The organism is Methylobacterium sp. CM6257, assembly GCF_054611515.1.
In genome coordinates this window covers 3625001-3682102 of sequence record NZ_CM137735.1, presented here as the reverse complement: position 1 = coordinate 3682102, position 57102 = coordinate 3625001, and the positions used below count along the sequence as shown (strand labels likewise).

Genomic DNA, 57102 nt, shown 5'->3' with positions numbered 1-57102 from the left:
ACCACTGCTCGGCCGAATGCGTGGGCCTCCATGCGGCGCGCCGGGCCACGCGCTTTGAGGCGCTGGAGCCGATCCGCCAGGGTGTGCGGCAGCGCTTCGGCGGCTTTACGGCCGAGATCGCCTCCGGCCTGAGTGTCCGGCACGATCACGGCAGCCAGTACATGTCGGACGATTTCCAGGCGGAGCTGGCGTTCCTGGGTATCGCAAGTTCGCCCGCCTTCGTGCGAGCGCCGGAAGGAAATGGCTGCGCCGAGCGCTTCATCCGCACGCTCAAGGAGAACCTGCTGTGGGTGAAGCACTTCGACACGGTCGAGGACCTGCGCCGCGCGCTGCTGGCGTTTCGCGACCTCTACAATAAGACGTGGCTGATCGAGCGGCACGGGTTCCGACCACCAGCCGCCATTCGCACCGCGCAGCTTCCACCCGCGGCCTTGGCCGCATAGGCTTCAGATCGGTGTCTCACAATCCGCGGGCGGTACAGGGGCACGTGATCGTGACGGGTTCGACACGCATCCGATGCTGTCTCCCGAGAACCTTGACCGACTCCCGGGCGCTTTACCTTCGATGCTCACACGCCGCGCGCTGCTCTCCCGCCCTGCCTTGACCGGCGCCCTGGTCACGGCAGGCAGCCTCATCAGCGCAGGATACGCGACGGCGCTTGAGCCGCATCGTGTGCAGGTCACAAGCTATCGCCTGTCGCCCCAAGGCTGGCCGCCTGGCTTTCGCATGCGCATCGCGGTCCTGACCGACTTCCATGCTCATCCGCGCTGTATGGGCGAGGCCGAGATCGCAGCCGTGGTCGCCCGGACCAACGCCCTCGCCCCCGATCTCACGGTGCTCTTGGGCGACTATGGCTCGCAGAGCAGAGGCCCGGTTTCGTTCGAGACGACCGCCAGCATCTTGAGCGACCTCACGGCACCGAAAGGCGTCTACGCGATCCAGGGCAACCATGACTGGGGCGACGATCGCGACGCGCGTCGGCGCGGCCACGGCCCCACGCGCGCCGAGCGAGCGCTGCGGGCGGCTGGCATCCCAATCATCGAGAACGCGGCGGTGCGGCTCAACCTGCCCGTGCCGCTCTGGCTGGCCGGGCTGGAGAGCGAGGAGACGCCGCGTGTGCCGCGCGTGCAGGAGCAGTTCGATCGGTATCGCCTCGGCACCCTCGAGCGAACACTCCGGGCTGTGCCGGCGGGCGAGCCCGTCATACTGCTGGCGCATGAGCCGGACATCTTCGCCCTGGATCTCGATCCGCGGGTCGTCCTGACGTTGTCGGGCCACACGCATGGCGGCCAGATCCGGATCCTGGGCTGGTCGCCCTGGATCCCCTCCCGGTACGGTCTGCGATACGCCTACGGCCATATCGTCGAGCGGGGCCGCAATCTGATTGTGTCGGCCGGCCTGGGGTCCCACTTCGTTGCCGGCCGGCCGCTCCGCCTGGGTGCGCCGCCCGAGATCGTCATCGTCGATCTCGGGCGGGCAGATCCTGCTACAGCATAGGGCTCTGAGCGGCGTCACTCGGCAGCGGCAGGCGGAGCCTTGTTCGGCTTGCGGGCCCGAGCGGGCTTCACGCTCGGCTTGGCCGCAGGCTCGGCAGCCTCCTTCCGGCCGCGGGCTTTCGGCGCTTTGCTGATCGTCTCGGCGACCTCGGCAGCCTTCGGAGCAGCCCGCCTCCCGAGCCCCAGCTTTTGAGCTAGTTCCGAACGCTGAGCCGAGTAGTTGGCGGCAGTCGACGGGTAGTCGCGCGGTAGGCCATAGCGCTCGCGGTACTCCTCGATGGTCATGCCGTGCTTGGTCAGGTGGCGCTTGAGCGCCTTGTACGGCTTGCCGTCGATGAAGCTGATCAGCGCGTCGGGCTTGATCGACCTCCGGATCTGCGCCGCCGTCGGCCTGTCCCGCTCGGGTTCGGCAGAAGCAGGAGCACTGCCGAGCCCGGCGATAGCGACGTGTACGCTGGACAGCAGCGCCGGCATCTCGGCCGGCGGCACCCGATTGTTCGAGACGTAAGCAGACACGATGTCGGTCGTTAACGCGACCAGATCCGGCTGGCCGACACCCTCGTCCCGGATCTCATCCAGGTACTGACCTTCCACTTCCACGTCATACCTCCTGCAGCAGCCAAGCCTGCATAAACGCCCCACGGCCGATTAGTTCATGCGCGTCGGATCACAAAGATTGCTGAGCTCGCCTCACTGAAAAAGGCCGGGATAATCAGAGTCGGAACTTTGAGAGCGCGTACAGAGGTCCGGTTTCGCACTTTAGGCCCGGAGCGCCGCTACGGCCCGAGCTCGCTTGGTCAGAGCAGTCGTGAGTTGTAGGCCCGGCTCATCCGCTGCACGCGGTCAACCAGATGTCGCATCCACGACGGGCCTTCCGGAAGAGCGAGAGGTCGAAACCTCGCTCCACCAAACCGAGCGGAATGGGCCATATTTTGCACGGCAAAGTTGATGAACGGCGGCCGCATCGACACCTAGGTCGCCGTCGGAACAGCAAAGCATTAATGAGATGCTAATCGCGCTGGGCTTGATTTTGCCGGAAACCTCACAACTTAGATGCGTGCCTCGAACGATCCTCGTCAGGCGGCTCACGTCAGGTAGAAGTAAAGTGACAGAAAATACCGTAGGGTATGCTCCCGCTTTCGCAGAGCTGGCCGGCAGCATCGTTGCCGCTTATGTCTCGAACAACTCCGTGCCGGTTGCTGAGCTTCCGAACCTGATCCGGGGTGTGCACGATGCGGTACGTGGGCTGACTTCCGGCAGCGCAGAAGGTGCGACGACTTCGGCCACGGAGGTCGAGAAGCCGAGCGCGGCACAGATCCGCAAATCGGTTCGGGATGACGGGATCGTCAGCTTCATCGACGGTAAGACCTACAAGACGTTGAAGCGGCACCTCACCACTCACGGCCTTGACCCGCGGGCGTATCGCGAGCGATTTGGCCTGCCGGCCGATTACCCGATGGTGGCTCCGAGCTACGCTGCCCAGCGCTCTGCGCTTGCCAAGGCGATCGGCCTCGGCCGCCCGGGAGCGATGGCCGCACAGGCTGAAGAAGAGGTCCAGCCTGTGCGCAAGGGCCGCCGCAAGGCAGCCTGATCAGGTTGCGGAATCCTCTACTCAGAACTACCACGGACATGAACCCCGCTGCCCAACAGGCGCGGGGTTTTTGGTTACCGGCGAAAGATCATCGATCCTGCCGTCCGTATTAAGGTCTCCTCATGGCCGAAATCCGCTCGTCTGCTTCCGGCGACTGAAACGGCGAAGCAGACATACGATGCGGCTCGGCCGGCCGCCTCAAATTGACCCTATGCGTACCTATGAACCACTGCCGGCCAAGGCCAGGATGGGGGAAGCGGCTATTGAGTTCAGCTTCATCCGCTGTCTGCTCATGCTTCTACAGCGGACGCGGAGAAGGGACATTGCCGGTCAGATGCTGCACAAGCTGTTGGGCATGCGCGGGCAGCGCCGGAATGCTGCGGGCACAAAGTGTCAGGTGCCGAAGCGCCCATGCATCGCTGAGCGGAATCGCGCGGATCGTCCCTCGCTCACCTGATCGTTGCGCGGCTGCTTCGGGTACGACCGCAACACCCACGCCGCTCTCGATCATCCGGCAGACTGCCTCGAACCCGCCTACTCGCACCCGGAACTTGATCGTGTGACCAGGCCCTGGCGGCGTGGCTGGCGAGGTGGGCTTGCAGCGCACTGCCATGTCCTAAGCCCACGAAGGGCTCGTCGAGCACCTGTCGGAACGGGATCTCGCTTCGGCCGGCAAGGGCGTGACCGGCTGGTACAACAAGGACAAGCTGATCGGTCCGGAACGGCAGCGTCTCCAATGCGCCGAGATCGACCGTGTCGGCGACGATGCCAAAATCGGCGAGCCCGCCAGCGATGGCGGCGACGATCTCACGGCTCGGCCGCTCCTCCAGATCAACATCGATCTCGGGATGGTCTGCAAGGAAAGAAGCCAAGGCATCCGGCAGGAATTCGGCCACGGCCGCGGTGTTCGCCAACACGCGCACATGGCCGCGCAGGCCTTTGGCATACTGCCCTAACTCGCCGCGCATCTGCTCAAGCTGGCCCAGCACAACGCGGGCATGGTGGGCGACCGCTTGACCGGCCGGCGTCGGCCGCACCCCGCGAGGTCGGCGTTCCAGCAAGGGCACGCCTCCGGCCATTTCCATGCCGCGAATACGCTCACTCGCGGAGCCGAGTGCCATCCCGGCTCGCTCGGCCCCATGTGTGATGCTCTCCGCCTCGACGACATGCAGGAGCAGACGCAGGTCGGTCAGATCGAAGCGCATCCTCGATTGTCCAACCTCGGCGTCGGAAGGACAAGTGCCTTCGGATCAGCCGAAGGCTGACGGCACTCACTTCCGCATTGTTGTGCGTCAAGCCTGCTCGCAAAGTGCGGTGATGACACGAGGCACGCGAGCCATGAACATCGACTGGAAGGGCTTTCCTGAAGCCGTCGCCCTCGCACTCGCGGGATTGACCGCCCTCGCGGTTGCCGCCCCCCTCGACACCAACGCGCGTGCGTGCATGAGCGCCCCTGTCCGCGCTGCCGAGCACCGGATGGATCCCGTGGCTCCCATGAGCATCGAGGACGCTGCGCTGCGGGACATGCTGCTGCACGACTGATCCTGTCGGCACCCGCTCCTCATTCCTCCTAAACACACGACCGGCCATGCCCTTCGCCTTGGAACCGCTCCCGCTGGCTATCGCGGCCCTGACCTTCCTGCTCGCCGGCTTCGTCAAGGGCGTGATCGGGCTTGGCTTGCCGACCGTCGCAATGGGGCTACTCAGCACCGTGGTGGCACCGGTACAGGCTGCCTCGCTGCTGATCGTGCCCTCGTTCGTCACCAACGTCTGGCAGCTTGCGAGTGGGCCGCGCTTCGGCGCGTTGGCGCGTCGGCTCTGGCCCATGATGGCCGGTGTTGTCGTAGGCACGCTGGCCGGCAGCGGCTTCATGCAGGGTGATCATGCCGGCCAAGCCGCCATTGGTCTCGGCGTGGCGCTGATGGCTTACGCCGTGCTCGGCCTCACCGCCGTGCGCTTTTCAGTTCCACCGCGCACCGAGCAGTGGCTGGGTCCGGTGATCGGCACTATGACGGGGCTGGTGACAGCCGCCACCGGCGTGTTCGTGATCCCAGCGGTGCCCTACATCGGAGCGCTCGGCCTACGGAAAGACGACCTGATCCAGGCGCTCGGGCTGTCGTTCACGGTGTCCACTGTGGCGCTCGCCGCCGCTCTGGCGGGAGGCGGCTCGCTCGAGGCCGGCACGGCCGGCGCTTCGGCGCTCGCACTCGCACCGGCGCTGGTCGGTATGTTCGTGGGCGGATGGGTGCGGGGCCGGGTCAGTGAGAAGGTGTTCCGGCGGTGCTTCTTCCTGGGTCTGCTGGCTCTCGGTGCTCATCTCGCTTCTCGGGCCCTGATCTAAGCACAAGCCCGGACGCACGAGGACGAATTCGAGCGTCCGCTCTGGCAGCCTGAGCGGTCATTCCGCGTTTCCGGTGGGGAGGGCTGCTCAGGCCGACACCGGACGGTCAGCCTTCCGCAGCTGAATCCCTGCTACCAAGCGCCGAGCCAGATTCCGCTATTCTCGCGAGCGGACGGCGGGAGCTGGCCGAAAGCGGCTCGTCTACTTCCTTCTGAGCAACACAGCCCCGTCAGCACGGCCCATCGTCACCGCTGCGTCGCGCAGTTCCTTCTCGGCAAGCGCAGGAGCGCGGCGCCGACGAGCTCGGGCCGCTTTGCATGCAGCAGGCTCAGGCGATCTCGTAGACCGTGACGCCTTCACCGACGCCGCGCAGGCTGCGCCGCTCGGAATGAACCCGCCGCGTCGACAGCAGTCCGGCTGACCCAGCATGACGCACGACCGGCTCGGTGGCAAACACCGCCTCGGATCCGGCCAATTCCTGCACCCGCGCGGCGATGTTGACCGTCTGCCCGAAATAGTCCTGCCGATCGTTGGAATTGACCGCGAGACACGGGCCCTCATGGATGCCGATCTTGAGGATCAGCTCGTCCGCGCCGCGCTCTGCGTTGAACTGGCCCATCGCCTCGCGCATGGCGAGCGCGGCGGCGAGCGCGCAGTCCGGCGTTGGGAAGGTTGCCATCACCGCGTCGCCGATCGTCTTGACCACGGCGCCGGACCGCGCAGCGACAATCTCATTGAGTATGCGGAAATGTGCCCGTACGAGGTCGTAGGCGACGAGGTCGCCGACCCGCTCATAGAGAGCGGTGGAGCCCTTGAGGTCGGTGAACAGGAAGGTGAGGTTCGTCACCTTCAGGCGCTGGTCGATCTCCAGCGTGTCGGTGCGATAGAGGTCGCGGAACGTCTGGTTGCTCAGGAGGCGCTTGGCGCTGAGGAACGGCCGTCGCCCGCCGATCAGCGCCTGGAGTGCCTCGCCGGCCGAGAACACACCGGGCAGGACGCGCGCGGCCGTACGGTTATCCAGCGTGAGTCGCACCGGGCCGGGCCGAAGCGCGCTGCCCGTCGCGCAGCCGCGCCGGTCGCTGAAGACCAAGGTCAGCTCTTGGCGCTCGTCCGTAGGCTCGCCTTGGAGCCCGATGGTGTGCGTGGCGTGTGTCACCGGATCAAGCACGATCGCTGGCTCAGACAGCCGCAATGCTAGAATGATGCGCTCGCCCGCCTCCAACTCCGCCGACTCGATGAGGGCGCGGTCGGCGAGACCTGCGAAGGCTGCAGCGTCGGGGAAGTCTACGGCCGAGCCGAAGAACACCTGCCGGTGGTAGTCCCAGAAAGCCAGCCCGTCGGGGTCGTGGGCGGCGATGCGGCGTATCCGTGGACTGACGCGGAAGCTCACCTCGACGGTATCGTCCAGCGTCGGCTCGGCGTCGAGCGCGCAGAACGCGCAGTGGTAGGCATCCTGCCGCACTTCCTTCAGCGTGGCGTTGGCGTCGAGGATGCCGCCGCAGCTCGGGCAGACGACGTTCCAGATCATCTCGAACAGGCCGAGGCGCGCGGCATGCAAAAGTGCGCCGATCACCGCGTCCTCGAGCAGCCCGTGCTCGGCGGCGAAGGCGAGCGCGTTGACGGCGGCGAGCTCCGCGTCGCTTCCGGTCTGGATCAGGCGCGCGACTGCGGCGGCCGCCACCGGCTCGGCTGAGCGGGCGAGGCCATCGATGAGGGCATCCTTGTCCTGCATGGTCAAAGCCTAAGGACAGATCGCGGACCTGCGCATCCGAACCGGTGGGCAGGAGAGGTCCTACTTGGTCAGGTGCCGGCCGGTAGGACAGGTGCAATGGTTCCTTTCGGCATCGTAGACGAAGTCCTAGCCCGTGGGGAGGTCGCGCTTTGCATCGCCGGAGGTCTGGATCTCAGGCACGCACGGCGGCTCGCCGATGCCCAGACAGGCCACATCTGCTTACCGGTGAAGTAGCCTCGGTTGGCCAGCACTGTCAGCGTGGCACATTCGAGATCTACCCCACCAGATCGGCGCGTTTTCACGCTGCCTGCACCCAGCCAAGCCGTTCATCGTGGCCGCTGTGCGCTAGGAGCCGGCATTCAGGCCGCGCGGCCGCAAAAGACAGGTCTCGATCTTACTCAGGTCTTCAGGCGGTCCGCTTCTGGGCGCCTTAATACCGGAACCTGACTGATTGTGGCCGAAGAACGAACCCGCTGCGCGGGAGGGCGCGGGTGGTGAGGTCGCGGTCGCGTCCGGACCGTCGCGCGTCGTTTGAGGCCCGTCGGCGGCGGGCCGAGCATCTCGGTGCCCGCATCGGGCTGACCGCCGTCCTCCACACCTGGGGTTCGGCGCTGACCCACCATCCGCACGTCCACATGATCGTGCCCGGCGGCGGCCTCTCGCGCGACGGTAACCGCTGGATCTCGGCCCGGCTTCCTGCTGCCGGTGCGCGTCCTCGCCAAGCTGTTCCGCCGCCTGTTCCTGGCCGGGCTCATCGCCCTGCACGCTGCCGGACGGCTCGCCGTCTTCGGCAGCCTGGCACCCCTGGCCGAGCGCCGCGCCTTCCTGCGCCACCTCGCTGGCCGATCACGCAGGCCGGCTCACGCGGCGTAGCGGTCGAGCGCCAGATCGTCGCTCGCGATCTCCGGGGCCCGGCCGGACACGAGGTCGGCGAGCAGGCGGCCCGAGCCGCAGGCCATCGTCCAGCCCAGCGTGCCGTGACCGGTGTTGGTGAACAGGTTCGCGACCCGCGTGCCCCCGACGATCGGCGTGCCGTCCGGCGTCATCGGTCGAAGGCCGGTCCAGAATGAGGCCCGGCCGAGGTCGCCGCCCGCGGGGAACAGGTCTCGCACCGAGCGCGCGAGGGTCTCGCGGCGCGGCAGGCGCAGGGCGCTGCTGAAGCCGGCGAGTTCGGCGGTGCCGCCCACGCGGATGCGGTCGCCGAGCCGGGTGATCGCGACCTTGTAGGTCTCGTCCATGACCGTCGAGACCGGCGCGGCGTCTGCATCGGTAATCGGCAGCGTCAGGGAATAGCCCTTCACCGGGTAGACTGGCAGGGCGATCCCGAGGGGGCGCAGCAGGGCCGGCGTGTAGCTGCCGAGCGCGGCGACGTAGGCATCCGCCCGCAGGAGCCAGCCGTCGGCGGTCTCAACTGCCGTCACCCGGTCACCGGCATGATGCAGGCGCGCGATCGCCGTCCCGTAGCGGAAGGTCACGCCGAGGTCCTCGCACAGGGCGGCGAGGCGCTGCGTGAACAGGTGGGCGTCGCCGGTCTCGTCGCCAGGCAGCCGGAGGCCGCCGACGAAGACGCCCTGCACGGCGGCGAGCGCCGGCTCGGCGGCGATGCAGCCGGCCGGATCCAGGACCGCGTAGGGCACGCCGTAGGCGTCGAGGACGCGGGTGTCGTCGCCGACATGGTCGAGCTGCTTCTGCGTCCGGAAGAGCTGTAGCGTGCCCTTCTCCCGGTGGTCGTAGGCGATGCCCGTCTCGGTGCGCAGGTCGCGCAGCACGTCGCGGCTGTACTCGGCGAGCCGGACCATGCGGCCCTTATTCCGCCGGTAGGCCTCCTCGGTGCAGTTGGCGAGCATCCGCGTGAGCCAGCCGTAGAGGCGGGGCTCCAGCCGCGGCCACAGCACCAGGGGCCGGTGCCGCATCATCAGCCATTTGAGCGCCTTCACGGGGATCCCGGGCGCCGCCCAGGGGGCCGAGTAGCCGGGCGAGACCTGCCCGGCATTGGCGAAGCTGGTCTCCAGGCCGGAGCCGGGCTGGCGCTCCAGCACCGTGACCTGATGGCCGGCCCGGGCGAGGTAGTAGGCCGAGGTGATGCCGACGACGCCGGCGCCGAGGATGATGACGTGCATGGCGGGCCTCAGGCTCCGAGATAGACGCGGTGGAAGCGGTGGCCGAGGTTGGTCAGGACCTCGTAGCCGATTGTGCCGGCCGCAGCGGCGACGGTATCGACGTCGCGCTCCGGCCTGATGATGTCGACGAGCGCCCCCGGCCCGAGGGTGCCGGGCGCCACGTCGGTGACGTCGAGGACGAGGCTGTCCATCGAGACGCGCCCGACCACGGGCAGGCGGGCGCCGCCGAACCAGGCCTCACCGCCCGTCGTGCTTCGGAAGAACCCGTCCGCATACCCGATCGCGACCGTCGCGAGGCGGCTGTCGCGGCCGAGGGCGGCCGCGTGCCCGTAGCCGACCGGCGTTCCCGCCGTGACACTGCGCGTCTGCATCACCTGGGCCCGCAAACCGATCACGGGCCGCATCGGGTTGGGCGCCGCCCTCTGCGGGGCGATCCCGTAGAGGGCGGCGCCCGGGCGCACCATGTCGAACCGGAAGTCCGGCCCGAGGAAGAGGCCGGACGAGGCCGAGAGGCTCGCGGGTACTGCCGGCAGGCGCTGCCGGACGGTCCGGAAGACGGCGCGCTGGGCGGCGTTGACCGGGCTGTCGGGCTCGCCCGAGCAGGCGAGATGGCTCATCACCAGCCGTAGATCGAGGCCCACGAAGGCGTCCGGCCGGTCGAGGAGCGCGTGCGCCTCGTCCGGCGCGAAGCCGAAGCGGGCCATGCCGGTATCGATCTGGAGGATCGCGGGCAGGCGCCACGCGAGATTCCGCGCGAGAGCCTGCCAGCCGTCGAGCTGGGATTGGTCGTTGAGGACGGGAACGAGATCGTGGGCCGCGCAGGTCGCCTCGTTGCCCGGGGAGGCGCCATTGAGCACGGCGATCACGGCGCCGGGTCCGAGGATCGACCGGAGGGCGACGCCCTCGCCAACCTGGGCGACAAAGAAGTGCCGGCGGCGGCCAGGACCGGCGCCACCCGGTCGGCGCCGAGCCCGTAGGCATCCGCCTTGACGACGGCCGCGCAGGTGGCCGTGCCGGCCCGCGCGGCGAGGGCGCGGTAGTTCTCCGCGATGGCCGCAAGATCGATCGTGAGGAGTGCGGAGGCCGTGCCCGCCGGGCCCGCATCGTGCCTGAGATCGCGATCGATCATGCCCATGGCGACACTCGGAACGGTGCTCGGATGCGTTGCCATTAGGTTACACGAAGGATCGTCGAACGAGTGTGCGCGCTGTCGAATACGTTTGCGGCTTGATCCTCCTTATGAAAGATTCTGCGGCCAGTTCGAATGTTCTGCGAGTGCCGCGCGTGGACGAGATCGACCGCCGCATCATCCAGGCCCTGCGCGGCGACGGCCGGATCAGCAACGCGGACCTCGCCGTCGCGGTGGGCCTGTCCGCCTCCGCCTGCCATCGCCGCGTGCGGCTGCTGGAGGAATCCGGGATCATCCGGGGCTACACGGCGCTGATCGGCGGCGCGGCCGACGGGCCGGGCCTCGTGGTCCTCACCCAGTTCACCCTGGACCGCCAGACCGAGGATTATCTGAACCGGTTCGAGGCGGCCGTCCGGCGCTGCCCCGAGGTGCAGGATTGCTATCTGATGACCGGGACGGCCGACTACCTCGTGAAGCTCAAGGTCATCGACGCGGCCGATTACGAGCGGCTGCACAAGGATGTCCTGTCGCGCCTGCCGGGAGTCGCCCGGCTGCAATCGAGCTTCGCCATCCGGACCGTCGTGGCGGCGGGCCGGCCGCTCTGACGGCCGGCGCGGATTCGGATTTCAGAGGAGACCCGGCATGATGTCGATCCCCGAACCGCGCGCGGACGCTCCGTGCGACCTGCGCCTCCGCGACGCCACGACCGCCGAAGGCCGCCGGGCGACCATCGACATCCGCGGAGATTGCGTGACGGCCCTGTGGGATCCGGCCGCCCCGCTGCCGCCCGCCGGCCGCACGGTCGACCTCGGCGGCGCCCTGGTGCTGCCGGGCCTCTCGGACGGGCACGTCCATCTCGATAAGTGCCTGCTCGGCCTGGACTGGCGCCCGCACCGCGCCAAAGGATCCGTGCGCGCGACCATCGACGATGAGAAGGCGTTCCGCCGGGCGACGCGGATCCCACTGGCCGAGCAGGGTGCGGAGGCGCTCCTCGAACGCATGCTCCGCGGCGGCACGACGAGCCTGCGGACCCATGTCGACATCGACGACGTCACGCGGCTCGATCACCTCGCCCAGATCCTCGACCTGCGGGCGCGCTGGTCCGACCGGCTGCAGATCCAGATCGTCGCCTTCCCGCAGAGCGGGATCCTGGGCTGCCTGCCGGTCGCGGGCGACCTGGACGAGGCCCTGCGGATGGGCGCGGATCTCGTCGGCGGCCTCGATCCCGTCGGCATCGACGGCGACCGCGACGGCCCCCTCGCCATCGTCTTCGCCCTGGCCGAGCGTCACGGTCGCGGCATCGACATTCATCTCCACGACGGCGGCGCGGCCGGCCTCGCCACGATCGAGGCGATCGCGGCCCGCACAGAGGCGGCCGGGCTCGGCGGGCAGGTCACGATCAGCCACGCCTTCGCCCTCGCGGAGGCCGACGACCTGCAGCTCGGCCGGATCGCGGAAGGCCTGAACCGGGTCGGCGTCGCGATCCTCAGCAGCGTGCCGGGTGGGCGCCGGTGCCCGCCGATCCCGCGATTGCGGGAGCTCGGCGTTTCGGTCTGCTTCGGCACCGACAACGTCCGCGACTGCTGGAATCCCGCCACGGTCACCGGCATGGTCGACCGCGCCCAGCTCGCCGCCTACCGGTTCGATCTGCGCACCGACGCGGATCTCGCGGCGCTCCTCGAGCCGATCACCGCCGTCCCGGCGCAGGTGCTCGGCCTCGGTCCGGGCGTGGTGGCGGCCGGCGCGCGGGCCGACCTGATCGCCTTCAACGCCGGCAGCGTGCCGCAGGTCATCGTGGAGCGCCAGGAGCCCGTGCTCGTCATCGCTCAAGGTGCCGTCGCGGTCGACCGCCGCACCGGAGCCGCCGGCGGCCCGCCGCCATGAACGACCGCGCCCTCCGCTACCTCCTCGCCGTCGTGCGCGCAGGCTCGGTCCGGGCGGCCGCCGAGGTCCTGAACGTCGCCGCCTCGGCGGTGAGCCGGCAGATCATCGAGCTGGAGGCGCAGGTCGGCGAGACCCTGCTCGAGCGCCTGCCCCGGGGCGTGGTCCCCACCGAGGCCGGCCGGCTGGTCGCCGAGCACGCGCAGCGGCAGGCCGACGAGGCGGCCCTGCTGGAGGACCAGCTGAAGCGCCTGCGCGGCGTGCAGCGGGGCACGATCAGCCTGCGCTGCGGCGCCGGCTTCCTGATCGACCTCCTCGACAACGCGCTGGCCGGCTTCACGCAGGACCATCCGGGCATCGCCTATCAGGTTGAGATCGGCACCACCGACGGCATCCTCGCGGCGATCGCCCGGGGGGATGCGGATATCGGCCTCGTCTACAACCCGCCCGCGCATCCGGATGTCCGCGGCGTCGTCTCCGCCGGGCAGCCGCTGCTCGCCATTCTGCCGAAGGGGCACCCCCTCGCCGACGGGGCGGTGCCGGTTCCCCTGCGCAGCTTCGCCACCGAGCCGGCCGCCCTCCTGCCGCCCGACCATGGGGTCCGCCAGCTCATCGGCCGCGTCGAGGCGGATGGCGGCTTCCGGCTGGTGCCGCGGCTGGAGACGGCGTCCTTCGAGATGCACCGCCGCTTCGTGATGGCGGCCATGGGCGTCGCCTTCCTGCCCCGGTTCGTGGTCGCGGCCGAGCTGCGCGACGGTCTCCTCGAGGCGGTGCCGCTGCGCGACGCCATCCTGTCCGAGGCGAGCGCCCATCTCGTCATCCGCGCCGGACGGCGGCTCCCCGAGGGCGCGGCGCGGCTGCTCGGTTGGCTGGCCAACCACATGGTGGCGTTCCGGCCGCCGTCGGCCTGATGCGAGCGTGCTGGATTTCCGCACGTATTGTGCAGAAATCGGCTGTTGTCGCAACACTCGTTTACCGGAACTATCGTGCCGTATCGTGAGGACGGATCGGCATGACCATCGCAACGGTAGGGGTCGTCGGGCTCGGCAATATGGGTCTGGGCATGGCCGCGACCCTGGCCCGCAAGGGCTTCGCGGTCCTGGGCCACGACATCGATCCGGCCCGGCGCCCCGCAGCCGAGGCGGCCGGCGTGACCACCCTCGACGCCCTTAACGACGTGCTCCGCCGGGCCGACACCCTTGTCTTCTCGCTGCCGTTGGCGCGGGACGTGGAGGCGGTTGTCACCGCGGAGGGCGGCCTGCTTTCCCGGAATGACCGGAAAGTGGTCGTGGTGGACACCTCGACCTCGGATCCCGGCACGACCCGGCGCCTCGCCGAGCGCTTGGCCGCCGCAGGGCACGCGCTCCTCGACGCGCCGGTGAGCGGCGGTCCGTCCGGCGCCGCCGAGGGCACCCTGACCATGATGGTCGGCGGGGCGGACGCGGATTACGAGCTGGCCCGCCCGGTCTTGGAGGCCATGTCGACCCGCGCGCCGCATGTCGGTCCGTCGGGGGCCGGCAACATCGTCAAGCTCGTCAACAACCTGCTGGTGGCGGCGCATCTCGTGACCACCGGCGAGGCGTTGCGGCTGTCCGAGGCGGCCGGCCTCTCGGCCGAGGAGGCGGTCAAGGTCGTCAACACCGCCACCGGCCGCAGCGCGATCAGCGAGGTCATGGTCCCGCGCTGGGTCCAGTCCGGCACGTTCGACAGCGGCTTCTCCGCCGGCCTGATGCGCAAGGACGTGCGCCTCGCCCTGGAACTCGCCGCCGAATGCGGGATCGACCTGCCGCTCTCCGCCGAGGTGAAGCGGATCTGGCAGGCCACGCAGCCCGCCATCCCCGACACGGCCGACTTCACCCGCATGGCCGATTACCGCGATCGCAAGGGAGTTCACTGATGCCCGGGATGCTGCACTCGCCCGCCGCCGACCGGGTCGCCGCCCTCCTGGCCGACCTCCTGCCAGGCGGCCGTATCGGCAGCGTCGTGGCCGGCGAGGTTCTGGACGGGACCGGCACCGCCCTCGATCTGGTCAACCCCGCCGATGGCGGCGTGCTGGCGCGCTTCGCCGATGCCGGGCCGTCGGTCGTCGAGGCCGCTATGGCGGCGGCGCGGGACGCCCAGCGCGCGTGGTGGGGCATGAGCGCCGCCGCCCGCGGCCGGGCAATGTGGGCGGTGGCCGCCCTGGTGCGGCAGCACGCTGCGGCGCTGGCCGAGTTGGAGACCCTCTCGGCCGGCAAGCCGATCCGCGACACGCGCGGCGAGGTCGCCAAGGTCGCCGAGATGTTCGAGTACTACGCCGGCTGGTGCGACAAGCTCCACGGCGACGTCATCCCGGTCCCGACCTCACACCTGAACTATACGCGCCACGAGCCCTTCGGCACCGTGGTGCAGATCACCCCCTGGAACGCCCCGATCTTCACCGCGGGCTGGCAGATCGCGCCGGCCATCTGTGCCGGAAACGCCGTGGTGCTGAAGCCCTCCGAGCTGACGCCGCTGACGTCGCTCGCCCTCGGCCTGCTCTGCGACAGCGCCGAGGGGATGCCGCGGGGCCTTGTCTCGGTGCTGGCCGGCGCCGGCCCGACCACCGGCGCCGCCGCGGTGGCCCATCCCGAGACCCGGCTCGTCGTGTTCGTCGGCTCGGCCGAGGCCGGCGCGCAGATCGCCGCCGCGGCGGCCCGCAACATCGTGCCGAGCGTGCTCGAACTCGGCGGCAAGTCGGCCAACATCGTGTTCGCCGACGCCGATCTCGACCGGGCGCTGATCGGCGCCCAGGCCGCCATCTTCGGCGGCGCCGGCCAGAGCTGCGTGGCGGGCTCCCGGCTGCTCGTGCACCGCTCAATCCACGCGTCGTTCGTCGAGCGCCTGTCCCACGCCGCCGCGCGCATCCCGGTGGGCGCGCCGACCGACCCGGCAACCCAGATCGGACCGATCAACAACCGGCGCCAGCGCGACAAGATCGCCGACATGGTCGAGGCCGCCGCGGGCGCCGGTGCGACCATCGCGGCGGGTGGGGCTTGCCCTGCCGACCTGCGGGACACGGGCGGCTTCTACTTCGGCCCGACGATCGTCGACGGCGTGGCGCCGGACGCGGCGATCGCCCGCGAGGAGGTGTTCGGCCCGGTCCTGGCGGTCCTGCCGTTCGACAGCGAGGCGGAGGCGGTCGCGCTGGCCAACGGCACGCCCTACGGCCTCGCCGGCGCGGTCTGGACCGGCGATGTCGGGCGCGGCCACCGGGTCGCGGCGGCGCTGCGGGCCGGAACGGTCTGGGTCAACGGCTACAAGACCATCAACGTGGCCTCGCCCTTCGGCGGCTTCGGCCGCTCGGGCTTCGGCCGCTCCTCCGGCCGCGAGGCGCTGATGGCCTACACGCAGACCAAGAGCGTCTGGGTCGAGACCGCCGCCGAGCCGGCCGTGACCTTCGGCTACGTGGGCTAGGCCCTACGCCGCGCGGACCAACCGAGAGGATCAGCCGACATGCCGGCGATCAAGACCGGCAGGCGGAGCAACAGGCAGCCCTCGCGGGGGCAGGGAGGATGACGATGGCGGGCGAACTCTCTGCGGCGGATGCGCGGCCGGTCGCGCCGCCCGTCTCGGGCGGCGGCAAGCTGACGCTGTTCCTCCTCGCCCTCGTCATCGTCGTCCTCGCGGAGGCGATCGGCAACGTCAGCATCCCGGTAGGCGCGGGCAAGATCGTGCTGCTTCCGCTGCTCTGGGCCCTGCTCCTCGGCGGGGCTCTGGGGCTGATGAGTCCGCGCTTCCCCGCGCCGCTGCGGCTGACCGGCACCATGCAGAACGCGGCCGGCGCCTATCTCCAGCCGGCGCTGCTGATCTTCATCGCCAAGCTCGGCCTGCTCGTCGGCGGCTCGCTGCCGAAGATCCTCGCCTCGGGCTGGGCCCTGGCCTTTCAGGAATTCGGCCATTTCTTCGGGACGATGGTGTTCGGCCTGCCGGTCGCGCTCCTGCTCGGCATCAAGCGCGAGGCGATCGGCGCGACCTTCTCGGTCGGCCGCGAGCCCAGCCTCGCCATCATCGGCGAGCGCTACGGCATGGATTCGCCGGAGGGCCGCGGTGTGCTGGCCGAGTACCTGACCGGCACGGTGTTCGGCGCGGTGTTCATCGCCCTGCTGGCCGGGCTGATCACCAGCCTGGGGATCTTCAACCCGCTGGCGCTGGCGATGGGGGCTGGCGTCGGCTCCGGCAGCATGATGGCCGCCGCCTCGGGGGCGATCGCGGCCCAGCAGACGCCCGAGGTCGCCAAGGACGTCGCCACCTTCGCGGCGGCGAGCAACCTCGTCACCACGACGATCGGCACGTACTTCACCCTGTTCCTGTCGCTGCCCTTCACGATCTGGGCCTACGGCAAGCTGGAGCCGATCCTCGGCCGCAACCGGCCCGACACCGCCCGCCCGGCGGTTGAAGACCATCAGGCGGCGGCGCCGGCCCATCAAGAGGCGCGGATCGGCCTCGCCGAGACTGTCCTCGCCTGGTTCCTGATCGGTGCCTACGGGCTCATCGGCAACTGGCTGACCTACGGCGTCGTTCCCGACGCGAGCGTCGTGGCCGGGATGGCGATCATCATCGGGACCGTGCTGGCCGGCTGGGGCCTCTACCTGCTCCTCGGCCGGCGCCTGCCCGCGGTGCTGTGGGTCTCGATCATCGGCATGGCCCTGACCTATCCCGGCACGCCCTACGCGGCGGAGATCGCCGCCCTGACCGGCAAGCTCAACTTCCTGGCGCTGGCCACGCCGATCCTGACCTTCGCGGGGCTCTCGGTCGCCAAGGACGTTCCCGCCTTCCGCCGCCTCGGCTGGCGGATCGTCGTGGTCTCGTTCCTGGCCAATGCCGGAACGTTCCTCGGCGCGGTCCTGATCGCGCAGTTCTTCATGCACGCGCCGCCGGGGTGAACCGGCGCGCCGGTCGGCGTAGGATCGGGCGGGGGATCGAGGCGCTCTGGCAGCCTCTGGTGTTGGTGAGAGATCGCATGGGCATCGAGGCGGAAACCGTGGAGCGGATGGTCGCGTGGCGGCGCGACCTGCACGCCCATCCCGAGCTGGCCTTCCAGGAGGTCCGCACCGCGGAACTCGTCGCCCGGGAACTGGCCGCCTGCGGCCTGTCCGTGAACACCGGGCTCGGGCGCACCGGCGTGGTCGGGACCCTGAGCCGCGGCGACGGCCCGACCATCGGCCTGAGGGCCGATATGGATGCCCTGCCGATCCAGGAGGCCACGGGCGTCGCCTACGCGTCCCGGGCGCCCGGTGTGATGCATGCCTGCGGCCATGACGGCCACGTGGCGATGCTGCTCGGCGCGGCGCGGCACCTCGCGGCGCGCATCGACCTGAGCGGGACGGTGCACTTCATCTTCCAGCCGGCTGAGGAGTGCGAGGGCGGCGGGCGCGCCATGGTCGAGGACGGCCTGTTCCGGCTATTCCCGTGCGACTCGGTCTACGGCCTACACAACTGGCCGGGCCTGCCGGTCGGGACCTTCGCGACCCGGGTGGGCGCCATCATGGCCTCCCTCGACACGTTCGAGATCACGGTCACCGGGTTCGGCACCCATGCGGCCATGCCGGAGCGCGGCACCGACACCCTGGTGGTCACCTCAGAGATTGTCCTAGCCCTCCAGACCGTCGTGAGCCGCCGGATCGCCGCTACGGAGCCGGCCGTGCTCAGCGTCACGCAGATCCACGGTGGCGACGCCTACAACGTGATCCCAGACCGCGCGGTCATCCGCGGGACCGTCCGCTGCCTGAACGAGGCCGTGCGTGCGCGCATCGCGGAACTTGTCGAGACCATCGCCCGGGGCACCGCCGCCACGCATAGGGCCGAGGCGGAGGTCTCGTATCGGTTCGGATACCCGGCCACCATCAACACCGGCGATGCCGTCGGGATCGCGCTCGACGCCGCGGCGGCGGTCCCCGCGATCACGGCGCGGCACGGTGATGTCATGCCCTCCATGGCGTCGGAAGATTTCGCCTACATGCTCGCGGCTTGCTCGGGGGCCTATGCCTGGATCGGGACAGACGGGGCCGAGCGCAGCGCTCCGCTTCACAATCCGGCCTACGATTTCAATGACGATATCCTGTCAATTGGAGCGGCCTATTGGGCCTCCGTAGTTACGCGCGTGCTAAGATCTCAGTGACCGACCCTCTAAAATCTCGATCAACCCTTTCGACGATCGTCGCGTGGTATTGCTTGAGCGACGGCGGCCTCCTGATTCGTCGAGCCATGACGGCTATCAATCGGTGCTGGCCGAGAGCGGACCTTCGGCCTGCCGAACGCGGAGTGCGCGCGTGGTTCGATCCAGACCCGGATGTCTCTGCTGCTGTGTCCGCTCTCGGGGATGCTGCTAAGGTCAGTCGAACGGCGGCAATGGGCGCAAAGCCGAACGTCCGGTTCTGCGCGCGCTGACGGGCCGGTGTGACGTAGTCTGGCCGAAGAACGAACCCGCTGCGCGGGAGGGTGCGGGTGGTGAGGTCGCGGTAGCGTCCGGGCCGTCGCGTCAGGGCATAGCCCCCTCATGGCCGTTCTGATCGACCTCGACGCGCCATAAGCCCAAACCGACGGCCTGGCACGGGGCCAGACCAAAAGCCTTCCCGCTCGCAGCCCCAACCGTCGCCATCGGGCCGAAACGACCAATCCCCACAACTGAGTGCCTCGGTCCCCGCGGGTTTCTTCTTCGGAGACTTTCGTACGCCTCACGGCGCCCGAAACTCTTCACGAAAACAGAATGGCTGCTTCGGAGAAGGTCCGCCTGGAAAGCTGACAGGCTCGTAGCGGGACAATCTCGCCGGGAAATAGGGTTTTTGAGAAATCTAAAAGCCGCCACGCTCAACTCGCCGCGTGTCAACTCGGAGCAGCGGTGGCCTGCCTTGGCCGCTTGGCCGGCGGCGCTCGCTCGACCGCCTGCGCCGGCCAAGCTACTTGTGCACGGCATACCCTGCACTGCCTTTGATGCCGGACCACCGCGAGAGGGCAGATCAGGAGGTCCGTGGCAAATCTGCTCGGGCAACGCTGCACATATCTCGATCGCAGTTACTTGTGCACGGCATACCCTGCACTGCCTTTGATGCCGGACCACCGCGAGAGGGCAGATCAGGAGGTCCGTGGCAAATCTGCTCGGGCAACGCTGCACATATCTCGATCGCAGTCAGATCCGACATATGGGACGCAGAGGCTTGACGTTAGTTCAACGTCTGAACCAGCGCGAAGCGTCGCTCGATTCCGATAGCTTGGAGAAATGCCTCGTCGTGGCTCACAACCAGAAGGGCACCGTCATAGGCGGCAAGCCCCGCCTCGACTGCTTCGACCGAGTCGATGTCGAGATGGTTTGTCGGTTCGTCCAGGATAAGCAGGGGCGGTGGGGTCTGACCGCCCAGTACACAGGCGAGGCCAGCGCGCAGGATCTGCCCACCGCTCAAGCAACGCACGGGCTGCAGTGCGGCATTCGCCCGAAATTGGAACCGAGCGAGCGCTGTGCGGCAGGCGTTCTCGCCGTCACGCGGATTGAGCCGCCGGAAGTTGTCCAGGATCGTCGTGCGTTGGTCGAGCAGAGCGACCCGTTGGTCCAGCATCGCAGCAGGGACATGCAGGGCGACTGCACCAGATGACGGCTTCAGCGTCCCCATAAGAAGGCGCAGGAGCGTCGACTTGCCCGATCCGTTCGGCCCAACGACAGCTACGCGCTCCGGCCCGACGATCTCCAGTGACGTGTCCCGAAGGACGGGCGCATCGGGTGAATAGCCGGCGGTCACCCGCGCCACCGTGAGCACCCGCCGGTTGGCCGCCAGGCCGGTTGGCCCGAGTGCCACGCGAAAATGCCGTAGCGCTTCGACTCCTTCGCGCGCAACCGCGGCAACGGTGTTGGCCTCGACCAGTCGGCGTTCGGCGAGACGGGCTTGGACGCCTCCGGTCACCTCGCTGCGGTTCTTTTGTGCGCCGAGCAGAATGCGGGGCCCGCCGCCTCTGGAGGCGTCGCGCGCGCCGACGCTATCCTTCCGGGCCTTGCGCTCGGTAGCGACCTGTGCCGCACGGGCAGCAGCGGCGAGTTTCTTCTCGGCATCGGCTCGGTCGTGCTCGGCGGCTGCGAGCTGCAGATCCTTTTGCGCGCGGTACGCGCTCCAGCCACCCCCGTAGCGGCTTATGCCCGATCTCGTGAGTTCCACGATCGAGTCCATACCCTCCAGGAGCGTGCGATCATGACTGACCACGAGGGCGCCGCCGCGCCAATCAGCGAGCAATTCCGCCACCGCGTCCCGGCCCTCCCGGTCGAGATCGTTCGTGGGTTCATCGAGCAACAGGAAGTCCGGCTGAGTGAAGATCAGGGCGGCGAGTGCTGCGCGGGTGCGCTGGCCGCCCGACAGGCTGGCGAGCGGCGCATCCGGTGCGATAGCCAAGCCGAGCCGGGCGAACGCAGCCTCAAGCCGCGCATCCAGCGTCCAATCCGCGTGAGCCAGATCATCCGCGTCGGCTTCGCCACGCTCTGCGCGACGCAACAGCGCGAGATCCTCCCGAACGCCGAACAGATCGGCGATGCATTCAGACGCGTCGACATGGACGATCTGGCGCATGACGCCTAAGCGGCCGCGCACCAAGACCGACCCAGCACCCGGTTGGAGATCGCCAGCGATCAAGCGGAGTAGCGTCGACTTTCCCGCACCATTGCGTCCGACCAGTCCGGCGCGCTCGATGCCGAAAGCAAGGTCGAGGTCGGAGAAAAGCGAGTGGCCGTCCGGTGTAGACCAGGACAGGCGCGAAAGCGTGATGAGCGCGGACATGGATCTGTTCCCGAAACAGGCTTGGATGAAAAGCAGGTTCGGGCAGAGATCACATGACGAGACGGCACTCTGATAAGATGCTGTCTGCTAGACCCACAGTCCTCAGGGCGCAAGGCGCCCGGCGATATCACAGTCATTGCCGGGGCTGTGTGGTTTCTCTGCACCGGATTGTCTCAACGCGCGTAGCGCGTGAAGACGTAGTCACGGTCTTTCACACGCGCTTCGTGACACGCGAAGCAGGTTTGGTGCTGCGCTTCGTCGGCCGGCTTGCCGTCGACGAAGCGCCCAAACCCCCAACCACCCGAGGCCGAGTAGCGCTTCGGGTCTTTCACCATCACCTGCACGGTGGTCGCCGTCCCCGGCACGGTGGCCGGCTCGAACTCGGGCGAGGGCACTTGCTTCCAGGCCAGCTTCACCAAAACCGTCCCATCAGGGAACGGTAGCGTGCCGCACGTGTAGGCGTCGAACGCCACCGCGTTTCCCAGGACGGCCCGCAACTCGTTGAGTGGTTCGCCCTCCGAGGCTGGGGCGATGAGGTGCCACGTGCGATAGCCGTCCGGAACCGTGACGCCATAGATCGGTGAGGTCGGCTTTCCGACGTCCTGGGCGGTACCGGCTGCCACAAGGGCAAGGCCGGCGGTGAGGAAGGCTGCCGCCGCCAGCGGTCGCCGGTGCATGCGGGGATCAGAGGCCATCCGCGTCGATCACCGCCTGCGCGAAGGCCTGCGGCGCTTCCTGCGGGAGATTGTGACCGATGCCGCCGGTGATCAGGCGGTGCGCATAGCGCCCGGTAAACTTCCTGGCGTAGGTCTCGGGCTGCGGATGCGGGGCGCCATTCGCGTCCCCTTCCAGGGTGATGGTCGGCACGCGAATGTCCGGCGCTTGCGCCAACTGGTTCTCCAGGGCATCGTACTGCCGTTCCCCTTCGGCAAGGCCGATCCGCCACCGGTAATTGTGGATGACGATGCTGACGTGATCCGGATTGTCGAGAGCCTGTGCGCTCCGCTCGAAGGTCGCGTCGTCGAAGCGCCACCCCGGTGAGGCGGTCTGCCAGATCAGTCGGGCGAAATCCTTCCGATACGCCTCGTAGCCGGCCCGTCCCCGGCTGGTGGCGAAGTAGAATTGATACCACCAGGACAACTCGGCCTTCGGCGGCAGCGGCTTCTTGCCGGCCTCCTGATTGCCGATCAGGTAGCCGCTCACCGAGACCAGCGCCTTGCACCGCTCCGGCCAGAGCGCCGCGACGATGTCGGCCGTCCGCGCTCCCCAGTCGAAGCCGCCGAGAACGGCCCGGGCGATCCCGAGGGCGTCCATCAAGGCGATGACATCGACGGCCAGCGCGGCCTGCTCACCGTTACGGACCGCATCATTTGCCAAGAAGCGTGTTGTGCCGTAGCCGCGGAGATGGGGGACGATCACCCGGTACCCGGCTCCGGTGAGGATCGGGACGACCTCCGCGAAAGCGTGCATGTCGTAGGGCCAGCCGTGCAGCAGGATGACCGCCGGCCCGTCGGCTGGACCGGCCTCGACATACCCGACGTTGAGCACGCCGGCATCGATCTGCTTCAGCGTGCCGGGCATTGAACCGGTCCGCGCGACGGTCGCGGTGTCCCCGCGTGCAACACCGACTAGCCCGACTTCGGCGACTGCGACGGTCGCCATAGCGGCCCCGAGAATTCGGCGGCGGCTCCAAGCGTGGGTATCGGGATGGATGTCCCTGGGCATGAGCAGCTCTCTCAGTTGCCAGCTTCGATGCTTCGTAGACTGCCCTAAGCCGCGGTGGCGCGCTTTGAGACGGCATAAGCGCGGTCTTGAGAGCATCATGATTTATGCGGGAGACCACGCGTGCTAAGCCATCGCGCGCTGCCGCGGACGCCTCGTGATCTACCGGTTCGGACCCTTCACCCTTGATGCTACCCGGCGCGAGCTGAGCACGAACGGTGCCCTGGTCGCCGTCGAGCCTCAGGTCTTCGACGTTCTCAAGTTCCTGATCGAGGCGCGCGATCGGGTGGTCAGCCGCGACGACCTGCTGGAGGCAGTCTGGCACGGCCGCATCGTCTCCGAGGCGACGCTCGGCAGCCGCCTGAACGCGGCGCGCGCGGCGATCGGCGATACCGGGGCAGAGCAGCGTTTCATCCGTACGCTCCCGCGCAAGGGCGTGCGCTTCGTGGGAAGCGTGGAGGAGATTGACGCTGTACCGCCGTCTGAGGCGCCGCCCGTGTCCAGGACCTCCTGGCGCACGATGCCCCGACTTCCGGGCGTGGTCGTCCTGCCTCTGGCTAGCATGAGCGCAGATCCGGAACAGGATTACTTCGCCGACGGGATGACGGAGGAGATCACCACCGCTTTGTCCCGCATCAGCGGGCTGTTCGTGATCGCCCGCAACTCTGCCTTCACATACAAGGGAAGGGCCATCGACGTGCGCCAGGTCGGGCAGGAGCTCGGCGTGGGGTACATCGTCGAAGGGAGCGTGCGTCGGTCCGGGGAGCGGCTTCGCATCACGGCTCAACTCATCGATGCCGCCTCAGGCGCCCATCTCTGGGCCGATCGCTTCGATGGCGAATGGCACGACGTCTTCGCTTTCCAGGAGCGCGTCGCTGCCAGCATCGCCGCAGCAATCGAGCCGACCCTTCAGCTTGCGGAAGTCACGCGACTCGGGCGCGCGGGCGCTTCCCGCCTCGACGCCTACGATCTGTTGCTGCGGGCCAATGCTCGCCTCGCAGACTTCACTGCCGCTGGCATGGAGGACGCGGGTGGTTTGCTCGCCCGGGCCCTCGCGCTCGATCCGAGTTACGCGCCCGCGATGGCCGCGATGGCCTACTGCCGCGCTCAGTGCCACTTCCAGGGGTGGATCGAACAAAGCGATGCGCAACGTGAGGCGGCCGTGAGCTTTGCTTGGCGCGCGGTCGAACTTGCGCCCAACGACCCGCAGGTGCTCTGGATGGCGGCCTTCGCGATCTGGAACATGGCGCAGACCGGACGTGAACGGGTCCGGGAGCTCTTCGGCCGCTCGCTGCTCCTCAATCCGAACTCCGCGATGGCGCTAACACTCGCGGGCTGGATCGAGATCATGTGTGGCGACACGGCCGGAGGCCGCGCCATGGTGGAGCGTGCACAGCAGCTCAACCCGCGTGATCCGCGCGGCTGGCTGATGTCGGGTGTCATGGCAGTCGCTGCGGTGAGCGAGGAGACCTATGCCGAGGCGATCCGATGGGCGGAGCGCGCGCTGGCGCAAAACCGGCACTTTGCTGTGGCACTTCGCGCGCTTGCGGTCGCCCATATCGGGTGCGGCCGACGTGATCTGGCCCAACGGGCCGTCGCTGAGTTGCTCGACATTGAGCCGACCCTCACGGTCTCGGGCTTCTTTGCACGTATCCCCTTCCCGCAAGGGAGCATGGCTCGACGCTATGCGGAGTCTCTGGTCGCCGCGGGATTGCCGTCTTAAGACAAACTCCAGCCTTCGATGAAATGGCGGCTCTGTGAGCCGCCGGTTTTACTCTCGCAGCAAAATGGCGGCGGACATTTCTTGCAAATCAGGCTAACGGTTCGGGCGAATCCTGAATATGCCTAATATATTTCACATCCCAGTATGACAATCCCGCTACGTTAGAAGTCGATATCGGCCGCAAGACGCCGGTCGGTTTCAGAAAAAGTCCTCCGAAAAGGCGGGCGGACCTCTGGCGACTCTTCTCCGGCCTTCGCGATGTCCGCGTGAGCGGATCAGCTAGCGGCCGACAAAGCCGATCGTGGGGTTCACTGCCAGTTCAGCGTACTCCCGGCGCTCAGTGCTGACGTGGGATATAAGGCAGGCAGGAGGAGTAAAATGACAGGACGGTTTGTCGGTCGAGGAACGCTGCACCGAGGCTAGCATCGCGTGACTTCAGCGTTCAAACTGAAGAAGCGGACCTTCGTCACGGCTCAACGAGTCGTCTCTAAGCGACTTGAGGCGGAGGGTGGGAACGTCCGCTTGCGTGCAGTTCGGTTCATCTGCCTCGAATGACCGGGTATGGCCGTTTGCGGCCAGTCTGCTTCGGGGCGGAAGCTATGGGAAAGCGGACCTTGGCGCTGCCGCTGGCGGAGGTCCGGATGGGGTGGCAACCGGACCTTGGCCCTCCGCCTCGAAGCGGTCGTTGGCACCGCCGGAGTTCCGGAGGCAGTGCGCCCTTGTCGGACGTTCATGTGCGCCGACAATTGGTGTTGAAGCGGACGTTAGCCGAGCCGTTCGTGCATCACGGGTTCGCAGGCTGCGCGCCCGGGTGTTGCCCCGGCCGCTGCGGCAGCAGCACGATCAGGGCGACGATAAAGGCGGCGATCACGACTGAGGCGATCGGTCGGCTCAGGTTCAGTCCACCATCGGCGATCGGTTTGTCCAAGAAGTCCCCCACCGTCGCGCCGAGGGGGCGCGTCAGGATGAAGGCCGCCCAGAACAGGCCAACCCGCGAGATCTGCGTGCGGGCGTACAGCAGGACGACCACGGCCAAGGCCGCCGCGAAGACCAGCGCCCCGCCCTCGTAGCCGAGGCCACCCGTGTCGGCGAGCCAGTCGCCGAGCGCGGTGCCGAGCGTCTGGGAGAAGGTTATCGCTCCCCAGTAGAACGCCTCGGACCGCGGGGTCGAGACCGCGTCGACCGACACTGTGCCCTCCGTCGCGTACCAGACCCCGAGCACTGCCGCGAGGCAGGCCAGCAGCAAGCTCGACCCGCCCGTGTAGCCGATGCCCAGTGAGCGGTCGGCGAAGTCGGCCATCGTCGTGCCGAAGGTGGTCGAGGCGACGATGGTCGCCCAGTACAGCGCCGGGTTGAAGCGCCTAGCCAGGATCTGTGCAACCACGAGGCCGACCAGCACCGCCGCGAACAGGGCGGTTCCGGCGAGGTAACCCCAGTCCAGCGTCATAGTGACAGTGTCACCGCCGGTCTCGCCCAGCGTCGTGGCCAGGATCTTGATGATCCAGAAACCGAGTGTGACGGCGGGCACCTTGCTCAGGGCGCGCTGCGTGCTGTCGTACATCGGTGAGTTCCTTCGGTCGGGGGAGAGATCACGCGGCGTTGGCGCTGGCCGGATGGCCGCCGGCGCGCTGCGGGATGGCCAGTACGCAGACGACCATGAGGACAGCGAGTGCGGCGGAGATCGTGATGTCGCTGATGCCGAGGCCACCAGAGGCAGGCGGCTTGTCGAGGGAGTTGGCCAGCGTGGCGCCGAGCGGCCGGGTCAGCACGAAGGCCGTCCAGAACAACAGCGGCCGGGAGATCCGCGTGCGCCAGTGCAGGGCCGCTACGCCCGCGAGCGCGACCAGGATGAGCAGGGCGCTGCCGTTGTAGCCAAGCCCGGTACTGTCGGCCATCCAGTCGCCGAGCGCGGTGCCGAGCGTCTGGGAGAACATGATCGTCGCCCAGTAGAAGCCCTCAGCCCGCGGCGTCCGAACAGTCTCGACGGCGACGGTGCCGAGCGTGCGCCTCCACAGCAGCAGGGTGAGTGCCACTGAAGACAGGAGGATCAGCGACCCGCCTGCGTAGCCGATACCGAGCGAGCGGTCGCAGAAGTCAGCGAGCGTGGTGCCGGCGAGCGTGGTCGCGGTGATGACCGCCCAATAAAGGGCCGTGTGGAAGCGGTTGGCGCGGATCTGCACGGCGAGCAGCGCGACTAGGGCGGAGGCGAAGATTGCGGTGCCGGCGAGGTATCCGAGACCCAGGGTCAGCGTCACCGCGTTGCCGCCGACCTCGCCGAGCGTCGTGGCGACAATCTTGATCGCCCAGAACCCTGTCGTGACGGCGGGCACCTTGCTTTCGGCGGATTGACTGTCTTCTTTCATGCGGTGCGGCCCTGCCACCGGAGAGCCGGACCGGCGCAGCAAAGTGTGGTCGGCTCTGACCGCGTGCAGTAGCGCGCCAGAATGAGGACAGAATGAGCTGCGCTCCGGAGCCTGGATCGTCAGCTCGGCAGGACGATCCGGGCGAGGACGCCGCGCTGCCCGTCCCGGCGGTTCTCGACGGTCAGGCCGAGGCGGTGGCGCTCGGCGACGCGCCAAGCGATGGCGAGGCCCAGCCCAGTACCCTCAATATCCTGAGGCGCTGCGCGGAAGAAGCGGTCGAAAAGGCGCGCCTCGCTGCCCGGCGGCAGGCCACAGCCGGTATCGCGCACTGTGACGACGCACTGCCCGTCCTCTCGGGACAGGCCAACGTCGACCCGCCCGCCGGCCGGGGTGTAGCGTAGAGCGTTGTCGAGCAGGCTCGCGACGAGGGTCCGGACCTCGGCCTCTGCGCCATGGGCTGTCATAGATGCTTCGATCTCGGCGCCGAGGTCGATGCCCGCGCGCTCGGCGAGCACGGCGTGGTCGGCGACGCAGTCGAGCAATAGCGGCCCGAGGTCGACCGGCTCCACGGTGTGCTTGGCCGGATCGTCGAGCATGGCGAGGCGAAGCAACTGGTCGACCAGCCGGCTCGCACGGCGAAGGCCGGCAGAGAGCGCCGAGCTTCCTTCGGCCGGAGCAGGACCGTCCGCCCCGGCGAGGGCATCGATCTGCGCCTGCATGGCGGCGAGCGGCGTGCGCAGCTCATGGGCAGCGTCGGCCACGAACTGCTTCTGCGCGTCGAGCGCCGCCTGTAGGCGCAGGATCAGCCCATTCATCGCCTCGACCAGCGGGGCGATCTCGACCGGCACGGCTGAAGTCGGCAGCGGGGCCGCCGCTGCGGCGCTGCGACCGGCGAGATCCTGCACCAGCCCGTCGAGGCGGCCGAGCACCCGGTTCATCGCCCAGCCAACGACGATCCATGACAGCGGCACGAGCAGCAGCAACGGTGTAACCGCCCCAAGTGCCGCGTTGCGGGCGAACTCGGTGCGGACGACATCGCGTTGCGCGACGCGCACAGTCAGCGTGCCGCTCTCGGTCGTGTAGGTGCGCCACGGCTCCCCGCCCATGACCGCGTCTGCGTAGCCAGTACGTTTAGGCCTTTGCGTATCGACCCCGGGGTCGCTGCGCAGGACCGTGCCGCCTTTCCAGATCGTGACCGCGATCTGATCCTCGGGGTCCTGGTCGGTGGCGGGCGGTGCGTCGGCTTCGCCGAGGCCGGGACCGGCGTTAAGTGCAACCTGCCGCAACTGCCCGTCGAGGAAGTCGGCCGCCTCGCCCCGCGCCAGGATGTAGGCGGCGACCATTGCGGCGAGCCCAATGCCCGCGAGCAGGGCGGTCATCCAACCGAGTGCCGTCCGGCGCAGCGAGGGGCTGCTCACGACTTCGGCACCATCCAGCCGGCGCCGCGGACGTTGAGGATCACACCTCGGCCGACCCGGCGGCGGATCGACAGGATGAGGGCATCGACGGCGTTGCTCTCCACTTCCTCGCCCCAACCGTAGATGCGCTCCTCGATCTGGGCACGCGACAAGATGCGGCCTGGCCGCTCCATCAGGGTGTGCATGAGGGCGTACTCGCGGGCGGGAAGCACCGCGGTCGCATCGGCGTGCGTCAGCGTGCGGGTCTCGGTATCGAGTTCGGTATCGGCAGCTAGGAGGCGAGCGGTCGCGCGCCCGGCCCTGCGGCGTAGCACGGCTCGCATTCGCGCCAGAAGCTCGCGCGTTTCGAAGGGTTTGACGAGGTAGTCGTCCGCGCCGAGGTCGAGACCGCCCACCCGGGTATCGAGAGCGTCGCGCGCGGTGATGATTAGGACGGGCGTGTCGTTGCCGGCGGTGCGGGTCATTCGCAGAAGATCTAGACCGTCGGCGTGTGGCAGGCCGAGGTCGAGTAGGACGAGCGCGTGGTCGCCCGATCGCAGTGCCACCTCTGCGTCGGAGCCGTCGCGCACCCAGTCGACCGACATCCCCTCCGCCCGCAGGGCGGCGGACAGGCCCGCGCCGATCATGCCATCGTCCTCGATCAGCAGCACGCGCATGAGCGCCTCGATTGCTTGTCTCGCCCGTTCCTATGCCGGAATGCCTGCTTGCGGACAGTTCGAGCAAGGTTGGCCGCGGTCAACGGTTGGTTGGAACAGGCGTGCTGCGCTGCGGTTGGCCAACGAAATGGAGGCTGACATGGGCACGCATCGTTCCGACGACCTTACTCAAGCCAAACTCGGTGAGGCGTCCGTCCTCCGCGGCGCGGGTGGCGAGACACATCAGGTCGCAGGCGGCGATGTCCCTGTGCTGACCACGCAGCAGGGCGTTCCGGTGGCGGACGATCAGAACTCCCTCAAGGTCGGCGCCCGAGGCCCGACCCTGCTGGAGGATTTTCACTTTCGCGAGAAGCTCTTCCACTTCGATCACGAGCGCATCCCGGAGCGGGTCGTGCATGCTCGAGGCTTCGGTGCGCACGGCTTCTTCGAGACCTACACATCGCTCACGGACATCACGGCGGCCGATCTGTTCCAGCGCAACGGCGAACGCACACCGGTCTTCCTGCGCTTCTCGACCGTGGCTGGCAACAAGGGCTCGCCTGACTTGGCCCGCGACGTGCGTGGCTTCGCGGTCAAATTCTACACGCGCGAGGGCAATTGGGACCTCGTCGGCAACAACATCCCGGTGTTCTTCATCCAGGACGCCATCAAGTTCCCGGACATGGTTCACGCCGCCAAGCAGGAGCCCGACCGTGGCTTCCCACAGGCCCAGACCGCCCACGACAACTTCTGGGACTTCATCTCGTTGTCTCCGGAAGCCACCCACATGGCCCTCTGGATCATGTCGGACCGCACGATCCCGCGCTCCTTCCGCTTTATGGAGGGCTTCGGCGTCCACACCTTCCGGTTGGTCAACACGGAGGGGAAATCGACCTACGTGAAGTTCCACTGGAAGCCCAAGCTCGGCATGCAGTCCGTCGTGTGGAACGAGGCCGTCAAGCTCAACGGTGCCGATCCCGACTACCACCGTCGCGATCTGTGGAATGCGATCGAGGCCGGCGACTTTCCCGAGTGGGAGCTGGGTCTGCAGCTCTTCGACGACGCCTTCGCCGATCAGTTCCCCTTCGACGTGCTCGATCCGACTAAGATCATCCCGGAAGAGATCCTGCCGGTGCGGCGCGTCGGCCGCCTCGTCCTCGACCGCAACGTCGACAATTTCTTCGCCGAGACCGAGCAGGTCGCCTTCTGCACCCAGAACATCGTGCGCGGCATCGACTTCACCAACGATCCTCTGCTGCAGGGGCGCAACTTCTCCTACCTCGACACCCAGCTGAAACGGCTGGGTAGCCCGAACTTCACGCATATTCCGGTCAACGCGCCCAAGGTGGAGGTCTGCAACTTCCAGCAGGATGGCCACATGGCAATGCGCAATCCGCGTGGCCGGGCAAACTACGAGCCGAACTCGTGGGGCGCGGCGGGCGGCCCGCGCGAGTCGCCGGAGCGCGGCTTTCGGAGCTTCCCCGCCGAGGAGGCCGGGCCGAAGCGGCGGGCCCGTCCCGATCTGTTCGCAGACCATTACAGCCAAGCCCGGCAATTCTACGTCAGCCAGACGGAGACCGAGCAGACGCACATCAAGAACGCCTTCGTGTTCGAGCTCAGCAAGGTCGAAACACCGGCGACTCGTGCTCGGATGGTCTCGCACCTGCGGCATGTCGACGAGGATCTGGCGAAGCGCGTGGCCGACGGGCTCGGTCTCACAGACCTGCCGCCCGCTGCCGAGCCGGCCCGACCGGTCGTGAAGGACCTGCCTCCCTCGCCGGCGCTCTCGATCCTCCGCAACGGCCCGAAATCCTTCAGCGGGCGCAAGGTTGGCGCTCTGGTCACCGATGGCGTCGATGCCTCGTTGCTCGCCGCCCTGCGATCCGCCGTGGCGCAGGCCGGTGCGAGGCTGGAACTGGTCGCGCCCAAGATCGGCGGCGTTACGGCGAGTGACGGCCAGCACCATCCAGCACAGCAGAAGGTGAACGGCGGCCCCTCGGTGCTCTACGACGCTGTGGCTGTCCTGCCCTCGGCGGAGGGCGCCAAGCTCCTGGCGAACGAGGCGACCGCGAAGGATTTCATCAGCGATGCTTACGCGCATGCGAAGTTCATCGCCTACGTCGACGCGGCGAAGCCGCTGTTCGAGCAGACGGGGATCACGAAGATGGATCCGGGCTTCGTGCCCTTGCACAAACCGGAGGACGTGACTGCGTTCCTGAAGGCCTGCGCCGCCTTGCGCCACTGGCCGCGGGAGGTCACCGTGCAGGCGGTTTGAACCCGCTCGCAGCCGAAATTGGCCGCTGGGGTTGGGGGTCAATCTCGCTGCCGCCCGGAAGGGATAGCAGCTGGAGCACCCCAATCACACCGAAAGACCAGAACATGCGTCACTCTGCGATCATGGTCACAGCCACAAGATGGTGGGGGGTCGTGGATAGGATCGGCTTCGCGGCACGGGAGATCCACCGATGAACGACGATTTCGCCCGCGCCACCCCGATGCAGCTGTGCCTCCTGTATTTGGAGCAGGCCGCCCACGAGGCAGAACGAGCTATTCGGAACCCTCAGCGGTGGTTTTTCGCGGTGCCGGAGATGCACCGCGCCCTCAACTGCGCGCTGGTGGCTGCCCTCTCCGGCTCGGAAGGTATTGGCGCATATCCCGAGAAGATCCGTCGCCAGTGGATTCTTCACTTCGAGCATCCGGACTGGCCAGACCGCGGGCGTCCCCGTGATGATCGGTTCGAGCCCTTCACCGACCTGCTAAAGCGGTCGCAGGATGCCACCGACCCGTGGATGGAAAAGCGGCCTATCCACTTAACAGAAGCTCAACGGGCTGATCTCGCGCGCCTTACCGACGTCCGGGACGACATGGAGCACGTGAAGCCCGGCGGATGGAGTTTGGAAGTCGCTGGCCTTCCCAGCATCCTGGCAGCCGCAACTGACGTGCTCAGCCAGCTTTTCCAAGAGCGGCGCTGCTGCACCGACCTCGAGCAGAAGGACGAGGAGCGCGCCGCGGCAGCAATCGCCCGCATCCGTGCGCTGGCCGCCGTCAGTGCACCTCCGCCGGCGGGCTGATGGCGCTTATGGCCTCCGCTCCGACCCGCCAACCCGCTACCAGCGCGCGTATTTCGCTTTTCGGGTACCCGGCCAACCTGTCTGCCGAGAAGCCGCGCCTCCTCGACAGACTGCGCCCCGAGGCCGCGGCCGGCATTCGCGCTCGGTCTCGCCGCCGCTAAAGCCAACGAGATGATCGGCGTCCTGGATGGGACTGGGCTCGCGCTACGGGAATACGGAGCTGAGTCGGATCAGCTCAACTATCCGCGTCCGCAGGACCGTCCCATTTGATGCGGCGATGCCGAGCCATTGGCGCCGCCGCGGCGATGCCGATCCGGGTTGCTGTGGCCATGGCCAGGATGATGAGGGAGACGAGAAACACGCGCTCGAGCATGACGCAGCTCTCAGATCCAGAGCCGGCCGGCAAGGTGACGGCGGGCCGCGCGCTGACGTGCCTGAGCATTGCGAAGTTTTCGCATCTGTTCCTGGAGGATCTCGTCCTCATGCACCGGACATACTGCTATGGCACTAGGCTGCGGGACGCTCAGGTGGTCTTCGCGCTGCGGATAGATTGGTTTCATGGCCTCCCTCCTCGGTAGTGATTACGCGGAAGCTCGACCATTCGTTAACTGATTGCAACCCGGCCGGCGTGCCGGGTCTCAGGAACCGGTGGAAACTTGATACTCCGCCACCAGCGCACCCCGGTCGGCGGGCTGACGATTGGCGACCCCGGGGCGGGACACCTGCGAGCTTACTCTCCTCAAGGACGAGGTCAGGGTCCGGGGCGCCGGGCGCGTGCTGTACGACCACATGAACGACGCGATGCATGCTGGGCTGAGCGCCGATTCCGTGGAGATCGCCATGAAGGCTGTCCGCGAGGAGGTGCCAGCCGTGCGCAGTCGGCGGTCTGAGTAACCGGACGCGGATCGGTCCCCCTCGAAGAACCATTCCGCCGAGGGCGGGTCTGCCCATCGATGGACGTCTCCCAGACTCATCAAACCCAGCCCGCCTGGCCCAGCCGAGGCGGGTTTTCTTTTGCCGGCTTGGAGGTAATCAGTTTTCAAGCGCGTGCGCGGGAGCACCGCCGACGCCTGTGATTTGAGAGATCTTAGCATCAAGACAGAGCAGCCAACACTCCTGAGGAGGGTCAGATGGTCTACGCTCCTGCGACCCGACAGACGATAAGGCTCGATGAGGGCGAGGTGATCATTTTTGCTTCCGGCCGGCCTATCCCAGAAGAGCATCGGTATACTCCAGATCCGGCTCGAAATGCTGGCCGCAGGGCTGGGCTCAAGTAGCGATGAGGACGGCCAATCTCACCTGCGTGGGCTGGCCGGGCTGGCAGCTTACATGGTCAATTGATGCGTAGCGGTGGATGCGCAGATCGGTGCCTCCGCTCTCGGGAACCGTTCGGCCGCTTTCCGCGTCGATAGGGCGACCCTGACGAGATGTGATGTGCGAGATGCCCGCCCGGCCGATCCGGGCAGGCATTTTCGTGCCTCGCGCCCCACAAACGGGCGATGCGACCCGGCCTGGGGCAGCGCTATCTGGAGATTGTCATGCGAAACTTCTTCTGCCCGCCCGGCCCAGCCGCGGCGGGCTCTTTCGTGCCGGTTCGGTGCCTCGCCCATCACGATCCGCTCGTCTGACCCCAGCTAGAGCCGCATCCGCGCGAATTGAAACGGTCTGGCGCTGCCGCGGTCTAATGGAATGGCTTTTTACTCACGGGCGTCCCGCGCTGCCTGAGTGCTCTTGGTCGCCTGAGAAATGCTACCAACCTTGGCAGGCTGAATGGTTTTGCGGGTACGCTTATTCTCGATCCGCGCCATGCCCGCACGACTGGTTCGATTCGCAGGTGCACGATGACTGCGTGCGGCATTCTTCAGCCCAATGGCTCGACGTGCGGCATCCTTCAGTGCGTCCCGCGCAGCGATCGCGCGTCGCCGGGTCACCTCGCCGTTTACGCGCTTCAAAGCGCTGGCGAAGACCTGCTTCCTCCGTTTGGGCTTATCGACATTGCCTGGGAAGCTGCCGCCCCGCTGCTCGCCCTTGCCGCGAATGCTGCGCCGCATGTCTCGGGCGAACGTCCGCTCCTTCGCGCGGAGATCGCGGATGCGCTGTTGAGCATCCGACAAGGCCTCGTCGGAGATGCTGTGGAGGGCGGGATGATGGGTTTGGCTGAGCATCTCGAACTCGTCATGCGTTACGAGCGCCCGCTCGGCTTTGATCGACAGTGACATGGGGCTACAGCCTCCTCGTCGACGCGCGTTCGCGCGTGAGTGGGACGAATAGACTTAGGCCATCGCCGCCGAATGTCGCTCGCAGTCTATCATCTCGTCACAACTCGCTCAGGCATCGCTCTAGGCCCAGGAAAGGCCAGGGCGGTCGGCGGGCCTCTCTCAATCCCGTCCGATCCGTTCGCGGGCGTCAGTGGGGCATTCTGGCAATCCTAAGGGTATCCGAGACCCCAGCGGGCACGGATCCCCTTCCGACGGGGAGGGCCATGCGGGGCCGCGCAATACCGATACCCGCCCAGGTGAACGGCTCCAAGAGGTGTCCGCAGCGTCCGCGCTGTCCGCACGGCCGAGCGGGCGGGCCTCGACACTCGCGCTCGTCCCGCCCGATCCGGTTCAGCACCCGCCGCCCGGCCGGCGTCAGGAACCACGCGGTCACGCCGGCCCGGATCTGCCTCTCCTCGACCAGCCCCAGCTCGACGAGACGCGGTATGGCTATCGGGTAGGCCTGCCGGCGCAGACCGCCCGGGTTGCAGCCGCAGGCCGGCAGGGCGTCGCGTTGCCGGCCGCGCAGGAGAAGGACGGCGGGTCGGCTGTTGGGCACGGGTGCGTCCACTCGACGGTCCGCCACTTCACCGGCGGCAGATCCGGCCTGGGCGTCGTCGCATCCCGCTCATAGAACCGCTGCCGGTCGACGGTCACGATCTCGGCGAGCCCGTCGATGGCGTCCACGATGGCTTCCGTCGGTTTGGCCACCCGGCGTAGGTAGTCCGGCTGGTGAACGTTCGACGAGCATGACCGTTGATATGATAGGACGCGGCATTGCCCCCAGCTGCCGTCCGGCTCGGCGGTGTGGGAGGAGGAGCTTTGCTCGCCCGCACCGCCGAGCCCCCCAAAATCCTGAACCGGTTCAGGCGTCCCATCGAGCCAGCGCGGCTTCAGCCGGGTCTTCGCGGATGCGGCGCACGGTCTGCCTGCGTTCGATTTCGCACGGAAACACCGCATCGGCCGCCAGGTTTACTGAGCAGACGTGAGAGTCTTTGTGGTCCAACGGCGAGCGGGCTGTCCTTATCATCTCCAGGGGGCAGCCCGTTTCCGTGTCTACAGCCGCACCTCGACGCGCCGGACCCGGACCGCGCTCCACGAACCGCGCCGCCGCGATGCCCCTGATCTGATGGGCTCAGCCTCCCCCACCCGCCCCCCCGGTCCAGGCCGCCCCTGCCGCTTTGGCAACCGTCAGGCCGAGGCCAACAGCATCCGCTTGCGCACCTCCATCAGGCGCTGTTCCTCCGTGGGGGTGGGCATATCGGCCAGGACCTTCTTCGACGATTTTCCGCATGGTCGCCCCGTCGAGGCCGAGCTCGCGCGCGAACCCGTCGAGGCGCCTCATGAGGGTTGCTTGCCTCAGAGAAGTGAAGAAGCTGCGAGCTACCCCTTACGCGCTGTGTGATGTCAGCGCACCTCGCTCATTGAAGCAATGCCGGTTAGGCAGAACGTCAGCCGGGTGAGCGCATCACCATGGGCGGTAAAACGGCTGTAGCGTTCAACCGATCCGCTCCTGTTACGGGAGTTACGCCAGAGTTGAGCGCAAAAGCCGCTACATGCATCCCGATCACGGGAGCAAACACAAGAGCCATCATCAGTACGACAACGACAGTGACACTATAGTCACGGCGTACAGCAGGTGCACGGGCCTTGGCAGGCCGAAACAGGCGCAAGAAGGTCATAGCTTGCCTCGGGTCCGACCAGTCGCCGAGAGCTGGTCAGGGGCAAGCCAGATCAGACGATCAGGCGCGCATCCCGCAAGCAGCCAGGGGCAACGTGGTCCAACGACTACTGTCGTCAGGCATTGGGGAGCAGGTTCCTCTATAGTGCACGGCTGGGCTGCGACCAAACCGCACCGTTCGCCGATTAACGCTGAACGAGCGGCGTCGGTCAATCTTCAACGCACAAGGTGGCGAAAGGGATGCAGAATAAAAGAGTGGTGTTGCGCGGGTACAGCAGCCTCTAATACAGCTCAGCTGCCTGTTCGTGACGTCAGATCTTCATACCTCGTTAACCATGTTGGCCCAGTTTTCGCCCGCGTGCGAATTGTTCCAGACCGGCCGATGCGTTCGGTCCAGAGCGTTGAATGATGATGTAGTCCAGTTGGCCGTTGGAAGGGGAGAGAACATGAGGCTCTGGCGCCTTTTCACCGAGCATCCCTCATCCCTTGGGGAGACCTACCCAGAACATATGCGGGCGTCTTTGAGCTACGCCGTGCCGCTGCTGGGCGCATCGCTGGCGGCCTTCGTGCACGCGGTGTTCCCATTCCTTTTTACCACCACTGCGAGTGCGTCTGTGAAGCGCCTGTACGAGCGCATGACGCGCAGATGTGCCACCTGCCCATCCGGGCGCGTTCATCGGCCCGACCTCTTTGTCCGAGAGCCCGCGGTGAAGGCGTATCAGCCGGGTCTCATGTACGAGATCTGAGGTTCACCCGGGACGGGCTCAGTAGGGGAAAGCGAGGCGGCCACGAAGGGGGCCAGGCACTGCCTCACCGAAGAGCAAGGCTGCTCAGATTGGGTGGTGCACGATTTGGAGCAGCAACCGGGGAAGGATGCTGACCGATCAGGTCGCGTCCAAGCTCTGTAGGATTGATTGATAGGCCCGTGCCATAGCGAGGGTTGCCTCGATCTCCTTCAGCACGCGCTCGGCCAGCGCGCGCTCAGCCAAGCTATCCGCTCCGCTGCACTCAGCAAGCTGTGCAAGACGGTGAACCTGCTCGCTTCGGCGCTGTTCCGTTTCGACCACGAACCGGGTAAGCGCGTCCAGTGCGCCGTCTGGCGAGGAGCTCGCAGGTTGTGCTTGATGCAGAGTAGCAGTCATGACGTGGTCTGCACACTCCAAAGTAGTCTAGCCGCACGATGCAGTGCCCAATGCCATTCTCATCAACCCGAATTCGCGCCCGCGCGCCCTGCGGTGTCTAATTAGACGGTAGGACGGCTAAGTGGCCGCCCCCGCTCGAGTTGAGCCGTCCGTATGGGTTTTTCGTGATCTGTCTTCAACTAAGGCCGAGTGGTCAGCAGCGGTGCCCAACCTCGGCATCCAAGTGGACCTGTGTTTTGCGGAGAACCGAGCACGGGTCATGCCCATTCAGCTTCGCCAGCAACAGAAGATCGGTCATGAGATCGATGAGGTCACACTCCGCAACGTCACTGTCGGCAGGGTAGCGCCACCTTCGTTCCGATGTGTGCTCCCGCAGGTAAAGGTCGAGAGCCTTCCGGGCGAGTGCAGCCCTTGCTTCGGTCGGCATGAGCGTCCTCCTTGAATGCCCGGTCCTGTGAGACGGTTGAGCCGGTTCGGCCTTGCGCACCCTGCGCCTGAGCTAACGCTTGGTCAGGCTCGGGGGTCCAGGATGGCAGGAGAAACGGCCTCTCTCAGCGCCAGACGTGACCTTGAGGCTGACCGGCTGGGTGCGGAAAACGATATCCAAACCTACGAGTTCGAGGCGCTCATCAACGCCTACCTCGCCTCGGTGCCCAACGCCCCACAAAAGGATCTCGCCGGTATCATCGCCTCCGGCAAGTACAACAAGCCCGCACTGGAAAAATTCCTGCTCGCCGCGCAGGCGCGTGGGGACGGAATGAACGAGCCGGGGTACAAAGCCCGTCTGCAACGCATCACAGCGTTCAAAGACCACCTCGCGGCAGTGTTCAACGAGCACAAGCTCGACGCATTGGCCTACCCGCTCCAGAAGCGCCTGGTGGTGCCGACCACCGAGCTGAACCAGGCCGATCGCAACGGCATCATCGCGGGCCTGACCGGCTACCCGGCGATCGACGTCCCAGCTGGATTCTCGACGCCAACAGAGACCGCGCCGCTGGGGGTGCCGGTCGGCATGGACCTCCTCGGTCGTCCCTTTGACGAGGGGCACCTCCTGGGCCTCGCCTACGCCTACGAGCAGGCCACGGGGCCCCACCGCTTGCCGTCCAGCACGCCGCCCCTAACACAAGCCCACTGACTTCTGTCGCTCGGGGCTCGTGAAGCCCCGGGCGTCACTTTCCCTGACGAGTTCTCTCGGGCTCGATCACCGACGCCGGGCGGGCGTCCTTCGCCCGCATCCGATCCGGCGACCTCACAATCTCTACAGTTGCAGCTGAATCAAACTCAGCTCCGGGCGCGACGATCGTTCGCGGGATCAGCCCACTCGCGGCAAGCTGCAGATGTCGCGCACGTTTCCGTCCGTGCAGTCGCGCATGGAGTGAACCAGCCCGTATTTCCCCCGGTCCTTCGCTTACACCTGTTGCGGGCATACATGTGTTACTGCCACGATGACCTTAGCCAGACCACCGACAAGTACTCGGCGAGGTGAGTCTGGCGCGAGTGGAACGTATAGCTGGTTAGGAGGCAAGCGGATGGCAGCGATACCGAACCGGTGGGCCGCAGCGTTGGCCGCAGTCCTCGCACTTTGGGCAACGACGGCCACAGCAGAGACCAGCACGATCCGCGTCGCCCAACAGTTCGGGCTCGGCTATCTGCCGCTGATGATCATGGAGGATCAGAAACTCGTCGAAAAGGCAGTAGAGGCGGCTGGTTTGCCAGCCGTGACAGTCACCTGGGCGAAGGTGGGCGGACCTTCCTCCGTGAACGATGCCCTTCTGTCCGGGTCTGTCGACTTCTCCGCCGGCGGTCTGCCCGCGCTGCTGACGCTCTGGTCGCGGACCAAAGACGCGCGCAACGCGGTCAAAGGAGTTTCGGCTCTGAGCGAGATGCCGTTCGACTTCCTGGTGAACAAGCCAAGCATCAAATCCCTCGACGATTTCACCCCACAGGACAAGATCGCGGTGACGTCGATCAAGGTTTCGAACCAAGCGCTGGTACTGGAGATGGCGGCGGCACAGCGATACGGATCAAGCCAGTTCGACAAGCTCGACACCTCGGCCGTCTCACTTTCGCATCCCGACTCCGTGCTCGCGCTGAAGGGCGGTTCCATGGGCATCGTCGCCCATATCTCTGCGCCTCCGTTCCAGCAGGAGGAGCGCAAGATCCCCGGCGTGCGCGTGCTGTTCACCAGCTACGACGTGCTGGGTGGACCAGCGACGTTCATTACGCTCTGGACTACCACCCGCTTCCACGACGAGAACCCGAAGACTTACGCGGCGTTCTACCGCGCAATCGAGCAGGCTATGGCGTACATCAACGGCGACAAGGCCGGGGCGGCCGCGACCTACAAGCGGATGACAGGGGACAAGATGGACGTCGCCGAGATCGTGGCGATCCTTGAAGACCCGAAGATCGCCTACACCACGGCCCCGCATGGGGTCATTCGGTTTGCGAAGTTCATGCAAACCATTGGACGCAATAAAAGCGTGCCCAGTGATTGGAGCGAGGTGTACTTCCCGGAAGTGAAAGCCTTGCCTGGGAACTGACTCTGACATGCAAGGCGTAAGCGCGCGCCGCTTCAGGCAGGAGCGTACGGTCGACCGTGGCTGCCGGGGTCATTCTGGCAAGCGATAGTGTCACAGAGCCGCCCCCAGCGCGGCATTCGCCTCGCCCACTGCATGGTCGCATCATTCCAAACCAGGGGTGCGCTATGTCAGTGTTAAGGCCAAGCTTCTATGGCAGAAGCAACACAGTACTTCTGTTTCTCAGTCGAGAAGTGGGCGCATTGCGTCCAGGTCAATGGCGTAGGGATCGAGCGCATTTTCCGGTTGTGCGAGGATTAGCAGCGCGACAGCAAGGACTGCCGCGACGAGGAGCATCAGCCTTCCAGCTCGCTCTGAAGCAAACCAGTTTCCTCGGAGCACAAGACAGCCACAGGTGAACGCAGCGGCTTCGGTGAGCGGGAGAATTCCAGGCAGACCCACGCCAGATCGTTGCTCATTGGTGGACACAGGCTGTCCATGGAAAGCACGATTGACCCCGTGGCAGCCCCTATTTGGGGGAGGCACACGCGTTCGTTACTCGGATCAGCAACAGAGCGTCAGTGCATCGCTCGGCCGGTGGCACCGCCCGCGCGGACTGGTGGTCAGGCCGTCCCAGTAGAGCCTGCGGCAGAGGCGGACACCTTCAGCCCTGATGGAAGTCGATCCGCTTGTCGAAGACGATGGCGCCCTTGTCATTGCGCACAACGTTTTACCCGTGCAGGCCGTCACCATTCTTGTCGAAGTTGTAGGTGCCCTCGGCACCCTCATGGCCGCGCACCGCGAAGAGGGCGTCCCGGATGGCGCCGGGCTCCGTTTGGCCCGCCGTGTTGATCGCCTTGGCGAGCACCGTGACCGCGTCGAAGGTCCAGGACGAGGCGATGTCGGGCGTGAGCTTCGTCGCCTCGCGGTAAGCTTTGCCGAAGGCCCGGGCCGCGTCACTGGCCTCCTCGGCATAATCCGTCACGCCGTAGGTGCCGTAAAGGGCAGCCCCTGCAAGGCGGACGGTTGTCGTGCCGACGTTCGTGGCTGATCCGACCCAGGGAAGCGCGATGCCGAGTTGGCGCAATTGCCTCGCGAAGATGGCAAGATCGTTCTCGAACGGAAAGTATGAGCCGATGACGTCGGCGCCCGACTGGCGGATCGCCAGCACGACGGGCGTGAAGTCCTGGCTCTGGTTGGCGTAGCCCTGGTCCAGAACTACCGTGCCACCTGCCTTGGCCAAGGCGTCGGTCAGCAGCTTGCTGCCGCTGGTGCCGAAGGCGTCGGTGGAGTGGATGATCGCCCACTTCTTCTTGCCCAAGGTGCTGATACCAAAGTCCGCGATCACACGTGCGGAGTAGATGTCGTTGGGGCGGAAGCGGAAGAGCCAGGGATTGCCGAGCTGCGTCAGCACCGGGTCGGTGCCGCCGAAGCAGACGGGCTTGCCGGTCTTCAGGATATCGGGGGCCATGGCGTGGTTCTGGGTCGAGCGGATCGAGCCCAGGAAGCCGACGAGGTCGCTCTGCGAGGCGAGCTTGGAGAAGGCGAGGACCGCACCGGGGTTGGTGGTCTGGTCGTCCTCGGTGACGATCTCAAGCGGCTTGCCGAGCACCCCGCCAGCCTTGTTGACCGCCTCCAGCGCGATCCTGGCGCCATTGAGGGCGAGACGACCATGTTCAGCTGCTGAACCTGTCACCGGCAGCACCATGCCGTTCCGAATCGTCGACCCGGCGCCCTGAGCACAGGCCGAGCGGATCACATCGGGCGCGAGAGTGCTCGCGGCAGCAAGGCAGGTCGCATTCACCAGGAGCGTGCGGCGTGTCGTGGTCATTGGCGTGCCCATCCCGCAGCCGGTACTGCTGTCCGGCTTTCGCGAGAGTAGGCCACGCGACGCGACGGCAGTCTATCCACCGCCTGTTCGCCGCCAATGATTGGCGCAATCACCCACCCCGTTCGACATGCCGTACGGCTATAGCCCCTTGGCACATAGCTCATCCCGTGCCACGACCCGCGCGAATTCTCGTTAGTCGGCATATCGTCCCGATTTCTGTTCCAGTATCGCCCCTATGCGAAGGGTTCGACATCACAGCTGTCACGCTGAATGTCCGCTGCGGAGGAGCGTCCAAAACCCCTCGCATGACCGGGACGGGCGCAAAGCAGACCTCGTTTAGCCGCGTTCGACTGCCTTCTCGGAGTTCGTGACCCTCAGGACGCTACGGCTGCATCTGTGACGGGCGAAAGGGCACCGAGTTCGGCGGCGAAGGCACCGAAGAACTGGTCGGCGAGCTTGCGCGATGTCGCCTGGATCAGGCGGCCGCCGAGGGAGGCGATCTTGCCGCCGATCTCGGCCTTGGCCTGATAGGTCAGAAGGGTTTCGGAGCCCTCCTCCCGAAGCGTGACTACGGCGCGGCCCTTGGCGAAGCCCGCCATGCCCCCGTTTCCCTGACCAGTCAGGGCATAGCCTTCCGGGGCGCGGACATCCTCAAGCCTTACGGTGCCGGCGAAGGTCGCCGAGACCGGGCCGATCTTCAGGGAGACCTTGGCCGCGAATTCGTCCGGCGAGGCCTGAGTAAGCTCCTTGCAGCCGGGAATGCAGCGCCCGAGCACGTCCGGGTCGTTGAGGGCTACCCAGACGGCCGAACGCGGCGCCGCGATGCGGTATTCGCCGGTTATGTCCATCGTGTCCTCCCTTCAAAGCCTAACCGTCAGACCGCGCAGTACCGATCTTGGATCTCGCTGTCGGCACGCAGAGTCGCGGCCGAACTTTCATGGACCACGACCCCTTGGTCGATGATCACGGCCCGATCGGCGAGGTTGAGCGCCCACTCGACGTTCTGCTCCACGAGGAGGAGCGTCACACCCCGCTCGCGCAGCGAGACGAACAGCCGTCCCATCTCCTCGACGAGGACGGGCATGATGCCCTCGGACGGCTCATCGAGCAGGATCAGCTTCGGCCGAGATATGAGGGCGCGGGCGATGGCGAGCATCTGCTGCTCGCCCCCCGACATCGTCACCGCGACCTGGTCCAGGCGCTCGGCGAGGCAGGGAAAGGTTTCGGCGATCTCGGCGATCGCCGATCCCTCGCGGATCGTGGACGGTGCCCGCAGCAATCCGAGCTTCAGGTTTTCGCGCACGGTCAGGCCCGGCACGATGCGCCGGTCCTCCGGCACGTAGGCGAGCCCCAGGGGGAAGCGCCCATGGGCCGGTCGGCCGAGCAGTTCCTGCCCGAGGAAGTGGACCCGGCCGCCGGCCTTCGGGATCAGGCCCATCACGGCCTTCATGGTCGTGGTCTTGCCCGCGCCGTTGCGGCCGATCAGGGCCAGGATTTCGCCTTCGCGCACCGCGAAGGTGAGGCCGTGCAGGACATGGCTCGCCCCGTACCACGCGTCGAGGCCGTCGATCTCAAGCATGGCCGTATCCGCCGCTCTGGCCGAGATAGACCCGCCGGACCTCACGGTCTGCCTGGATGTCGGTCGGGGCGCCATCGGCGATGAGGCGCCCGTGGTGCAGGACGAGGATGCGCTCCGATAGGCCGAGGATCATCTTCATCTTGTGCTCGACCAGCAGGATGGCGCGTGCATCCGACAGGCGATGGAGGAGGGCCACCATGTCCTTCGTCTCCTCCGGCCCCATCCCGGCGGTCGGCTCGTCGAGGAGCAGGAGCTTCGGATCGGCGGCGAGGGCGATGGCGATCTCCAGGGCCCGCTGCTCCCCGTGGGCGAGGGCGGCGGCGGGCCGGCTCCGGCGGCCGGCGAGGCCCACGGACTCGAGGAGCGCGTCGGCCCGGTCCGAGAGGCCCGCGAGACGGTCGCGACGGCTCCAGAAATCGTAGCGGTTCGCCCGCGCCTGCAGGGCCGTGCGGACGTTCTCGTGAGCGGTGAGCCGCGGGAAGACCGTGGTGATCTGGTAGGAGCGCGCGATGCCCAAATGCGCGAAGCGGGCCTGGGGTACGCGGGCGAGGTCCCGGCCGCTGAAGTGGAGGGATCCGCTCGTGGGCTTCAGGGCTCCCGAGAGCAGGTTGAAGAAGGTACTCTTGCCCGCGCCGTTGGGGCCGATGACGGCGGTGATGCGCTCGCGGCCGAGGGTCGCGCTGACCCCTTCGAGGGCGGTGAAGGCGCCGAAGCGGCATCCGAGGTTCTCGACTTGGAGGACGGGGCCGGTCATGGGCGCCCCCGCATCGTGGCAAGCCGGGCCAGCGCCGTGCCCCAGAGGCCCCGGGGCAGGAACAGCACGAAGAGGATGAAGACGGTGCCCAGTGCAAGCTGCCAGTGCGGCGTCCACAGGCTCAGGGCGTCCTCCAGCACGAGGACCGCGAGGGCGCCGACGAAGGGCCCGAAGAAGGTCCCCGCGCCGCCGACCAGCGTCATTACCACCGCCATGCCCGAGGTGTTATAGGCGAGGCTGTCCAGCGGCACGATCGACAGGTGGATGGCAAAGAGCGCGCCCGCGAGGCCGCAGAACAGCCCGGACAGGACGAAGGCGAGTAACTTGGTCCGCTCCACATCGAAGCCGCAGGCCCGCGCGCGGGTCTCGTTCTCGCGGATCGCCTCGATCACCGAACCGAAGGGCGAGGCGAGGATCCGCGAGATCATCGCCAGGGCCGCGCCGACAAAGGCCAGTACCACGAAATACTTGGTGAGCGGGTTCAGCATGCCGAAGGCAACGGGGCCGAGGCCGATCTTGGCGACCGTGAAGCCCCGTAGGCCGTTCTCGCCGCCGGTCCAGCCGGAAGCCTGGAGCGCCGCGTAGTAGACGAGTTGCGCCAGCGCCAGGGTCACCATGGCGAAGTAGATGCCCCGCGACCGGATCGAGACCGCGCCGATGGCAAGCGCCAGCACCCCGGCTGCAGCGACCGCGAGCCCCATCGCGGCGAGGGGATGCAGCCCGTAGATGCCGATAGCGATGCCGGTGACGTAGGCCCCGGTCCCGAAGAAGGCCGCGTGGCCGAAGGAGAGCAGGCCGGTATATCCGTAGAGCAGGTTATAGCCGACGGCGTAGAGCCCATAGATCAGGACATTGACCGCGAGCGCCTGGGACGGGAGCAGGAAGGGCAGGGCGAGCAGCGCGAGGATCGAGAGCGGTGCGCGCCACCGTGAAAGGGCACCTTCGGCGAGGGGTGACCGGCGCGGAGCCGGCGGCGCGGTCGCCAGGACGGTTTGGTCGAGGGGCTGCATCCTCGCTCTCCCTCAGGCACCGAGGCCGGGCTTGCCGAACAGCCCCTGAGGGCGGACTAGGAGTACCAGCGCCATGAAGGCGAACATGGCGATGCTCGCCATCTCGGGGGCGAGGAGCGCGGTCATCGAGACCACGATTCCGACGAGGAGCCCCGCCACGACGGAGCCCAGGAGGGAGCCCATCCCGCCGATCACCGTGACGGCGAAGGCCTCGCTGAGCACGACGTTGCCCATCTCCGGGTTGACCGAGCGCATCGGCGCGGCGAGCACGCCGCCCAGGGCCGCCAGGGCGATGCCGAGGCCGAAGACCCACAGCCACAGGCGCTCGATATCGACCCCGAGCACCCGCAGGATCTCGGGATCGCGGGCCCCGGCCCGGACGATCAGCCCGATCTTCGTCCGCTCGAGACCGACCCACAGAGCGACGAGGACCAGGGCGACGATGCCGATTACGAAGATCCGGTAGATCGGAAAGAAGCCGACCCCGAGGTCGGCCACGCCGGAGAGTTCCTCAGGGGTGGCGAAGGGCAGGCCGTCCGAGCCGAACAGGATGCGCACGCCCTCCACGAGCACGTAGCCGAGGCCGAAAGTCAGGAGCAGCGCGTCGTCCGGCGGCCGGCCTGCCAGGGGGCGGATCAGGAACCGTTCCACGAGCAGGCCTAGGGCCCCGACGAGGAGCGGGCCGAGCAGGAGGGCGGCCCAGAAGCTGCCGGTACGCTCCATCACGAACACGCCCGCATAGGCGCCGACCATGAAGACGTTGCCATGAGCGAAATTCACGATGCCGAGCATGCCGAAGATGATCGACAGGCCGAGCGCCAGCATCACGAAGACGGCCCCCAGCGCCACCCCCGAGAAGAGCTGCATGGCGATCAGTTCGAGGTCGAGGGATCCCCAATCCATGGCCGTCTCCCGCTCCCCGGTCAGGCGCGGTGCCCGAGTTCGTCGCAGCTGCGCAGAGCCGCCTCCGAGCCCGGCTCGATCTCTAGGATTTTGAAGAGGTCGGCGTCGTTGGCCATCTCGGACTTCTTCTTCGACTCGGTGACGAGCACCGACTGGACCGCCTGGTGGTCACAGGCGCGGTAATGCTCCGGGCCCTTGGCGACGTCGTATTGCAGGGTCTCCAGCGCGGCGATCACCTTGTCGGTGTCGGTGTCGCCGGCCGCCTTCACGGCCATCAGCAGCGACCGGATCGCGGCATAGCCGTAGGCGCCGTAATCGGTGGGGACCGCTCCGGCATAGGCGGCCCGGAACGCGTCGTTAAAGGTCTTTGCCGAGGGGACGGTATCCTCCAGACGCCAATAGTAGTTGCTGGCTCCGACCACGCCCTCGAAGGCGTCGGGGCCGGCGGCGAGGCGCTGGTTGTGCAGGAGCACGGGCACGACGATCTTAGCGACCTTCTTCAGTCCGAAATCGTTGGCCTGCTTGATGCTGTTGGCTTGGTCGCGGCCGAAATTGCAGATGCAGAGGATGTCAGGCCGCATCGAGCGCAGCCGGGGCATGAACGTCGAGTAATCCGCCGCGCCGAACGGGTGCAGGATCTCCCCCGCCGTCTCCGCGCCGATGGCGGCGGCGGCGCGCTTGAAGCCCCGCAGCATCTCGTGGCCGTAGGCGTAGTCGGCGACGAGATAGGCGACCTTCGTGCCCTTCCTGAACGCGTGCTTGGCGACCGCGGCGGTCGTCATGTGCGGGTTCAGGGCCTCGTGGAAGGTGGTGCGGCTAAAGTCCTTGGCCTCGTTGATCGTGTCGGACTGGCTGATCGACACGTAGAGCACCTTGCGGGAGCGGGTGATCTCGTTGACCGACAATTGCACCGCGCTCGACAGGGCGCCGACGATGAAATGAGCCCTGTCCTTCTCGATCAGCTCCAGCGTGCGCGTGGCGGCCTCGCCGGGATTGAGCTTGTCGTCGCGCACCAGAAGTTCAGCCATCCGGCCGTTCAGGCCGCCGGCCTCGTTGAACTGCCTGACCGCGAGCTCGGCGGAGCGGATCTGGTCCTTGGCCTCGGCGCCGAACGGCCCGGTGACCGGCGTCGGGAATCCGATGCGGATCGTTTCGGCCGCGCGGGCGGGGCGCGGCTGACCGATTCCGGCGAGCGTGCCCGCGGCCATGCCCGCGACGAGCGTCCGGCGCGAGAGCGTACCCTGACCCATGATCCGTTCCTCCTGTGCTCGCGCGGGGCTCTTGAAGGCCGGCCCGCGTCGCGAAATTCGCGAACCCCTCACACGACGCCGAGCGCCCTGAGGATGCGTTCGGGCGTCATGGGCAGCTGGGAGACCATGGCGCCCAGTGGCTGCAGAGCGTCGTTGACGGCATTGAGCGCAGCGCCACTGGAGGCGGCGGTGCCGGCCTCGCCGCAGCCCTTGGCGCCGAGCTCGGTGTCGCGCGTGGGCGTCTCGACGTGCCGGATGACGATATCGGGCATCTCGCAGGCCATCGGCACGAGGTAGTCGGTCATCGATCCGTTCAGGAGCTGACCGGTCTCGCTGTACCGGCATTCCTCGAAGAAGGCGGCGCCGAGCCCCTGCACCACGCCGCCGCGGATCTGCTCGTCCACGAGAAGCGGATTAATAACCCGGCCGCAATCCTCGACGACCCAGTGCTTCAGGATGCGCACGAGGCCGGTCTCGGGATCCACCTCGACGAGGCTGCCGTGAATGCCGTTGGTGAAGGCGAAGGGGTAGCCGCGCGGGGCGAAGTGGTGCGCGACGGTCAGGGCCGGCGACACGCCCGGCGGCAGCAAGTCGGAGCGATAGTAGGCGAGATTGGCGACCTCGGTCAGCGTCATGCGGGGTGTGCCATCCGCCCCGGTCACCGCGCCGCCGCGGATATCGAGGGATGCCGCCTCGGCCTGGAGGATGGCGGCGGCGATCTCCAGGATCCGCTCCTTCAGCTTGCGCGCGGCCTGAAGGGCGGTCTCGCCGCCAATCCCGGCCCCGCGGCAGGCCCAGGTCGCCCCGCCGGACGGCGTCGTCTCGGTGTCGCCGGTCAGTACGCGGACGCGGTCGCGGTCGAGCCCCACGCCCTCGGCGACGATCTGGCCGACGATGGCCTCGCTGCCCTGGCCCTGCTCGGTGATGCTGATGGCGCAGGCCACGTCGCCCGACGGCGTCAGCTTGAGAACGCAGCCGTCCTGCGCCGAGATGTGGGCGCCGCCGACGCCGTAGAAGGCGGGCGTCGGGTTGGTAATCTCCACGTAGGTCGCGATACCGATGCCCCGGTGGATGCCCTTCTCCCGCAGGGCCGCCTGCTCAGCGCGCAGGGCCGGGTAGTCCATGAGTTCCTGGAGCCTGTCGAGGCATGTCGCGAGCGAGAGCTTTTCGAACGTGTACCCGCTCGGCGTCTTGTGCGGGTACATGTCGTCGGTCACGTAGTTGCGACGGCGGATCTCGAAGGGATCGAGATCGAGTTCCCGCGCCGCCAGATCGACCAGCCGCTCCGTCACCGCGCAGGCGATCGGGTGGCCGACCGCCCGGTATTGGCTCATCTGCACCTTGTTCTGGGCGAGGACGGTGAGGTCGGCCCGGTAGCCGTTGAGGCGGTAGGGCGCCCCGATCAGGCGCACAACCTGATTGCCCTCGACGGCGCTGGTGCGCGGATAGGCCGAGAACGGGCCGACGCCGGTCACATCGTCCACCTCGATCGCCCGCATCCGCCCGTCGCCGTCGAAGGCGAGCCGGGCGCGCACCCGGTGGTCGCGGGCGTGGATGTCGCTGGCAAAGGCCTCCATCCGGTCGGCGGTGAACTTCACCGGCCGCTTAAACAGCAGGCTCGCGCCCACCACCGCCATGTCCTCGTGGTAGAGATGCAGCTTCATCCCGAAGGAACCGCCGACATCCGGGGCGATCACCCGTACCCTGGCCTCCGAGAGCCCGAAATGCCGGGCGTAGATGTCTTGGAACTGATAGGGCGTCTGGGTCGACTGGTGGACGGTCAGCCGTTCTTCCGCTGGATCGTAGTCGGCCACGAGGGAGCGGGGCTCCATCGTCACGGCGGTGTGCCGGCCGAAGCAGAGGTCGACCGCGACGCTCCAGGCGCCTTCAAAGGCCCGCGCCGTCTCGCCCGCCTCGATCCGCGTGCGGAACAGGACGTTGTCGGCGGCGTCCGCGTCGATCCGGGGAGCGTCAGGGGCGCTAGCGGCGTCGAGGCCGACGACCGGCTCCAATTCCTCGAAATCGATGCCGACGAGCTCAAGGGCGTCCTCGGCCTCGGCGCGGCTCTCGGCGATCACCATGACCACCGGCTGGCCGGCCCAGACCACCTTGTCCGTCGGCAGGGGCATCTGCGGAGCCGAGCGCATTCCCTTGAAATGGCTGAGAGTTCCGGTCCAGGGTGCGCAGATCGCCACGAAGTCGGCGCCGGTCAGCACCGCATGCACACCCGGCATCGCGGCAGCATCGGCTGTCTCGATCGACCCTAGGCGGGCATGGGCGTAGGGGCTGCGCAGGAAGGCGGCGTGAAGCATGCGGGGCAGCACCACGTCGTCGGTATACCGCCCCCGACCCGCCAGCTGACGCTTGGCGCCGGGCCGGGGAAGACCCTGGCCGATGTAGCGGGTCCGGCCCGGGCTGTCGGTGGCCGCGCTCATGCCGCCTCTTGCGTGGCGCAGGCGGCCTTCGCGACGCCCTCGATGGCGTCGACGATCGCCTCGTAGCCGGTACAGCGGCAGTAATTGCCCGATAGGGCGTCTCGGATCGCCTCCCGCGAGGGCGCGGTTCCGCCGGGGCGGCATCCTTTCAGGAAGTCGAGAGCGACGACCAGGATCCCCGGCGTGCAGAAGCCGCATTGCAGGGCGTTCCGGGTGTGGAAGGCCTCTTGCAGCGCGGCGACCGCCCCCGAATCCGAGAGCCCTTCGAGGGTATCGACCCGCATCCCGTCCGCCTGCACCGCGAGCATCAGGCACGCATGGATCGGTTTCCCATCGAGGTTGACGATGCAGGCTCCGCAGGCGCCGACCTCGCAGCCGAGGTGCACGGCGGTGAGACCGAGATCCTGCCGGAGGAAATCGGCCAGCGACAGGCGCGGCTCCACGAAGCGCCGGACCCTCGCGCCGTTGACGGTGAGGCTGACAGGTTGCGGCGCGATCATGCGGCCTCCGCCTGCTCAGGGCCGTCACGGAGGGCGGAGAGCACCCGGCCGAGGAGGACCCGGGCAAGGTGCATCCGCGCTGCGGCTGAGAGAGTATCGTCGTCGTCGGGGGCGAGATCGGCCGCGAGGGCCGCCTTCGCCGCTGCTATGCTCTCCAGCCTAAGGGGTTGGCCGGCCAGGGCGGCCTCAGCCGCCGGAGCCCGCATCGGAGTCGGGCCGACGGAGCAGAAGGCGAGCCGCGCCGTCTCGATGACATCCCCCGCGAGGGCGAGGTGCGCCGCGAGCCCGACCATCGCGTAATCGCCCCGGCGACGGGCGATCTCGTCGAAGCGCATCCGCGTGCCGGGGTGGGCGAGGGGAACCCGCACCGCGGACAGGAGCTCGCCCGGCGCAATCACGGTCTCGAACAGGTCCCGGAAGTAATCGTCCGCCGCCACGTTCCGGGTTCCGGCCGGTCCGGTGATCTCGATCGACGCCCCGAGCGCACGCATGCAGGCCGGCAGTTCGGAGGCGGGATCCGCCAGAGCGAGGCTGCCGCCCATCGTCCCAAGGTTCCGGATCGCCGGATGCGCCATGAAGGCCGCCGCCTCGTTCAGCATCGGCGCATGGGCAGCGATCAGGCCGGAGGACAGGGTCTCGGCGTGACGGGTCAGCGCGCCGATCCGCAGGGAATCGCCTTCGACGGAGATCCCCCGCAGGGCGTCGATCCGGCCAATGTCGATGAGCAGGTCGGGTGCATCGAGGCGCAGATTGAGGGCCGGCAGAAGGCTCTGGCCGCCCGCGAGATAGCGCGCCTCGGCCGTGCAACCGGCATAGGCGTCGAGCGCCTCCGCCACGCTCGTCACGCGGCGGTAATCGAAGGCCCGCGCCTTCATGTGCGTCCCTCCCAGGCCGCCAGTTGCCGGGTCAATCATTGTTGACCACTTGGTTACAAGCTATCGAGGGGCGGAGTGCGCCGTCAAGCGAAATAACCAATCGGTCACGAAGCATGGCCCCGACCGTCGACTGCCCCGAGCATCCCACGCCACCGAAGATCCGGCGCCGCCTGCCCGCGGCCGAGCGCGAGCAGCAGATCGTGGAGGCCGCCGCGCAGTTTTTCGCCGAGCACGGACTCGGCGGCCAGACCCGGGAACTGGCTAAGGAGCTGGGCATCACACATTCGGCGATCTTCCGGTACTTTCCGACCAAGGAAGCGCTGCTCGACCGCGTCTACGAGCACGTCTACGTCAAGCGCTGGAACCCGGCCTGGACGGGACTGGTCCGGGATCGGTCTCAACCGCTCAGTTCCAGGATCGTCCGCTTCTATGCGGAGTACACCGAGCAGATCTTCGATTTCGTGTGGGTCCGGATCTTCGTCTTCTCAGGTCTGAAGGGTTACGACATCGCGCCCCGTTACCTCACGATCATCCGCGAGCGGGTCATCCATCCGATCTGCGCGGAGGTCCGGGCCGATCTCGGCCTCCCGGACCCGGAGACGATGCCCTTGACGGAGCGGGAGATCGAAGCCGCCTGGGCCATGCACGGGAAGGTGTTCTATCTGGCGATCCGCAAATTCGTCTATGGATGGCCTATTCCCCAAAATCTCTCGCAGACGATTTCCGACGACGTCGCGTCATTTCTTGAAGGATCGCGTTTTATTTTTCTAGAAAGTGCGAAGGATGCGGGATCCTGAAGTAATTGAGTTCCATTCGCGCGCAACGGTGGTCGATCGCGCGACCTCAGTTCTGACCAAACGTCCGAACCAGAGCGGCTGTGCCGAAATTTCCAAAACTCCAACGTTTCGGCGGCTTTGGCACTTTCGGCCCAATTGGCACGCAGTCCGCGCAAACATTCCTGTGCTGTGCGCATTACACGGCGGCGCAGGAGATAAAATCTAGCAGTTCGCCCGTCAGAAGTGTGCACCCCGACGCCGAGGTTCGGCGGGTGTCGTGCCGACCCGCCGCATGAAGGTGCGCCGGAGTGTGGCAGCGTCGCTAAAGCCGCAGGGGCCGCTTCCAGGCACTCCGATGGACTAAGTGCGGCAGCTTCTGGCCGGAGAACGCACCCGTGGTGGTCGCTCGCCTTCTCAGGGCCAGCCAGCGCCTGTGTTCGGTCATTGCGCTCCCACGCCCGGGGACGGTGCGGTCCCGAGGCATGGGAACAGGCCCGGGGCAGATCGACGGAGCGGTTCCGGGCGGTCGGGTAGGCTCACATTCGCGCGAAGCTGGAACGGGGGCGATCCTGGTCGAACGTCCCTGTGCAAGGGGACCCCGGCCTACCGGCGCAGGAGGAGGCTCCTGAGACGCACTGCCCTTCAAGTTCCCAGAAGGCGGGCGTTCGGTGAGCGAGACAGGGCCGTTCAAGCCGACACACGACGTCGTCTGGTCGAAGCCCCCCTCAAGGCGCCCGCAACCTGCTCCGCGGAGTAGGGCTTGCGCACGACCTCGAAGTCGTGGGTATCGTCCTGTGCCAGAACATCGCTGTAGCCGGTCGTCAGGATCACCGGCAACTCGGGGTGGCTCGACCGCAGCCGCCTGGCCAGTTCGACGCCGCCCATGCCCGGCATCACGACGTCCGAGAAGACGGCATCGAACCGGGAGGGTGAGCGCGCCATCTCGGCGAGCGCCGCCTCGGCATCGTGCGCCCAGACGGTGGCATGGCCGAGGTCCTCCAGAAGCTGCGTGCAGAAGCGCCCGACGTCGAGATTGTCCTCGACCACGAGAACGCACAGCTTGCGCACCGCCCCCGGCGCCTCACTGGGGCTCACGGCGGGCCTGAACTGCGGGATGGGCGGCGGATCGACCTGGGGCAGGTACAGCACGAATGTGGACCCATGCCCCACCTCGCTGGCGACGTCCACGTCGCCACCCGATTGTTTCGCGAAGCCGATGACTTGGCTGAGCCCGAGACCCGTGCCCTTGCCGACCGACTTCGTCGTGAAGAACGGCTCGAAGATCCTGGGCAGCAGATCCGGTTCAATGCCGGCCCCGCCGTCCACCACGGACAAGGCGACGAACGGACCGGTCGCGCCTGCGTGGGAGCGGATGCGCGGCAGCGACCGATTGGGGTGGAGCCGCAAGGTCAGCGTGCCCTCGCCCTCCATGGCGTCCCGGGCGTTGACCGCCAGGTTGATGAGCGCGGTCTCGAACTGGCTCGCGTCCGCCCGCACGTGACAGGGTGCCTCGGGCACCTCCATGACGATGCTGAGACGCGCGCCCGTCACCGCGTTCAGCATGTCCGCCAAGTCGCGCAGACGCGCGCCAACCTCGAACACCTCGGGCGTGAGGGGTTGCCGCCGGGCGAATGCCAGGAGCTGGCTCGTCAGCTTGGCGGCGCGATCCACCGTGTCCGAGACCGCCTCCAAGTAGCGGATGCGCCGCTCCTCGGCCAGGTTAGGGCGGCGCAGGAACTCCACCGACGACCGGATGATGGTCAGCATGTTGTTGAAGTCGTGCGCGACCCCGCCGGTGAGTTGCCCGACCGCCTCCAGCTTCTGGGCATGCCGAAGCGTCTCCTCGGCGCGAGCGAGCCGCTCCTGCTCGCGCAGATGCTCGGTGACGTCCTGGACGTACTGGAAGGCACCGATCCGCGTCCCCTGTGCGTCCCGCAGCGTCGTGAACTTAATCTCATAGTGCTGGCGCCGCCGCTGCTCGTGGCCGAACGCCTCGACGAGCGTGAACTCCTCGCCCGCGAGCGCCCTCGACCAGATCGACCGTACCGGCGTGAGCATGTCGGGCATGTGCGCGAGGAGGTCGAGAAGGCTATCCCCGATCCGCGGCCGGACGCCGTAGACGGCGTCGACCTCCTCGATCCAGGCCCGGTTGGCGGCCAGCAGCCGAAACTCGGTGTCGAGGGCGCAGACGAGGGCATCGGTCGTCTCGAACACGTCGGCCCAGAGCTTGCGCTGGGCGAGCGCCTCCTCGACCCGCCGCTCAAGCGTCGCGTTCATCTCGTGCAGCCGCGCCTCGGCCATCTTGCGGTCGTGCACGTCCTCCACGACCCCGTACCAGCGCACGATGGCGCCAGCCTCGTCTCGGCGCGGGAAGGCGCGGGCGCGCATCCAGCGAAAGTCCCCGGTCGCCGCCATGCGGATGCGGTAGTCCACGTCCACCGGCTCGCCCGAGGTGAGGGCGGCTCTGAACTTCGTTAGGGTGCAGGGCACGTCATCGGGATGCAGGGCTCTGACCCAACCGGAGCCAAGGGGCTCGCCCGGGCCCTGACCCGTCATCTCCAACCAGCGGTTCGAGTAGGAGGTGATGTTGCCGTCCGGGTCGCAGGTCCAGGGCACCTGCGGATTGAGCTCCACCGAATGTCGGAAGTGGTCCTCGCTCTCCAGCAAGGCCGCCTCGCCGAGGACCCGGTCGGTGGTCTCGGCGGTGACGCAGAACAGACCATTGATCGCGCCTGCATCGTCGTGGGCGGGCGAGTAGGTGAAGGACCACCAACTCCGCTCCGGCTTCCCCTTGCGCGAGAGGTCGAGCATCACGTCGGTGAGCGTCTGGCTCTCGCCGACGAGGGTGGCTTCCACCAGCGGCTCGATCTCGTCCCAGATGCTCGCCCAGACCTCGCGGAAGGGACGGCCCAGGGCGTTGGGCTGGCGGTAGCCGAGAATCGGCCTGTAGGCATCGTTGTAGAAGCAGAGCAGCTCCGGTCCCCAGGCGAGGAACATGGCCGTCGGGCAGGCGAGCATCTGGGCAAGCCTGACGCGAAGGGATGGCGGCCAGCGGTCGGGCGGTCCGAGCGAGGTGGCCGACCAGTCATGGGCACGGATTTCGGCGCCCATCCGGCCGCCGGAGGGCATGAACTGGAAGGCGTCAGGCAAGGCGCGAGCAACCCTTCAAAACGGTTCGCGGAAGGATCGGATTAGCCGGGCACATCACGTGCCGAAGGCATCGACGCGGATCGCTGACGGATGCGCCTAGTTTAAATAGACTAGATTCCATACCAATCACACCTCGCGCTGAGCCAGCATGACACCGTCGTTGCCCCGCACCTGTGTCGGGATCGCGGGTAGCGTAGCGTCACTCGATGGCGCGACGACGGCGCGCCGCCCTTCGTGGCGGGCGCAAGGTGCCGGGTTCAGGAGCGGTCGAGACGGACGGCCACCTCATTCCTGCGCAGAAATGGAACGTTGAACGGCGGGTCGTAGCCCATGAACATCGGGGCACCGCTCGCCCTGAGGCCTACAGCCGCCAGGACCCCAGTGAGGATACGCTCCTGCTCCGCCCTGTCCCCGGGGGTGATGCGGCCGGAGAAGCGAAGCGCGGCCACGCGCTCGGCCGGGACCTGGACCAAGCGGACGCCGGCCTCTGTCGGCTCGGGCGCCCCGGCCTCGGCATCCGCGCGCGGCAGGAAGAAGCGCATCGTGCCGCCCGCTCCCTGCTCGACCGGCGCCGGCATGGCCACCCGTTGGCCAGCCGTCTCCACAGGGTTGGTCATGGCGATGCGGCCCGCCCCCTTATTCGCGCCCGTGATGTAGCGGAACAGCCGCCCGAACGACTCACCGTCCCCCAAACCGCGCGCGTCCGTCTCAACGGCGAGGCGGGGCTCGTAAGCGCGGATCTCGACCTCACGGTCGAGGCGCTCGATGACGGCGTAGCGGGGCTGCTCGTAGAGCGCTCGCACGCCGAAGATGCCGAGCACGGACTCGATCAGGGTGACGAGGTAATAGACGAACTTGTCCATGGCTGAAGCCTCCGGCTCGGAAGGATTGAGGCAGAGGGTTTCGCTGCACGGCATGCCTTCGGCCGCACAGGCAGGTTACGCCCTAATCAGGTCGGGGATGGCGCTCCTGAGGCGGAAGAACCCCCTTGTCGCGAGCGGCCAGGCCCGCTCGTCCCAATCCCGACGTACACGCAGGCATCCTGTCGGCAATGCCTCGGCTGAGGGGCCGACCGGAACCCAGGCCGTCACCACCGGCAAATCACCGGCCCAGCCCTCGCCTACGGGCCGAGCCGAGCAGCCGAAATGGGCCTTGGCCCGCGCGAGTGCATCCGCCATGGCCGCCTCATCGGCAGCACGGACGAGGTCACTTGCGCTTCCCGCATGCGCGACGAGGCCGCCGATCCGAACCACCTCGGCCCGCCCGAGTGGAAGGCTCTCTGGATGCAGGTCATCAAGGTGCAGGAGCAGGGCGACCTGGGCGTCCGGCGGCACGTCGGCCGGGGCAAGCGGCACCTCGCGCGGCGGCATCGGCTCCTCCAGTGGCGCGGCTGCCTCGTCGAGGCCGGCCGGGTCGTGGCGGTCCTGCGTGTAGCGCCGGATGTTGTCGCGACGCGCCAGGTAGTGCTTGCCGCGGGTATGCAGGCCCGCGACCCAGCGCCAGGACAGGGTGTTGCTCGCCGGGTCGCCGTCGAGCAGGTACCGTAGGAAGAAGTCGGCACCGAGCTCCCAGGGCAGGCGCAGGGTGAAGATCCAGATCGAGGCGAACCACATCCGGGCATGATTGTGCAGCCAGCCCTCCTCGACGAGCTGGCCCACCCAGTCGTCGAAGCCGTCGATGCCGGTGCGCCCCTCGACGGCCGCCTCTAATGTCCGACGGAGGCCCGGCTCGGCCGCGAGGCGCGCCCGGGCCGCCGCCAGGCCCGCGCGGTAGCAGGTCCAGGCTTCCGGGTGGGTTTCGAGGTAGCCCTTGAAGTAGGTCCGCCAGGAGACCTCCGAGACGAATTTCTCGGCACCGCGCTCCCCGAAGGCGCGCAGAGCGGCGCGGGCGACCTCCTCCTCGGTCAGCAGGCGGCGGCGCAGGTAAGGGGACAGGGCCGAGGTGGTGGGTCTCGCTCCGGGCCCGCGATCCGTGTTCCGGTCGGCGGCATAGGTCGCCCCCGGGCCGGCGAGGAAGGCGGCAAGGGCATCGAGGCCGGCGGCTCGGGTCATGATGGGCGGGTCTGACATGGGATCAGCCTCGGCCGCTGCAGCGGACCGGCATCAGAATGGGAGCGCACGGTCGATCAGCACGACGGCTCTGCCGACTCTGCCTGTCTCCCCGATCTGCTCGACGATGAAGTGCGCAACGTCCGCCCTCGTGATCAACCCGTTGCGCCACGACGAGGGCTCTTCGAGGATATGGTAGCGCCGGGTCGCCTTTCCGCCCGTCAGCACCCCAGGACGGACCAGCGTCCAGTCCAGCTTGCTGCGGCGGATGCGCATCTCCTGGGCGTCCTTGTCGTTGTAGGCGCGCCCGAACACCAACCGGAATGGCAGGCGCTGCAGCGGACTTATGGCATCACGCCTGTCGCCAGCGCCGAAGCCGGTGGCCGCCACCAGCC

The 57102-nt window shown here is 67.4% G+C and carries 47 protein-coding genes and 4 pseudogenes (2 of these 51 only partly in view); 21 read left to right on the top strand and 30 right to left on the bottom strand.

Annotated features, from left to right (window positions below; translation table 11 throughout):
• Together ACYCO6_RS18090 and ACYCO6_RS18085 are read left to right on the top strand one after the other, a co-directional pair.
• Positions 1–443, top strand: a protein-coding gene (locus tag ACYCO6_RS18090; RefSeq protein ID WP_459761871.1) for an IS3 family transposase; it begins 801 nt to the left of the window's first position. Within the gene, positions 1–443 belong to an annotated coding region that runs on past the window's edge; the region does not span the whole gene.
• Positions 444–726: 283 nt separating this feature from the next.
• Positions 727–1497: a metallophosphoesterase gene (locus ACYCO6_RS18085; RefSeq protein ID WP_459761869.1), complete on the top strand. Its 771-nt coding sequence runs from the start codon at positions 727–729 to the stop codon at positions 1495–1497.
• A 14-nt stretch (positions 1498–1511) separates the two neighbouring features.
• Here the strand turns inward: ACYCO6_RS18085 and ACYCO6_RS18080 are convergent, their stop codons facing one another.
• Positions 1512–2090, bottom strand: a complete 579-nt coding sequence (locus ACYCO6_RS18080) for a Ros/MucR family transcriptional regulator (RefSeq protein ID WP_459773612.1) — start codon at positions 2088–2090, stop codon at positions 1512–1514.
• Positions 2091–2601: 511 nt separating this feature from the next.
• On the opposite strand from ACYCO6_RS18080, the gene ACYCO6_RS18075 reads away from it, so the two are divergent.
• Positions 2602–3087 carry a Ros/MucR family transcriptional regulator gene (locus tag ACYCO6_RS18075; protein ID WP_459773610.1) on the top strand — a complete coding sequence of 162 codons (486 nt, stop codon included), beginning with the start codon at positions 2602–2604 and terminating at the stop codon, positions 3085–3087.
• Between the two features lie 298 nt (positions 3088–3385).
• Here the strand turns inward: ACYCO6_RS18075 and ACYCO6_RS18070 are convergent.
• A pseudogene (locus tag ACYCO6_RS18070) lies at positions 3386–4292 on the bottom strand (LysR substrate-binding domain-containing protein).
• Between the two features lie 133 nt (positions 4293–4425).
• On the opposite strand from ACYCO6_RS18070, the gene ACYCO6_RS18065 reads away from it, so the two are divergent.
• Both ACYCO6_RS18065 and ACYCO6_RS18060 read left to right on the top strand, forming a co-directional pair.
• Positions 4426–4629: a hypothetical protein gene (locus ACYCO6_RS18065; RefSeq protein ID WP_459761867.1), complete on the top strand. Its 204-nt coding sequence runs from the start codon at positions 4426–4428 to the stop codon at positions 4627–4629.
• A gap of 46 nt (positions 4630–4675) precedes the next feature.
• On the top strand, positions 4676–5428 hold the full coding sequence (locus tag ACYCO6_RS18060) for a sulfite exporter TauE/SafE family protein (protein WP_459761865.1): 753 nt from the start codon (positions 4676–4678) through the stop codon (positions 5426–5428).
• A gap of 328 nt (positions 5429–5756) precedes the next feature.
• On the opposite strand, the gene ACYCO6_RS18055 is transcribed toward ACYCO6_RS18060, so the two are convergent.
• Positions 5757–7160 carry a DUF5939 domain-containing protein gene (locus tag ACYCO6_RS18055; RefSeq protein WP_459761863.1) on the bottom strand — a complete coding sequence of 468 codons (1404 nt, stop codon included), beginning with the start codon at positions 7158–7160 and terminating at the stop codon, positions 5757–5759.
• A gap of 554 nt (positions 7161–7714) precedes the next feature.
• Between ACYCO6_RS18055 and ACYCO6_RS18050 the strand changes: the two are divergent.
• Positions 7715–8000 (top strand): annotated as a pseudogene (locus ACYCO6_RS18050) (transposase); the annotation flags it as partial.
• A 20-nt stretch (positions 8001–8020) separates the two neighbouring features.
• On the opposite strand, the gene ACYCO6_RS18045 reads toward ACYCO6_RS18050, so the two are convergent.
• The gene (locus ACYCO6_RS18045; RefSeq protein ID WP_459761861.1) at positions 8021–9280 is read right to left on the bottom strand and encodes a D-amino acid dehydrogenase; all 1260 of its coding nucleotides are present in this window, start codon (positions 9278–9280) and stop codon (positions 8021–8023) included.
• 8 nt (positions 9281–9288) lie between these two features.
• Positions 9289–10415: pseudogene (gene alr / locus ACYCO6_RS18040) on the bottom strand (alanine racemase).
• 104 nt (positions 10416–10519) lie between these two features.
• Here alr and ACYCO6_RS18035 point away from each other — a divergent pair.
• The 7 genes from ACYCO6_RS18035 to ACYCO6_RS18005 all read left to right on the top strand — a co-directional run bounded on the left by ACYCO6_RS18035 (position 10520) and on the right by ACYCO6_RS18005 (position 18429).
• Positions 10520–11014 carry an Lrp/AsnC family transcriptional regulator gene (locus tag ACYCO6_RS18035; RefSeq protein ID WP_459761859.1) on the top strand — a complete coding sequence of 165 codons (495 nt, stop codon included), beginning with the start codon at positions 10520–10522 and terminating at the stop codon, positions 11012–11014.
• 37 nt (positions 11015–11051) lie between these two features.
• On the top strand, positions 11052–12293 hold the full coding sequence (locus ACYCO6_RS18030; RefSeq protein ID WP_459761857.1) for an amidohydrolase family protein: 1242 nt from the start codon (positions 11052–11054) through the stop codon (positions 12291–12293).
• Complete coding sequence (locus tag ACYCO6_RS18025; RefSeq protein ID WP_459761855.1) at positions 12290–13201, top strand: LysR family transcriptional regulator; 912 nt, start codon at positions 12290–12292, stop codon at positions 13199–13201. The genes ACYCO6_RS18030 and ACYCO6_RS18025 overlap by 4 nt, the downstream gene beginning before the upstream one ends.
• Before the next feature lie 101 nt (positions 13202–13302).
• Positions 13303–14187, top strand: coding sequence for an NAD(P)-dependent oxidoreductase (locus ACYCO6_RS18020; protein WP_459761853.1), 885 nt, complete (start codon positions 13303–13305; stop codon positions 14185–14187).
• Positions 14187–15725 carry an aldehyde dehydrogenase family protein gene (locus ACYCO6_RS18015; protein WP_459761851.1) on the top strand — a complete coding sequence of 513 codons (1539 nt, stop codon included), beginning with the start codon at positions 14187–14189 and terminating at the stop codon, positions 15723–15725. The genes ACYCO6_RS18020 and ACYCO6_RS18015 overlap by 1 nt, the downstream gene beginning before the upstream one ends.
• A 104-nt stretch (positions 15726–15829) precedes the next feature.
• On the top strand, positions 15830–17194 hold the full coding sequence (locus tag ACYCO6_RS18010; protein WP_459761849.1) for a DUF3100 domain-containing protein: 1365 nt from the start codon (positions 15830–15832) through the stop codon (positions 17192–17194).
• Between the two features lie 77 nt (positions 17195–17271).
• Positions 17272–18429, top strand: a complete 1158-nt coding sequence (locus ACYCO6_RS18005; RefSeq protein WP_459761847.1) for a M20 aminoacylase family protein — start codon at positions 17272–17274, stop codon at positions 18427–18429.
• Positions 18430–19471: 1042 nt separating this feature from the next.
• Here ACYCO6_RS18005 and ACYCO6_RS18000 read toward each other — a convergent pair.
• From ACYCO6_RS18000 to ACYCO6_RS17990, 3 genes are all read right to left on the bottom strand, one after another.
• The gene (locus tag ACYCO6_RS18000; protein WP_459761845.1) at positions 19472–21064 is read right to left on the bottom strand and encodes an ABC-F family ATP-binding cassette domain-containing protein; all 1593 of its coding nucleotides are present in this window, start codon (positions 21062–21064) and stop codon (positions 19472–19474) included.
• A gap of 173 nt (positions 21065–21237) precedes the next feature.
• Positions 21238–21741: a cytochrome P460 family protein gene (locus ACYCO6_RS17995; RefSeq protein WP_459773378.1), complete on the bottom strand. Its 504-nt coding sequence runs from the start codon at positions 21739–21741 to the stop codon at positions 21238–21240.
• Between the two features lie 7 nt (positions 21742–21748).
• Positions 21749–22789, bottom strand: coding sequence for an alpha/beta fold hydrolase (locus ACYCO6_RS17990; RefSeq protein WP_459773376.1), 1041 nt, complete (start codon positions 22787–22789; stop codon positions 21749–21751).
• 154 nt (positions 22790–22943) lie between these two features.
• On the opposite strand from ACYCO6_RS17990, the gene ACYCO6_RS17985 reads away from it, so the two are divergent.
• The gene (locus ACYCO6_RS17985) at positions 22944–24509 is read left to right on the top strand and encodes a winged helix-turn-helix domain-containing protein (protein ID WP_459773374.1); all 1566 of its coding nucleotides are present in this window, start codon (positions 22944–22946) and stop codon (positions 24507–24509) included.
• A 784-nt stretch (positions 24510–25293) separates the two neighbouring features.
• On the opposite strand, the gene ACYCO6_RS17980 is transcribed toward ACYCO6_RS17985, so the two are convergent.
• From ACYCO6_RS17980 to ACYCO6_RS17965, 4 genes are all read right to left on the bottom strand, one after another.
• Entirely contained in the window at positions 25294–26070 is a 777-nt protein-coding gene (locus tag ACYCO6_RS17980) for a COG4705 family protein (RefSeq protein WP_459773373.1), read from the bottom strand.
• A gap of 28 nt (positions 26071–26098) precedes the next feature.
• Entirely contained in the window at positions 26099–26872 is a 774-nt protein-coding gene (locus tag ACYCO6_RS17975; RefSeq protein ID WP_459773372.1) for a COG4705 family protein, read from the bottom strand.
• Positions 26873–26991: 119 nt separating this feature from the next.
• The gene (locus ACYCO6_RS17970) at positions 26992–28290 is read right to left on the bottom strand and encodes an ATP-binding protein (protein ID WP_459773370.1); all 1299 of its coding nucleotides are present in this window, start codon (positions 28288–28290) and stop codon (positions 26992–26994) included.
• Positions 28287–28946, bottom strand: coding sequence for a response regulator transcription factor (locus ACYCO6_RS17965; RefSeq protein ID WP_459773369.1), 660 nt, complete (start codon positions 28944–28946; stop codon positions 28287–28289). Before ACYCO6_RS17965 ends, ACYCO6_RS17970 begins: the two co-directional genes overlap by 4 nt.
• A 139-nt stretch (positions 28947–29085) precedes the next feature.
• Between ACYCO6_RS17965 and ACYCO6_RS17960 the strand changes: the two genes are divergently transcribed.
• Positions 29086–31200 (top strand): catalase, encoded by a 2115-nt coding sequence (locus ACYCO6_RS17960; protein ID WP_459773368.1) that lies wholly within the window; start codon positions 29086–29088, stop codon positions 31198–31200.
• Between the two features lie 190 nt (positions 31201–31390).
• Positions 31391–31996: a hypothetical protein gene (locus ACYCO6_RS17955; RefSeq protein ID WP_459773366.1), complete on the top strand. Its 606-nt coding sequence runs from the start codon at positions 31391–31393 to the stop codon at positions 31994–31996.
• Positions 31997–32231: 235 nt separating this feature from the next.
• Here ACYCO6_RS17955 and ACYCO6_RS17950 read toward each other — a convergent pair whose 3' ends face one another.
• Both ACYCO6_RS17950 and ACYCO6_RS17945 read right to left on the bottom strand, forming a co-directional pair.
• A complete protein-coding gene (locus ACYCO6_RS17950; RefSeq protein ID WP_459773364.1) occupies positions 32232–32369 on the bottom strand; it encodes a hypothetical protein in 138 nt (45 codons plus the stop codon).
• 10 nt (positions 32370–32379) lie between these two features.
• Entirely contained in the window at positions 32380–32556 is a 177-nt protein-coding gene (locus tag ACYCO6_RS17945; RefSeq protein WP_459773363.1) for a hypothetical protein, read from the bottom strand.
• A gap of 139 nt (positions 32557–32695) precedes the next feature.
• Here ACYCO6_RS17945 and ACYCO6_RS17940 point away from each other — a divergent pair, with 139 nt between their 5' ends.
• Positions 32696–32890 carry a hypothetical protein gene (locus ACYCO6_RS17940; RefSeq protein WP_459773361.1) on the top strand — a complete coding sequence of 65 codons (195 nt, stop codon included), beginning with the start codon at positions 32696–32698 and terminating at the stop codon, positions 32888–32890.
• A gap of 803 nt (positions 32891–33693) precedes the next feature.
• Here the strand turns inward: ACYCO6_RS17940 and ACYCO6_RS17935 are convergent.
• Both ACYCO6_RS17935 and ACYCO6_RS17930 read right to left on the bottom strand, forming a co-directional pair.
• Entirely contained in the window at positions 33694–34215 is a 522-nt protein-coding gene (locus tag ACYCO6_RS17935) for a hypothetical protein (protein ID WP_459773360.1), read from the bottom strand.
• Positions 34216–34704: 489 nt separating this feature from the next.
• A complete protein-coding gene (locus ACYCO6_RS17930; protein ID WP_459773359.1) occupies positions 34705–34965 on the bottom strand; it encodes a hypothetical protein in 261 nt (86 codons plus the stop codon).
• A gap of 1416 nt (positions 34966–36381) precedes the next feature.
• Between ACYCO6_RS17930 and ACYCO6_RS17925 the strand changes: the two genes are divergently transcribed.
• From ACYCO6_RS17925 to ACYCO6_RS17915, 3 genes are all read left to right on the top strand, one after another.
• Positions 36382–36681 carry a DUF6356 family protein gene (locus ACYCO6_RS17925; RefSeq protein WP_459773357.1) on the top strand — a complete coding sequence of 100 codons (300 nt, stop codon included), beginning with the start codon at positions 36382–36384 and terminating at the stop codon, positions 36679–36681.
• Positions 36682–37606: 925 nt separating this feature from the next.
• A complete protein-coding gene (locus ACYCO6_RS17920) occupies positions 37607–38212 on the top strand; it encodes an amidase family protein (RefSeq protein WP_459773355.1) in 606 nt (201 codons plus the stop codon).
• 394 nt (positions 38213–38606) lie between these two features.
• A complete protein-coding gene (locus ACYCO6_RS17915) occupies positions 38607–39620 on the top strand; it encodes an ABC transporter substrate-binding protein (RefSeq protein WP_459773354.1) in 1014 nt (337 codons plus the stop codon).
• 640 nt (positions 39621–40260) lie between these two features.
• On the opposite strand, the pseudogene ACYCO6_RS17910 reads toward ACYCO6_RS17915, so the two are convergent.
• The 10 genes and pseudogenes from ACYCO6_RS17910 to ACYCO6_RS17865 form a co-directional block, all read right to left on the bottom strand.
• Positions 40261–41427, bottom strand: a pseudogene (locus ACYCO6_RS17910) (ABC transporter substrate-binding protein).
• 374 nt (positions 41428–41801) lie between these two features.
• Entirely contained in the window at positions 41802–42275 is a 474-nt protein-coding gene (locus ACYCO6_RS17905) for an SRPBCC family protein (protein ID WP_459773352.1), read from the bottom strand.
• Positions 42276–42301: 26 nt separating this feature from the next.
• Positions 42302–43006: an ABC transporter ATP-binding protein gene (locus ACYCO6_RS17900; RefSeq protein ID WP_459773351.1), complete on the bottom strand. Its 705-nt coding sequence runs from the start codon at positions 43004–43006 to the stop codon at positions 42302–42304.
• The gene (locus tag ACYCO6_RS17895; protein WP_459773349.1) at positions 42999–43760 is read right to left on the bottom strand and encodes an ABC transporter ATP-binding protein; all 762 of its coding nucleotides are present in this window, start codon (positions 43758–43760) and stop codon (positions 42999–43001) included. Before ACYCO6_RS17895 ends, ACYCO6_RS17900 begins: the two co-directional genes overlap by 8 nt.
• Positions 43757–44770 (bottom strand): branched-chain amino acid ABC transporter permease, encoded by a 1014-nt coding sequence (locus tag ACYCO6_RS17890; RefSeq protein ID WP_459773347.1) that lies wholly within the window; start codon positions 44768–44770, stop codon positions 43757–43759. Before ACYCO6_RS17890 ends, ACYCO6_RS17895 begins: the two co-directional genes overlap by 4 nt.
• A 12-nt stretch (positions 44771–44782) precedes the next feature.
• Positions 44783–45673: a branched-chain amino acid ABC transporter permease gene (locus ACYCO6_RS17885; protein WP_459773345.1), complete on the bottom strand. Its 891-nt coding sequence runs from the start codon at positions 45671–45673 to the stop codon at positions 44783–44785.
• A gap of 20 nt (positions 45674–45693) precedes the next feature.
• A complete protein-coding gene (locus ACYCO6_RS17880; protein ID WP_459773344.1) occupies positions 45694–46923 on the bottom strand; it encodes an ABC transporter substrate-binding protein in 1230 nt (409 codons plus the stop codon).
• A gap of 68 nt (positions 46924–46991) precedes the next feature.
• A complete protein-coding gene (locus tag ACYCO6_RS17875; RefSeq protein ID WP_459773343.1) occupies positions 46992–49358 on the bottom strand; it encodes a xanthine dehydrogenase family protein molybdopterin-binding subunit in 2367 nt (788 codons plus the stop codon).
• Entirely contained in the window at positions 49355–49858 is a 504-nt protein-coding gene (locus ACYCO6_RS17870; RefSeq protein ID WP_459773342.1) for a (2Fe-2S)-binding protein, read from the bottom strand. Before ACYCO6_RS17870 ends, ACYCO6_RS17875 begins: the two co-directional genes overlap by 4 nt.
• Positions 49855–50733 carry an FAD binding domain-containing protein gene (locus ACYCO6_RS17865; RefSeq protein WP_459773341.1) on the bottom strand — a complete coding sequence of 293 codons (879 nt, stop codon included), beginning with the start codon at positions 50731–50733 and terminating at the stop codon, positions 49855–49857. Before ACYCO6_RS17865 ends, ACYCO6_RS17870 begins: the two co-directional genes overlap by 4 nt.
• 113 nt (positions 50734–50846) lie before the next feature.
• On the opposite strand from ACYCO6_RS17865, the gene ACYCO6_RS17860 reads away from it, so the two are divergent.
• Positions 50847–51530, top strand: a complete 684-nt coding sequence (locus tag ACYCO6_RS17860; protein ID WP_459773340.1) for a TetR/AcrR family transcriptional regulator — start codon at positions 50847–50849, stop codon at positions 51528–51530.
• Positions 51531–52196: 666 nt separating this feature from the next.
• Here ACYCO6_RS17860 and ACYCO6_RS17855 read toward each other — a convergent pair.
• The 4 genes from ACYCO6_RS17855 to ACYCO6_RS17840 form a co-directional block, all read right to left on the bottom strand.
• On the bottom strand, positions 52197–54659 hold the full coding sequence (locus tag ACYCO6_RS17855; protein WP_459773339.1) for a PAS domain-containing protein: 2463 nt from the start codon (positions 54657–54659) through the stop codon (positions 52197–52199).
• Positions 54660–54916: 257 nt separating this feature from the next.
• Positions 54917–55522, bottom strand: coding sequence for an SOUL family heme-binding protein (locus tag ACYCO6_RS17850; protein ID WP_459773338.1), 606 nt, complete (start codon positions 55520–55522; stop codon positions 54917–54919).
• Between the two features lie 75 nt (positions 55523–55597).
• Complete coding sequence (locus ACYCO6_RS17845; protein WP_459773337.1) at positions 55598–56728, bottom strand: FAD-binding domain-containing protein; 1131 nt, start codon at positions 56726–56728, stop codon at positions 55598–55600.
• Between the two features lie 33 nt (positions 56729–56761).
• Positions 56762–57102, bottom strand: partial view of an NAD(P)-dependent oxidoreductase gene (locus ACYCO6_RS17840; protein WP_459773335.1) — the 3' portion only. The gene runs 193 nt beyond the window's last position; 341 of the gene's 534 nt are visible here — the last part of the coding sequence; the start codon falls outside the window, past its right edge — the gene reads right to left on this strand; its stop codon occupies positions 56762–56764.

Coding starts and splice junctions, on each gene's coding strand:
- ACYCO6_RS18065 (WP_459761867.1), top strand. CDS start 4,426: ATGAACATCGACTGGAAGGGCTTTCCTGAAGCCGTCGCCCTCGCACTC.
- ACYCO6_RS17900 (WP_459773351.1), bottom strand. CDS start 43,006: ATGCTTGAGATCGACGGCCTCGACGCGTGGTACGGGGCGAGCCATGTC.
- ACYCO6_RS18030 (WP_459761857.1), top strand. CDS start 11,052: ATGATGTCGATCCCCGAACCGCGCGCGGACGCTCCGTGCGACCTGCGC.
- ACYCO6_RS17950 (WP_459773364.1), bottom strand. CDS start 32,369: ATGCTCGAGCGCGTGTTTCTCGTCTCCCTCATCATCCTGGCCATGGCC.
- ACYCO6_RS18025 (WP_459761855.1), top strand. CDS start 12,290: ATGAACGACCGCGCCCTCCGCTACCTCCTCGCCGTCGTGCGCGCAGGC.
- ACYCO6_RS18020 (WP_459761853.1), top strand. CDS start 13,303: ATGACCATCGCAACGGTAGGGGTCGTCGGGCTCGGCAATATGGGTCTG.
- ACYCO6_RS17920 (WP_459773355.1), top strand. CDS start 37,607: ATGGCAGGAGAAACGGCCTCTCTCAGCGCCAGACGTGACCTTGAGGCT.
- ACYCO6_RS17960 (WP_459773368.1), top strand. CDS start 29,086: ATGGGCACGCATCGTTCCGACGACCTTACTCAAGCCAAACTCGGTGAG.
- ACYCO6_RS17890 (WP_459773347.1), bottom strand. CDS start 44,770: ATGCAGCCCCTCGACCAAACCGTCCTGGCGACCGCGCCGCCGGCTCCG.
- ACYCO6_RS17860 (WP_459773340.1), top strand. CDS start 50,847: ATGGCCCCGACCGTCGACTGCCCCGAGCATCCCACGCCACCGAAGATC.
- ACYCO6_RS17945 (WP_459773363.1), bottom strand. CDS start 32,556: ATGAAACCAATCTATCCGCAGCGCGAAGACCACCTGAGCGTCCCGCAG.
- ACYCO6_RS17875 (WP_459773343.1), bottom strand. CDS start 49,358: ATGAGCGCGGCCACCGACAGCCCGGGCCGGACCCGCTACATCGGCCAG.
- ACYCO6_RS17895 (WP_459773349.1), bottom strand. CDS start 43,760: ATGACCGGCCCCGTCCTCCAAGTCGAGAACCTCGGATGCCGCTTCGGC.
- ACYCO6_RS17975 (WP_459773372.1), bottom strand. CDS start 26,872: ATGAAAGAAGACAGTCAATCCGCCGAAAGCAAGGTGCCCGCCGTCACG.
- ACYCO6_RS17865 (WP_459773341.1), bottom strand. CDS start 50,733: ATGAAGGCGCGGGCCTTCGATTACCGCCGCGTGACGAGCGTGGCGGAG.
- ACYCO6_RS17990 (WP_459773376.1), bottom strand. CDS start 22,789: ATGCCCAGGGACATCCATCCCGATACCCACGCTTGGAGCCGCCGCCGA.
- ACYCO6_RS17955 (WP_459773366.1), top strand. CDS start 31,391: ATGAACGACGATTTCGCCCGCGCCACCCCGATGCAGCTGTGCCTCCTG.
- ACYCO6_RS18055 (WP_459761863.1), bottom strand. CDS start 7,160: ATGCAGGACAAGGATGCCCTCATCGATGGCCTCGCCCGCTCAGCCGAG.
- ACYCO6_RS17905 (WP_459773352.1), bottom strand. CDS start 42,275: ATGGACATAACCGGCGAATACCGCATCGCGGCGCCGCGTTCGGCCGTC.
- ACYCO6_RS17845 (WP_459773337.1), bottom strand. CDS start 56,728: ATGTCAGACCCGCCCATCATGACCCGAGCCGCCGGCCTCGATGCCCTT.
- ACYCO6_RS17980 (WP_459773373.1), bottom strand. CDS start 26,070: ATGTACGACAGCACGCAGCGCGCCCTGAGCAAGGTGCCCGCCGTCACA.
- ACYCO6_RS18085 (WP_459761869.1), top strand. CDS start 727: ATGCGCATCGCGGTCCTGACCGACTTCCATGCTCATCCGCGCTGTATG.
- ACYCO6_RS17935 (WP_459773360.1), bottom strand. CDS start 34,215: ATGTCACTGTCGATCAAAGCCGAGCGGGCGCTCGTAACGCATGACGAG.
- ACYCO6_RS18035 (WP_459761859.1), top strand. CDS start 10,520: ATGAAAGATTCTGCGGCCAGTTCGAATGTTCTGCGAGTGCCGCGCGTG.
- ACYCO6_RS17915 (WP_459773354.1), top strand. CDS start 38,607: ATGGCAGCGATACCGAACCGGTGGGCCGCAGCGTTGGCCGCAGTCCTC.
- ACYCO6_RS17925 (WP_459773357.1), top strand. CDS start 36,382: ATGAGGCTCTGGCGCCTTTTCACCGAGCATCCCTCATCCCTTGGGGAG.
- ACYCO6_RS17995 (WP_459773378.1), bottom strand. CDS start 21,741: ATGCACCGGCGACCGCTGGCGGCGGCAGCCTTCCTCACCGCCGGCCTT.
- ACYCO6_RS18045 (WP_459761861.1), bottom strand. CDS start 9,280: ATGCACGTCATCATCCTCGGCGCCGGCGTCGTCGGCATCACCTCGGCC.
- ACYCO6_RS17870 (WP_459773342.1), bottom strand. CDS start 49,858: ATGATCGCGCCGCAACCTGTCAGCCTCACCGTCAACGGCGCGAGGGTC.
- ACYCO6_RS17880 (WP_459773344.1), bottom strand. CDS start 46,923: ATGGGTCAGGGTACGCTCTCGCGCCGGACGCTCGTCGCGGGCATGGCC.
- ACYCO6_RS18000 (WP_459761845.1), bottom strand. CDS start 21,064: ATGTCCGCGCTCATCACGCTTTCGCGCCTGTCCTGGTCTACACCGGAC.
- ACYCO6_RS18060 (WP_459761865.1), top strand. CDS start 4,676: ATGCCCTTCGCCTTGGAACCGCTCCCGCTGGCTATCGCGGCCCTGACC.
- ACYCO6_RS17965 (WP_459773369.1), bottom strand. CDS start 28,946: ATGCGCGTGCTGCTGATCGAGGACGATGGCATGATCGGCGCGGGCCTG.
- ACYCO6_RS18010 (WP_459761849.1), top strand. CDS start 15,830: ATGGCGGGCGAACTCTCTGCGGCGGATGCGCGGCCGGTCGCGCCGCCC.
- ACYCO6_RS18015 (WP_459761851.1), top strand. CDS start 14,187: ATGCCCGGGATGCTGCACTCGCCCGCCGCCGACCGGGTCGCCGCCCTC.
- ACYCO6_RS18005 (WP_459761847.1), top strand. CDS start 17,272: ATGGGCATCGAGGCGGAAACCGTGGAGCGGATGGTCGCGTGGCGGCGC.
- ACYCO6_RS17850 (WP_459773338.1), bottom strand. CDS start 55,522: ATGGACAAGTTCGTCTATTACCTCGTCACCCTGATCGAGTCCGTGCTC.
- ACYCO6_RS17885 (WP_459773345.1), bottom strand. CDS start 45,673: ATGGATTGGGGATCCCTCGACCTCGAACTGATCGCCATGCAGCTCTTC.